The sequence below is a fragment of the Psychrobacter sp. NC44 genome, from assembly GCF_904846655.1.
In the GTDB taxonomy this organism is placed as follows: Bacteria; Pseudomonadota; Gammaproteobacteria; order Pseudomonadales; family Moraxellaceae; genus Psychrobacter.
Map to the genome: position 1 here is coordinate 230,687 of NZ_CAJHBN010000002.1, position 57,671 is coordinate 288,357.

General features: G+C 42.9%; 49 protein-coding genes (1 of these 49 cut by a window edge). 10 read left to right on the forward strand and 39 right to left on the reverse strand.

The window, feature by feature from the left end; genetic code table 11:
* Positions 1 to 309: 309 nt before the first annotated feature.
* The gene (locus JMX95_RS02220; protein ID WP_201559929.1) at positions 310 to 1,686 is read left to right on the forward strand and encodes a di-heme oxidoredictase family protein; all 1,377 of its coding nucleotides are present in this window, start codon (positions 310 to 312) and stop codon (positions 1,684 to 1,686) included.
* An 82-nt stretch (positions 1,687 to 1,768) separates the two neighbouring features.
* On the opposite strand, the gene JMX95_RS02225 is transcribed toward JMX95_RS02220, so the two are convergent.
* The 17 genes from JMX95_RS02225 to JMX95_RS02305 form a co-directional block, all read right to left on the reverse strand.
* Positions 1,769 to 2,287, reverse strand: a complete 519-nt coding sequence (locus JMX95_RS02225; RefSeq protein WP_045451736.1) for a phosphate-starvation-inducible protein PsiE — start codon at positions 2,285 to 2,287, stop codon at positions 1,769 to 1,771.
* 99 nt (positions 2,288 to 2,386) lie between these two features.
* Positions 2,387 to 3,265, reverse strand: a complete 879-nt coding sequence (gene folD, locus JMX95_RS02230; protein WP_201559930.1) for a bifunctional methylenetetrahydrofolate dehydrogenase/methenyltetrahydrofolate cyclohydrolase FolD — start codon at positions 3,263 to 3,265, stop codon at positions 2,387 to 2,389.
* Positions 3,266 to 3,576: 311 nt separating this feature from the next.
* Positions 3,577 to 4,776, reverse strand: coding sequence for a DegT/DnrJ/EryC1/StrS family aminotransferase (locus tag JMX95_RS02235; RefSeq protein ID WP_201559931.1), 1,200 nt, complete (start codon positions 4,774 to 4,776; stop codon positions 3,577 to 3,579).
* Between the two features lie 10 nt (positions 4,777 to 4,786).
* Complete coding sequence (locus tag JMX95_RS02240; RefSeq protein WP_201559932.1) at positions 4,787 to 5,398, reverse strand: sugar transferase; 612 nt, start codon at positions 5,396 to 5,398, stop codon at positions 4,787 to 4,789.
* The gene (locus tag JMX95_RS02245) at positions 5,395 to 6,564 is read right to left on the reverse strand and encodes a glycosyltransferase (protein WP_201559933.1); all 1,170 of its coding nucleotides are present in this window, start codon (positions 6,562 to 6,564) and stop codon (positions 5,395 to 5,397) included. The genes JMX95_RS02240 and JMX95_RS02245 overlap by 4 nt, the downstream gene beginning before the upstream one ends.
* Positions 6,565 to 6,621: 57 nt before the next feature.
* Positions 6,622 to 7,485 carry a glycosyltransferase family 2 protein gene (locus JMX95_RS02250; RefSeq protein ID WP_201559934.1) on the reverse strand — a complete coding sequence of 288 codons (864 nt, stop codon included), beginning with the start codon at positions 7,483 to 7,485 and terminating at the stop codon, positions 6,622 to 6,624.
* Positions 7,485 to 8,525, reverse strand: a complete 1,041-nt coding sequence (locus JMX95_RS02255) for an EpsG family protein (RefSeq protein WP_201559935.1) — start codon at positions 8,523 to 8,525, stop codon at positions 7,485 to 7,487. Before JMX95_RS02255 ends, JMX95_RS02250 begins: the two co-directional genes overlap by 1 nt.
* Positions 8,526 to 8,712: 187 nt before the next feature.
* Positions 8,713 to 9,807 carry a glycosyltransferase gene (locus tag JMX95_RS02260; protein ID WP_227675933.1) on the reverse strand — a complete coding sequence of 365 codons (1,095 nt, stop codon included), beginning with the start codon at positions 9,805 to 9,807 and terminating at the stop codon, positions 8,713 to 8,715.
* A 46-nt stretch (positions 9,808 to 9,853) separates the two neighbouring features.
* On the reverse strand, positions 9,854 to 10,867 hold the full coding sequence (locus tag JMX95_RS02265) for a glycosyltransferase family 2 protein (RefSeq protein WP_201559936.1): 1,014 nt from the start codon (positions 10,865 to 10,867) through the stop codon (positions 9,854 to 9,856).
* The gene (locus JMX95_RS02270; RefSeq protein ID WP_201559937.1) at positions 10,864 to 11,946 is read right to left on the reverse strand and encodes a polysaccharide pyruvyl transferase family protein; all 1,083 of its coding nucleotides are present in this window, start codon (positions 11,944 to 11,946) and stop codon (positions 10,864 to 10,866) included. The genes JMX95_RS02265 and JMX95_RS02270 overlap by 4 nt, the downstream gene beginning before the upstream one ends.
* Before the next feature lie 13 nt (positions 11,947 to 11,959).
* Positions 11,960 to 13,150: a hypothetical protein gene (locus JMX95_RS02275; RefSeq protein ID WP_201559938.1), complete on the reverse strand. Its 1,191-nt coding sequence runs from the start codon at positions 13,148 to 13,150 to the stop codon at positions 11,960 to 11,962.
* Positions 13,143 to 14,159 (reverse strand): glycosyltransferase family 2 protein, encoded by a 1,017-nt coding sequence (locus tag JMX95_RS02280; protein ID WP_201559939.1) that lies wholly within the window; start codon positions 14,157 to 14,159, stop codon positions 13,143 to 13,145. The genes JMX95_RS02275 and JMX95_RS02280 overlap by 8 nt, the downstream gene beginning before the upstream one ends.
* Positions 14,160 to 14,228: 69 nt before the next feature.
* Positions 14,229 to 15,500, reverse strand: a complete 1,272-nt coding sequence (locus tag JMX95_RS02285; RefSeq protein ID WP_201559940.1) for an oligosaccharide flippase family protein — start codon at positions 15,498 to 15,500, stop codon at positions 14,229 to 14,231.
* 111 nt (positions 15,501 to 15,611) lie between these two features.
* Positions 15,612 to 17,615 carry a nucleoside-diphosphate sugar epimerase/dehydratase gene (locus JMX95_RS02290; RefSeq protein WP_201559941.1) on the reverse strand — a complete coding sequence of 668 codons (2,004 nt, stop codon included), beginning with the start codon at positions 17,613 to 17,615 and terminating at the stop codon, positions 15,612 to 15,614.
* Positions 17,616 to 17,664: 49 nt separating this feature from the next.
* Positions 17,665 to 19,926 carry a polysaccharide biosynthesis tyrosine autokinase gene (locus JMX95_RS02295; RefSeq protein WP_227675934.1) on the reverse strand — a complete coding sequence of 754 codons (2,262 nt, stop codon included), beginning with the start codon at positions 19,924 to 19,926 and terminating at the stop codon, positions 17,665 to 17,667.
* Positions 19,927 to 19,957: 31 nt separating this feature from the next.
* Positions 19,958 to 20,434, reverse strand: a complete 477-nt coding sequence (locus JMX95_RS02300; protein ID WP_201559943.1) for a low molecular weight protein-tyrosine-phosphatase — start codon at positions 20,432 to 20,434, stop codon at positions 19,958 to 19,960.
* 9 nt (positions 20,435 to 20,443) lie between these two features.
* Complete coding sequence (locus JMX95_RS02305) at positions 20,444 to 21,535, reverse strand: polysaccharide biosynthesis/export family protein (protein ID WP_201559944.1); 1,092 nt, start codon at positions 21,533 to 21,535, stop codon at positions 20,444 to 20,446.
* Between the two features lie 589 nt (positions 21,536 to 22,124).
* Here JMX95_RS02305 and rluB point away from each other — a divergent pair.
* On the forward strand, positions 22,125 to 23,072 hold the full coding sequence (gene rluB, locus JMX95_RS02310; RefSeq protein WP_045444804.1) for a 23S rRNA pseudouridine(2605) synthase RluB: 948 nt from the start codon (positions 22,125 to 22,127) through the stop codon (positions 23,070 to 23,072).
* 144 nt (positions 23,073 to 23,216) lie between these two features.
* Here the strand turns inward: rluB and JMX95_RS02315 are convergent, their stop codons facing one another.
* The 3 genes from JMX95_RS02315 to JMX95_RS02325 all read right to left on the reverse strand — a co-directional run bounded on the left by JMX95_RS02315 (position 23,217) and on the right by JMX95_RS02325 (position 25,481).
* Positions 23,217 to 23,774: a hypothetical protein gene (locus tag JMX95_RS02315; RefSeq protein WP_201559945.1), complete on the reverse strand. Its 558-nt coding sequence runs from the start codon at positions 23,772 to 23,774 to the stop codon at positions 23,217 to 23,219.
* 40 nt (positions 23,775 to 23,814) lie between these two features.
* On the reverse strand, positions 23,815 to 24,498 hold the full coding sequence (locus JMX95_RS02320; RefSeq protein ID WP_201559946.1) for a hypothetical protein: 684 nt from the start codon (positions 24,496 to 24,498) through the stop codon (positions 23,815 to 23,817).
* Between the two features lie 239 nt (positions 24,499 to 24,737).
* Positions 24,738 to 25,481: a hypothetical protein gene (locus JMX95_RS02325; protein WP_201559947.1), complete on the reverse strand. Its 744-nt coding sequence runs from the start codon at positions 25,479 to 25,481 to the stop codon at positions 24,738 to 24,740.
* Between the two features lie 167 nt (positions 25,482 to 25,648).
* Here JMX95_RS02325 and JMX95_RS02330 point away from each other — a divergent pair, with 167 nt between their 5' ends.
* The gene (locus JMX95_RS02330; RefSeq protein ID WP_201559948.1) at positions 25,649 to 26,251 is read left to right on the forward strand and encodes a LysE/ArgO family amino acid transporter; all 603 of its coding nucleotides are present in this window, start codon (positions 25,649 to 25,651) and stop codon (positions 26,249 to 26,251) included.
* A 134-nt stretch (positions 26,252 to 26,385) separates the two neighbouring features.
* Here JMX95_RS02330 and JMX95_RS02335 read toward each other — a convergent pair whose 3' ends face one another.
* The 4 genes from JMX95_RS02335 to JMX95_RS13640 form a co-directional block, all read right to left on the reverse strand.
* Positions 26,386 to 27,768 (reverse strand): NAD(P)-binding domain-containing protein, encoded by a 1,383-nt coding sequence (locus JMX95_RS02335; RefSeq protein WP_201559949.1) that lies wholly within the window; start codon positions 27,766 to 27,768, stop codon positions 26,386 to 26,388.
* Between the two features lie 293 nt (positions 27,769 to 28,061).
* Positions 28,062 to 28,703: a MarC family protein gene (locus JMX95_RS02340; RefSeq protein WP_083475671.1), complete on the reverse strand. Its 642-nt coding sequence runs from the start codon at positions 28,701 to 28,703 to the stop codon at positions 28,062 to 28,064.
* 292 nt (positions 28,704 to 28,995) lie between these two features.
* Positions 28,996 to 29,856: a carboxylating nicotinate-nucleotide diphosphorylase gene (gene nadC / locus JMX95_RS02345; RefSeq protein WP_201559950.1), complete on the reverse strand. Its 861-nt coding sequence runs from the start codon at positions 29,854 to 29,856 to the stop codon at positions 28,996 to 28,998.
* Between the two features lie 170 nt (positions 29,857 to 30,026).
* A complete protein-coding gene (locus JMX95_RS13640; protein ID WP_227675935.1) occupies positions 30,027 to 31,103 on the reverse strand; it encodes an NUDIX hydrolase in 1,077 nt (358 codons plus the stop codon).
* Between the two features lie 270 nt (positions 31,104 to 31,373).
* On the opposite strand from JMX95_RS13640, the gene nadA reads away from it, so the two are divergent.
* The 3 genes from nadA to JMX95_RS02365 all read left to right on the forward strand — a co-directional run bounded on the left by nadA (position 31,374) and on the right by JMX95_RS02365 (position 35,402).
* On the forward strand, positions 31,374 to 32,513 hold the full coding sequence (gene nadA / locus JMX95_RS02355; RefSeq protein WP_201553522.1) for a quinolinate synthase NadA: 1,140 nt from the start codon (positions 31,374 to 31,376) through the stop codon (positions 32,511 to 32,513).
* A 1-nt stretch (position 32,514) separates the two neighbouring features.
* Positions 32,515 to 34,431 (forward strand): L-aspartate oxidase, encoded by a 1,917-nt coding sequence (gene nadB / locus JMX95_RS02360; protein WP_201559980.1) that lies wholly within the window; start codon positions 32,515 to 32,517, stop codon positions 34,429 to 34,431.
* 77 nt (positions 34,432 to 34,508) lie between these two features.
* On the forward strand, positions 34,509 to 35,402 hold the full coding sequence (locus JMX95_RS02365) for a phosphatidate cytidylyltransferase (RefSeq protein ID WP_201559951.1): 894 nt from the start codon (positions 34,509 to 34,511) through the stop codon (positions 35,400 to 35,402).
* A 7-nt stretch (positions 35,403 to 35,409) separates the two neighbouring features.
* Here the strand turns inward: JMX95_RS02365 and JMX95_RS02370 are convergent, their stop codons facing one another.
* The 3 genes from JMX95_RS02370 to JMX95_RS02380 are packed head-to-tail and all read right to left on the reverse strand — an operon-like array spanning position 35,410 to position 40,227.
* On the reverse strand, positions 35,410 to 36,225 hold the full coding sequence (locus tag JMX95_RS02370; RefSeq protein ID WP_201559952.1) for an SDR family NAD(P)-dependent oxidoreductase: 816 nt from the start codon (positions 36,223 to 36,225) through the stop codon (positions 35,410 to 35,412).
* Between the two features lie 8 nt (positions 36,226 to 36,233).
* A complete protein-coding gene (locus JMX95_RS02375) occupies positions 36,234 to 37,424 on the reverse strand; it encodes a patatin-like phospholipase family protein (protein WP_201559953.1) in 1,191 nt (396 codons plus the stop codon).
* On the reverse strand, positions 37,417 to 40,227 hold the full coding sequence (locus JMX95_RS02380; protein ID WP_201559954.1) for an alpha/beta fold hydrolase: 2,811 nt from the start codon (positions 40,225 to 40,227) through the stop codon (positions 37,417 to 37,419). Before JMX95_RS02380 ends, JMX95_RS02375 begins: the two co-directional genes overlap by 8 nt.
* A gap of 269 nt (positions 40,228 to 40,496) precedes the next feature.
* Between JMX95_RS02380 and JMX95_RS02385 the strand changes: the two genes are divergently transcribed.
* The gene (locus tag JMX95_RS02385; RefSeq protein ID WP_201559955.1) at positions 40,497 to 41,408 is read left to right on the forward strand and encodes a lysine exporter LysO family protein; all 912 of its coding nucleotides are present in this window, start codon (positions 40,497 to 40,499) and stop codon (positions 41,406 to 41,408) included.
* A gap of 282 nt (positions 41,409 to 41,690) precedes the next feature.
* Here JMX95_RS02385 and JMX95_RS02390 read toward each other — a convergent pair whose 3' ends face one another.
* From JMX95_RS02390 to JMX95_RS02420, 7 genes are all read right to left on the reverse strand, one after another.
* Entirely contained in the window at positions 41,691 to 42,170 is a 480-nt protein-coding gene (locus tag JMX95_RS02390; protein ID WP_201559956.1) for a hypothetical protein, read from the reverse strand.
* A gap of 77 nt (positions 42,171 to 42,247) precedes the next feature.
* Positions 42,248 to 42,829 carry an OmpA family protein gene (locus tag JMX95_RS02395; RefSeq protein WP_201559957.1) on the reverse strand — a complete coding sequence of 194 codons (582 nt, stop codon included), beginning with the start codon at positions 42,827 to 42,829 and terminating at the stop codon, positions 42,248 to 42,250.
* Positions 42,830 to 42,899: 70 nt separating this feature from the next.
* Positions 42,900 to 44,099 (reverse strand): hypothetical protein, encoded by a 1,200-nt coding sequence (locus tag JMX95_RS02400; RefSeq protein ID WP_201559958.1) that lies wholly within the window; start codon positions 44,097 to 44,099, stop codon positions 42,900 to 42,902.
* A 60-nt stretch (positions 44,100 to 44,159) separates the two neighbouring features.
* Positions 44,160 to 44,822: an OmpA family protein gene (locus JMX95_RS02405; RefSeq protein ID WP_201559959.1), complete on the reverse strand. Its 663-nt coding sequence runs from the start codon at positions 44,820 to 44,822 to the stop codon at positions 44,160 to 44,162.
* Between the two features lie 12 nt (positions 44,823 to 44,834).
* Positions 44,835 to 45,554: an OmpA family protein gene (locus JMX95_RS02410; protein WP_201559960.1), complete on the reverse strand. Its 720-nt coding sequence runs from the start codon at positions 45,552 to 45,554 to the stop codon at positions 44,835 to 44,837.
* A 39-nt stretch (positions 45,555 to 45,593) separates the two neighbouring features.
* Positions 45,594 to 46,862, reverse strand: a complete 1,269-nt coding sequence (locus JMX95_RS02415) for an FAD-dependent monooxygenase (RefSeq protein ID WP_201559961.1) — start codon at positions 46,860 to 46,862, stop codon at positions 45,594 to 45,596.
* Between the two features lie 73 nt (positions 46,863 to 46,935).
* Positions 46,936 to 48,243, reverse strand: coding sequence for an FAD-dependent monooxygenase (locus JMX95_RS02420; protein WP_227675936.1), 1,308 nt, complete (start codon positions 48,241 to 48,243; stop codon positions 46,936 to 46,938).
* A gap of 641 nt (positions 48,244 to 48,884) precedes the next feature.
* On the opposite strand from JMX95_RS02420, the gene JMX95_RS02425 reads away from it, so the two are divergent.
* Together JMX95_RS02425 and ybeY are read left to right on the forward strand one after the other, a co-directional pair.
* Positions 48,885 to 49,979 (forward strand): PhoH family protein, encoded by a 1,095-nt coding sequence (locus tag JMX95_RS02425; protein WP_045445157.1) that lies wholly within the window; start codon positions 48,885 to 48,887, stop codon positions 49,977 to 49,979.
* 152 nt (positions 49,980 to 50,131) lie between these two features.
* Positions 50,132 to 50,746, forward strand: coding sequence for an rRNA maturation RNase YbeY (gene ybeY / locus JMX95_RS02430; RefSeq protein ID WP_201559962.1), 615 nt, complete (start codon positions 50,132 to 50,134; stop codon positions 50,744 to 50,746).
* Positions 50,747 to 50,762: 16 nt separating this feature from the next.
* On the opposite strand, the gene JMX95_RS02435 is transcribed toward ybeY, so the two are convergent.
* Positions 50,763 to 51,638: a mechanosensitive ion channel family protein gene (locus tag JMX95_RS02435; RefSeq protein ID WP_045444758.1), complete on the reverse strand. Its 876-nt coding sequence runs from the start codon at positions 51,636 to 51,638 to the stop codon at positions 50,763 to 50,765.
* 108 nt (positions 51,639 to 51,746) lie between these two features.
* A complete protein-coding gene (locus JMX95_RS02440; RefSeq protein WP_060490580.1) occupies positions 51,747 to 52,634 on the reverse strand; it encodes an energy transducer TonB in 888 nt (295 codons plus the stop codon).
* A gap of 528 nt (positions 52,635 to 53,162) precedes the next feature.
* Between JMX95_RS02440 and JMX95_RS02445 the strand changes: the two genes are divergently transcribed.
* The gene (locus tag JMX95_RS02445) at positions 53,163 to 53,942 is read left to right on the forward strand and encodes a hypothetical protein (RefSeq protein WP_045451664.1); all 780 of its coding nucleotides are present in this window, start codon (positions 53,163 to 53,165) and stop codon (positions 53,940 to 53,942) included.
* A 141-nt stretch (positions 53,943 to 54,083) separates the two neighbouring features.
* Here the strand turns inward: JMX95_RS02445 and JMX95_RS02450 are convergent, their stop codons facing one another.
* The 3 genes from JMX95_RS02450 to nuoM form a co-directional block, all read right to left on the reverse strand.
* Positions 54,084 to 54,917 (reverse strand): ferredoxin--NADP reductase, encoded by an 834-nt coding sequence (locus tag JMX95_RS02450; RefSeq protein WP_201553492.1) that lies wholly within the window; start codon positions 54,915 to 54,917, stop codon positions 54,084 to 54,086.
* 167 nt (positions 54,918 to 55,084) lie between these two features.
* Positions 55,085 to 56,563 carry an NADH-quinone oxidoreductase subunit NuoN gene (gene nuoN / locus JMX95_RS02455; protein WP_201553490.1) on the reverse strand — a complete coding sequence of 493 codons (1,479 nt, stop codon included), beginning with the start codon at positions 56,561 to 56,563 and terminating at the stop codon, positions 55,085 to 55,087.
* Positions 56,564 to 56,566: 3 nt separating this feature from the next.
* Positions 56,567 to 57,671, reverse strand: the 3' portion of a protein-coding gene (gene nuoM / locus JMX95_RS02460; protein WP_201539525.1) for an NADH-quinone oxidoreductase subunit M. It continues 521 nt past the right edge of the window; the window shows 1,105 of its 1,626 coding nt (coding positions 522–1,626); its start codon lies off the right edge, out of view — the gene reads right to left on this strand; the stop codon is at positions 56,567 to 56,569.

Here is a 57,671-nt window from a genome sequence, read left to right on the forward strand (position 1 = left end):
CGAAGCGAACAGTGCATAGTTGGTTGAATTTCCTATCATAAAATTCTCAAACAAGCAGCCTCGTTTGTGCTGCTTGTTTTAGTCAATACGCCTAACTATTGCGCGGTAGCTTATCGCATAATCCTCAGGATATCCTCAATTAAATCGACATCTCTCTAAATAGGCTGACGATGAAGATACACCCTAACCCCTTATATTCTAGCCATTTCAGGTCAGCCCATGTTCTTACGATCAAACTCGTCAACCATATCAAATTCTTCATTGTATACATTACCTCCCATCATACGTAACACACTACTCAGTGTAAGTATGGCGCTGCTGCTCATTGCTTGTGGTGGTTCAGATGATTCAAATAATTCCAGTAATGATGGCAATACTAACGTTCCCAACCCACCCACTACTCCTGACACTCCAGAAATCGATACCAACTGGCAGCCAGCAGGTGGCAGTGCTACGATTGCCGCCAATGGATCACAGCCTTTTTTGCAAATCATGCCCAATCTACCGAGCAGCGCTTTAGGCGGGGTATCACCTGGACGTGAGTTATTTATCACCGAGTGGACACCAGCAAATGAGGGTCGCGTACTGTTCGATGGTGTGGGGCCACTGTTAAATGCCAATGCCTGTACCCAATGCCATAGCGCTGAAGGTCGCAAACCCATTTATGCAGCCAATGGTCAGCTGAGTGATGCGATTTTATTCCGGTTGGGTAATAAGCAAGGCCTGCCACATGCTTATTACGGTGAACAAATGCAGCATCAAAGTATTGCCACAAGTATCAATCCCGAAGGGAGCATACGCTACGCAGCAATGCCCAGTCAAAATGATAAACCTGCTGGCATACAGTTTAGCTTTACTCCAACTGACCTTAATCAACCCTTAGGAAATACAGCGATTAGCGGACGTATCTCACCGCAGCTGGTCGGCATGGGCTTGCTCGACCTGATTCCTGAAGCGAATATCATTGCGGCAGCTGACCCTGATGATAACAATCAAGACGGTATCAGTGGCCGCGTACATTGGGTACAAGATGGCAAACAGCAGCGCATTGGCCGCTTTGGCTGGAAGGCTATTAATACCAGTCTACGTACCCAAAACGCCAATGCCATGTCGCAAGATATGGGTTTGACCACCTCGGTATTTATGGATCCTAACTGTACGGTAAATCAGCCTATTTGTTGGACAGCAGCGAATGGCGGCTCTCCAGAAGTCTCAGACAGCAGTCTAGACGCCGTGACCGATTTTATGACCGCCCTTGCCGTACCTGAAAGGCGAATAGACGATTTATCAGATTTTAATAAAGGAGCGCAACTGTTTGCACAAGTCGGCTGTGCTGGCTGTCATACACCCAAGCAAAAAACAGGCAATAGTGATCGCTTCCCGCTCCTATCACAGCAAAACATTTATCCTTATACTGATTTATTACTGCATGATATGGGCGCTGGACTAGATGACAGCGTAAAAGAGAAAAATGCAGAAAGCTTTGAGTGGCGTACACCGCCATTGTGGGGAATTGGCATTGTGGCACGTGATCCAGAAGCGCGGTTTTTGCATGATGGTCGTGCCAGCAGCTTGACTGAAGCGATACTCTGGCATGGTGGTGAAGCAGAAGGTGCAAAGACGCGCTTTACACAGTTATCCGCCACGCAAAAACAAACATTAATGACCTTCTTAAAGGGCATTTAACGCTCAAACAATAAAATGTGAGATTTAAGAAGGCAAAAAAGGGCTACCAGTGGTAACCCTTTTTTATGCTGCTATTTAATAGTTATTCACGGCGATGCTTGGTATGACTATCAGGCGCTTGAGCATTATCAGGTAACAGCGCTTTAATCGTTAAGTTTGCATGCTGTTTATCTAGATTGTCCTCTGGACGGCCAAACGTTTTTGCTGTCCAAGTTAATACTACGATAGAACCGCTCAATAGCATAATGGCCACAGAAATTGTCGCCAGCAGCCATAAATGAAAATAGTCTGAGACCGCCTGTACATCGACCACCAAATGTCGTGATAAAGCAGTAATCGCGATAAATATCAAAAACTGTACCGGCAGACGGTGGGTTTTAAAATAAATCCCTATCATGGCGAGCAGCTCAAGATAAATAAACAACATCAATATGTCTTTTAAATCCGCTGAGCCTTTTTGAACAATACCAACGAACTCTTTACCGGCGGTCCAAACGACAACCACACTGATTAGAAATAAAATAACGTAATGACAGACATCGACAAACTCTCTACCGATACCTTGTAGTCGCTCATGAACACCTACGTTTTTTTTAGCCATGTTTAGGTCCTATCAACTGAGATGTGGTTGATTTAGCCTGAGTATATATTACCTCAGGCCCCTTATTTATCGGCAATCAGTATTCGTATGACTCTCTTTTTAGCCGATATTCAAACCGGCAGATTTTTCAGCAGCATCAACCGTTTGGCGAATGAGGGTATTAATGGTCATTGGACCCACGCCGCCCGGTACAGGCGTATAAGCACTGGCGATATTTTCTACGCCTTGCAACTCAATATCACCGACGCCGCCATTATCCGTTGGATGAAAGCCTGCATCGATAACCACAGCGCCCGCTTTGATCCACTCTGCTTTAATCAGTTCAGGCACGCCCACTGCCCCAACCACGATATCCGCACGCTTAATATGAGACTCTAAATCTTGTGTTCTTGAATGGCAAATCGTTACGGTGCAGTTGGCATTCAATAGCATCATCGCCATTGGTTTACCCAAGATGGCACTGCGACCTACAACTACGGCTTCCTTACCAGCAAGCTCGATATTATGATGCTCTAATAAGTGCATGATGCCTTGCGGGGTACATGAACCATAAGCGCTCTGCTGCATCGCCATACGACCAAAGCCAAGGCAGGTCACACCATCGACGTCTTTTGCCAAGTCAATCTGCTCAAAGCAAGCACGCTCATCAATATGCGCAGGCACTGGATGTTGTAGCAAGATACCATGGACGTCTGGATTGCTATTGAGCTCGTCTATCTTTGCCATCAGCTCTTCAGTGGTCGTCGCACTTGGCATCTCAACGCGTATAGAATCCATGCCGACACGTTTACAAGCATTACCTTTCATACGTACATAAGTCGCAGAAGCGGGATCGTCGCCGACCAATATCGTCGCTAAGCTTGGGGTGCGTCCTGTCTTATTCTTGATAGCGTCTACACGCGTACTCAGTTGCTGTTCTATTTGTTTAGCAAGTGCTTTACCGTCCAAAACGGTAGCAGATCCTTGGGCAGTTGACATAGTAACTCCAATAGAGGGTGCGATAAAAAAAAGAAAGACAGCGCCCGCAACTATTTGCATGCCTGTCTTATGCTTGATCAATGTATGATTAAGACTGATATTGTACCTGTCTGGGATAAAAAATCCTAGCGTGAGATAAGACTTGGATACTTATAAATTTCTATCACTCGCCAATCCAGTAATATCATGTCATTACCGATGCAACCTTGACAACCTTTATCGTTTTATAAGAAAGTCTAATCACAAATAAAAGTTAATAGCCGCAACTATTTATAAATAATCAACACGCCTTAATAAGCGATATTCTCACATTACTGAATCATTGAAGCAAACACGCGATCGATTGCATCTACCGTTTGCGCGATTTCGGCAGTGGTTAAGGTAGGATGAACCAAAAACATTAAGCTGGTCTCTCCCAACTGTTTTGCTATTGGCAGTCTGTTTTCTGGACGCAAGCCTGTATCATCAAATGCTTTTTCTAAATATACCTCTGAGGCAGACCCTGAGTAGCAAGGCACGCCTAGCGCATTTATTTCTTCAATGATGCGATCACGTGTCCAGCCCTCAGCTAGGTTATTTGGTTGCACATAAACATACAATTTATAATAGGCATGGGTAGAGTTTGGAAACTGATAATCTTTCTCTAATGTTGGCACCGATAGATAGCCTTTTTCTTCCCATTTAGCACATGCCTCTAATATTGCTTGAGCATTAGCACGGCGCTTCGCTATCCAGTCACTCATATGTGCCAATTGAATACGCCCAATCACGCCTTGAATCTCGGTCATGCGCCAGTTGGTGCCAAAGCTCTCATGTAGCCAATTATAGCCGGGCTGCTGCTCGGTCTCATAGACCGCGGCATAGCTTTTGCCATGGTCTTTATAGGCCCACATTTTTCGCCATAGCTGCTCGTCATCGGTGGTGACCATGCCGCCCTCGCCGCCTGTGGTCATGATCTTATCTTGGCAAAAACTCCACGCGCCAATATGACCGATACTACCAACGCTACGACCTTTGTAGCGTGCACCATGCGCTTGTGCACAGTCTTCAATGACATATAAATCATGCCGATCTGCCAGTGCCATGATGCCATCCATATCACAGGGCCAACCTGCCAAATGCACACAGACGATGCCTTTGGTTTTGTCTGTCAATACCGCCGCTATCGACTCTGGAGTGATATTCCCTGTCGCCTCATCAACATCCGCAAAAATGGGCGTCGCGCCTGCATTAACCACTGAGGAGATACTAGCAATAAAAGTGCGCGGCGTCACGATAACTTCATCACCCACACCTATACCAAGTGCCTGCAATGCCGCGTCCAATGCCAAAGTTCCGTTGCCCAATGCAATCGCGTATTTGCTACCCACCCAATCAGCGAATTCCTCTTCAAACTGACGGCATTCTTGCCCTGTCCAATAATTGACCTTGTTGGATAACAATACTTGACTGACCGCATCCGCTTCTTGCTGAGTAAAACTAGGCCAAGGTGAAAAAGGAGTATTTAGCATGCGTTCCTCATCAAAGCGTGTTTTTATCGACGCTATTACCTGTGAATTTACTCATGGTCGCTTCACCATCAGCACTAATACCATCTTTGATAATGACTTTTTTTACTGTTTTAATCAAAATCTTAATATCTAACCATAATGACTGATGATCGACATACCATGTGTCGAGCGTAAATTTTTCATGCCAACCAATCGTATTGCGACCATTAACTTGTGCGTATCCCGTAATACCCGGACGTACACGGTGGCGACGCGCTTGCTCATCATTATATAGCGGCAGATATTCCATCAATAATGGTCGCGGCCCCACCAAACTCATATCACCTTTAATCACATTCCATAGTTCAGGCAGCTCATCGAGACTGCTATTACGCAAGGTCTTACCAAATGCCGTCAAACGCTCATCATCCTCTAAAGGATTACCTTCTATATCGATAGCATCTTTCATCGAGCGAAACTTAATCATCTCAAACGGCTTGCCATTTAGACCAGGGCGAGTTTGTTTAAATATCACTGGTGATCCTAAGTTTTTTTTGACTTTATAAGCCGTAATAGCATAAACAGGAGATAATATTACCAAGGCCGCCGTGGCCGCCGTGATGTCAAATAGTCGCTTTATCATTTTGCAGCCCGCCTTTTGTCGTTTACGCGGTCATCCCTATTACGTAAATAAAAACTTAAATAACTTTGCCACAATTGCTTGCGTTCAAAATTTGCAATGGCCCAGTCTCTTGCATCAGGATATCTTTTTTCAAATTCCTTATCAGTAGCAGCAGCACTGATCGCTTCGGCGACAGACGACATATCCTTAAAATTAAATTTTCGACCACTGATACCTTCTTTGACACTATCCTTTACACCAACGACATCATAGGCAAAAGTTGGAACAGCGCAACTTGCTGCTTCAATAGCGACACTGCCAAACCCTTCACGATAGCTCAAAAATAAATGTAAATCAGCACACTGAAAAACCTCGTGTACATTTGGATTGGCTGGTATATACACACCTCTATTATCTTTGACAACTTTTTCAACGACTACTTTTCCTACGTCGTCTTCACAGTCTCCTATGAACATAAAGTAGACGTTTTCTGCTCTTAGTTTTTCGGATATATACTCAATATCTTTGAAGCCTTTATCATCACAAACTCGTCCTACCACGCAAATCACAAAGGTATTTTCAGGTATCTTGTACTTCTTTCTTAATGCCTCTTGTTCTAGCTGAACCACAGGTTGCAGCAAATCCGTATCGATGCCGTTAAATGAGCCATTATCAATGACAGTTGCCTTACTTTTTTTGAGGATATTTTCTTCTAGGCATACGCTGAGCAAAGACTCAGAAACAAATAAAACCTCGTGAGATAAGCTAAAACTTAATATATCCAGACCCTGAAACACCCTCTTTTTTAAACCTGAGAAATTCTCATAGGCTCTACCCACGCTAAAAGCAATTCGTCTCTTTTGCAATGTAACAGCACTTGCGATACTCCCTAACAACAAGGCTTTAGGCGTTAAATAAACCACCACATCAAAACGATTCGATAGCATATAACGGGTTAAAAGCGCGAGCGACTGAGCATCTTTAAACAAAGATGGCTTACGCTGAAAATTTAAATTAATCACCTTGCCTATTTTGCGCTCACGTAAAATATCTAGCTGCTGTTTATCGCCACCGCAGATTAAGGTGATCTCAACATCCGCGTGATCTCTAATGTATTCAAGCTGATCACGATATAGCACATTAAATGACACCGCATCTGTCATTAGAAAGCATATCTTTAATGTCATTTCAGCACCTCAATGTTTTTTATATATTATTTTATTAGTGACCTTTTATAAATAATATCATTTAGCACAAATACCATTTACCACTGACTGATGATGATTTCTTAGCGTGTCAGATATTGTTAATTTATTTCTTTTATTGGCTATTTTTTGTAATAATCCTATCGAATCTAAAAAAGTGACTGTTGTCAGTTTTGCTGATAATTTCAAATAACCTAAATAACTGTTTCCCTTATATTCACAGTACGTTTTAAAACTGTCTTTATATGATCTGGTTATTTTAGATAACGATAAATTCCCTTCTTCTCTATAATAGTATAATAAATCAGGCAATACCGCTAAATTTAAATCTTGATTTGAGATAGCTCTACACCACAAATCATAATCTTCAGACCTTGGATAATCTTCATTATATTTATTTCGTTCATACCAACTCTTTTTTGCCAAAACAGCAGCATGTACAATAGGATAAGCCGCGGCTATTTCTTTAAATTCCGTGTAAATTTGATCGACATGACGGCAACCATAAACTTTATTAAAATTATCAATAGACACGACACCTGTAGAAACCAAATCATAATTTGGATTTTTTTCTAAAAAACTTAATTGAATCGCTAGTCTATCTGGATGAATGAGATCATCGGCATCCATGCGCGCTATATAATCATAGTTCGCTTCTTCAATAAGCTGATTTAATCGAGCAGGCAGTTTTTTATTTATGCCATCAGCAATGACCCTTATTCTATGATCAGCCTCTTCAAAACGCTTGGCGATGGCCAATGACGCATCAGTAGAGCCATCATCAATTAATATAAGCTCCCATAACTCATGCGTTTGAGCCAATATGGATTTGATAGCGTCTTCTAAGTACGCTTCAGCATTATAAATGGGAATACCAATAGATATATATGTCTGATTTTTCATTAGAAAACCTCAAATATCGGATTGATAATATACGGACTTAAGTTACTAAATCTCGATGTCGTCAAGACAAAATACATGAGAAAAATAACGATACTCGCTATATATAAATAAATATTATTGATTCTTTTTAAAACCATAGGCAGTATCAAAACCAATGTCCATGTAAAATACGCAAGCAGCCTTTGAGGACCTGAAGGACTGGTGCCCAACATCGCTAACGGTATGATAAAAACCACGCCTGATGCATAAAATGTTACTAATTTTTGAAAATTCTTGTCTTTAATTTTATACAGATAACTGACCAAGATGATTAAAATCATGATAGCTGTATAAAAACCAAGCGTTAAAAACCCGCCTGCTTCATCGGATGCTTTCGCATAACCCTCATATCTATCGTTAGTAGAAGAAATATAAGCGACCAATACCCCACTTACTAATAGCGATCCTAAGAATGTTGCCAAAATCTTATATAAGGGCTTTATTCTTAAATTGACGATGAAATAAAATGGAATCATAAACATTGCGGTTACATGGAATAATGAAGCAATTGCACAAATCAGCAGGTATGGAATAAATCGTTTTTCTAACAGATAAGGAATGGCCAAGGTAAAGATCGCCATTGCCAATCCTTGACGCAGTCCATTAAAAGAAAAAGTATAAACGCCTAATGTAATAAATAAAAATACGGAGAACCAATAATTTACGCTGTATTTTTTAATCACTCTAAGATAGCAATAGACAATAATTAAACTGGTAATAACAAGCAGCCAAAAATAATGAGTGGTCATACGTAATAACGCATACTCTAATAACTGATAACCGAACTCAATGTCTTCGTTGAACCTAAAGTACTCGGCATTCAATTGACTGTTGAAATTTCTCGTATAGTTTCCTGTATCCGTACCGACTCGGTAGCTACGAAGGCCTGCAAACAATGTCAATATAATTAGTGGCAGCCAAAAAGACGTACGATTGAGAGATTTTTTCTCCAGTACGATCCAAAAAATAACAAGGCTAAGAACCAGCAGGTATGGAAGCATTTAACCCTCTATAAAAGTAAATGTCGTCAATCTTATATAAATCGGATATGGTGGCAGGTTTACACCGTCTAGTATCTTTTGTACCGTCCAGTACCTATATAACTATAGCCTTCCTACCCACCTCGATTTTTTTCTCATTCCTTCCAAACTACCTTGGAACAACTATAGATAAGAAGCAAACACTCCGTCACATATTCAAGTACTTTTGCATTAGTATTTGCGCGTTGGTAGCAGCACTAAATCCATATAAATTCAGCGCTGTGGTTATGTCTTTTTCATTGGGCTTTGGCTGTTTAGGCGCTAATAAGCAATCAACCCAATCCTTGGCTGAGTGAATCGGTAAAAACTGTACTAATCCAAGTCCTAAATCTACTTCAGGTGATACTTGGTCAGAAACCAACGCCTTTAACCCAACTGTTTGGCTCTCGACCAAGACGACAGGGAAACCCTCGTGCAACGAAGGCATGATCATATAGTCGGCGCTGGCCATTAATTCTGTGATATCCGTACGCATCCCCAAAAACTTGACCGTATCTAGGAGTGACTTATCTGCTACTTGTTGCCTGAGCCTCGCCTCCAATGAACCTTGTCCAACAATATATAAGGTAAAGGCGATCTGACGTTTTTTTAACTGCTCAGCGACCTCTAAAGAAAACTGATGGTTTTTAACCTCATTTAGACGACCAACTTGGATGATTTTTAGCCCCTCATCGCCAAATTCTTGGTCGATATAATGTCTTGATTGGTTAGCGACTGTCATCATCTGCTGTATGTCAACAGCATTGGGTAGTAGCCACACGTCTTTTATGCTGCCAAATAGGTAATGTGCCGCTTGTTCACCGCAACTCATTTTATCCGTGGCCAATTTACGATTGGTAATGAACGCCCACTGTTCATATATTTTTTTAACAATATTGGTTTTACCATTACTGGTGCTATGAGAATGTGAAATGCGATGCGGCACGCCAGCACCTTTAGCAGCCAGCAGATGAAAAGCATTGTTTAATAGCATGTGAGCATGAACGATTTGATAGTCAGGGTGTTGTTTAAGGAAGTTTTTAAGCTTCCACATACGCGCTAATGAATGATCCGCTAAAATCGGTATAATCCTACCGCCCAGCGCTATTATCTCAGCATCATAGTCACCGACCTCGTCGGTAAAAGTGATAAAATCAAACTGCATCTGGCTATGATCTATATGGCGATATAGATTCATGAGCATGGTCTCTGCCCCAGCCCGATCCATTTTTCCCACGATGTGCAGCACTCTCTGAATAGTCATCTCTTTACCTATTAAGAAGCCATAAAACCAAACGTATTTCTCAAAACTATTCTGAATCTATTTTCTCTTGACCTTTAACCTTTGCTCTTTTGTCTAGCGCTTGACGAAGCACCTGTAACATAAGCAAGGCAACTTGCGTCGGCATACGTACTATATTACTAATCATCATATTTCTTACGGTCAAATCGCTCTTATAACCCTTTAGTCGTAACGTTTTATCTGCTTTTTTAGCTTGTGCTACTGCAGCTGCTAAATAGTTATTATCTATACGAGTAAGGATACTCCAATGACTTTGTTTAATTTTATTGGCGAGTGTTTTTTTAACCTCATCCGCTTGATAGTCCTCTACTAAACTGATGACTTCTGCGTGGATAACGAAAAGGTCTAATAGTTTTTTATCTGTTGACCCTGTGATCGACGTGCCGCGCTGTCTGTATAGATAAAAATCAATGGGCAGGTGATACTTAATCTTAGTAGCTAAGCCAAGATGCCAATGAAAAGGCCAATCTTCGTAGTACAGACCCACTGGGAACTGTAACGAGGCCGACCGCACTACGCTAGATTTAATAAATTTGAGCCATGCAAAATGCGGTAAGCTAAAATATGAGCCGTCTATTTTGGTTGCCTCAAATGCTAAATTGCTAGCGGGATACGGCAGATCTGTCTCTGTGATTCCATCTTTGAATGGCGTAAAGCTATACGTCACGACCTCTGCATTCGTGCTGAGCGTACAATCCACACACGCTGCCACCAAGCGAGAGTCTATAATGTCATCAGAATCAACGAACATCATGTATTCGCCTATCGCAGACTTGATACCAGTATTACGAGCCGCAGAAAGACCACTGTTTTCATGATGCTGAATGACTTTGATGCGTTCATCCCTGAGATGTGACGCGAGTGCTTGTTTTGAATCATCAGTGGAGCAATCTTCTACAACGATAATTTCAATATTCTGATAAGTCTGCTGCTTGATGGATGCCAAGCAAGCATCGATATATGACGCAACGTTATACACTGGTACGATGATACTCACTAATGGCGTTTCGATAGTCGTCATATCGCTACTAGCGCTTTTTTTAGGTCATCATACTTAGCCATATCAACTGGAGACTCATCCATCGTACCGTGAGGCAGGGACAGAAGGCTATCGATGAATTTTACAATATCAGCAATCTCTTCCAATTCTAAAAACACCAGCCTTGGATGACCGCCTAACCAGTCCAACTGCGTCTGTCTTATCTTATGATTGGCGTTCGGGAGTACCAAGCACGGCGTACCCGATAGCAGACATAAAATCATGCCATGCAGACGGTCAGTCACGACCAATTTTGCAGCACGAAACTGGCTAAGCTTGTCAGTCAGTAATTTTGTGCAATGTGCCTCATCGAGTTGCGAACCACCAGCATGTGTGTCGGTCTTTTCAATCTGATAGCCAGTATCTGCCAAGGCTTTGTCTATCATGGCGTATTGCTCAGCTGATAGTGCGGCTTCTTTGTCATCTCGTAAGCAGCGCAAAATACCTGAAGGCGCTAAGCAATCTGTCGTACCCAGCACTGTGGCATTCGCGCTCATCACAATATCTGGTACGAGACCAATATGCACATTACTGTAGTCAGCAAAAAGCTCGATGAGTTTTGCCGCTGTTATCGACTCTCTGGCAAAAACATGTATATCTGGATGCTTGGCGTAGACTTTCACAATACGCTGCAAGGCACGTTTAGATTGAATAGAATCATTCCAATCTAGTGTCTGAGGAAAACAAACGATACGATTGGCAGGAAATGACTTGATGACTAATTGGCGCAGCTCCTCAATATCAGGATACGTGCCACCCATATTACCGCCGCCGATGATAGTAACGATATCCGTCTCTTTTATTTGCTGTTTAATTGAATTGAGCACAAATCTGGTTTGACTGATAGCCACACTAACAACATCATAATCCGTCAGCACACGTTGCAAATACTGCTTTTGCGCGTGAGAAATAGCAATATCACCAATATTGCCATAGTCGGCGGCAAGAAAAATAAAGCACCGTTTACCAGTTGGTAACGGTAAACCTCTCGCCCCCATATAAGCGGCTAAGTGTTTTTTTAATCTGAGCGGAACGAGCTTTTTTATAGCAGCAATATTCATTTTTAATGCTCCCTTATTCGTTTCTCATTAACAGCTTCTTCACCCACATACGACGCCTTGAGCCAACAGGAAACAATCTATTCAAGTTAGGAGGCGGTTTACGTTTGAGTGCTTTTTCAATGTATGGCAGCCATTCAAGACCTCTACCCGTCTTAATCATCTCATGACGAATTAACTTCCAATCTATGCTAACAGCCCTGCCCTTTAGAGCCATTGATTTAAAAAGTGATGAGTCCATGGGCTCGCTAAAACATTGAGGGTTATCTATACCTGCAACCAAAAAATTGAGACGCGTCCTAACACATTTCTCACAGCGACCGCAGTTACTATCATGCTTATCTCCAGCCCAACAGACACGTAAATTCTCTATACCTAATGGCCATTCTGCAAGCGCTTGCAGCTTCTCTGACCGACTAAAACCTGCACCATCATGAATGAGCCTAAAGTCGCCAGAACTTAGCAGCGGGTCAGTGATTGGGTGTGAACCCCAAGGACTAATTAATACATCATAAGAATCACCACTACCAATGAGCCCAATGCCTGCATATCGTTTTAAGCCACATAAGACCGAAGCGATAGCAGCAGCATGATAGTCTTCCCAGTTGATATCCCAAAGTCCCCGAATATTTGTCTCAACTGGCAATAGCTCGATATTGATATCTGCGAGTGTGTTTGCCGCTGTTTTTGCTGCACTGGCAAAGCCTTTTGTATCCTCTAAAGGTATATCAAAGCCATGCACAAAAACCCCTGCTTTAATATTTCGTGTGGCGTATCCTGCTCTGCCTGTCGCATGACGATAAGCGGTAAACTGAGCATCAACGCCACCAGAAAATGCAGCGATAGCACCATCTATATGGCCGTCTTGTTCTCTTATACGATCTACTTTTATATCGATCAAAAAATAACGCTCTGGTAACCATTTATTCCAAACATACTGTAGCTCTGTCAGGTTGGCTAATAGCTCATGCGACACGCTACCATGCACATGAATGGCTGCTCGCATCTGCATCGCGGGCAACAATGTGGCCAGTAAATAAGCATCACAATCATCGTCTTCTGGCATTGGCAAGTTCGCTGGATATACAAACCACAATGCCTTCTCAGTCATTTGCCCGCTAGCTGTTGTCTGTTGCAGCAAACAACAGCGCTTTTGACCCTTTTCATCACTGCGTAAAGGCTGAGGCAACAAATCAATATTAAGCATATTTTTTCACCTTTGCTTTAGACCAAGACAGTTGAAGAAAAACCAGCGTCATAACATACCAACGCCGTGAAAAACATAAAATCAATACACGAATGCCGCGTGCTGGATGCCGTTGATAATAATGCGGCAAACAGTTCTGATAAACGAAAGACTGGCGTATTTTAACTAGCTCTGCACGACGTTTTTTCATATCGATATGCGCCAAATTATTAAGTAAATATGGCAGCATATGCTCGACATAACTACGAGCAAAGTCCGATAATAGCACTTGCTTTTCAGTAGCACTGATCGACCAATCATGTATCCTGACTCTGGCTGTATAGTCCGCTTCAATGGATTTCAAAAGCCCTGATTTGTATTGTGAGCTTGTTATTGAGGTCGCATTTTCATAGTAGTTGTATGGACAGTCTGGCAGCACCGATAAACGATTCGCTTTGCTTAGACATGCGATATTAAAAATACCATCCTCACCAAATTTGACGTCACTATCAAAACGCAGCTCTGCAATTAAATTTTTGCTATACACCTTGGTGCAGGCGTACCAATATATATGTCTATTCTCTGTCACTCTCAGTTGTAGCATTTCGATATCTTGCCGTGAGTATTCTGCCGCACTATTAGGACGCTCAATAACAGAGCCATCCAGCATCATGCGTTTATGACCAAATGCCAACATCTCGACATCTCGATCTACAGCTTTTTCAAAGACAAAATCAAAATACCAATTATCAATGGTGTCATCCGCGTCTATAAAAACGATGTAATTGCCGGTTGCGATATCGAGCCCAGTATTACGAGCCTCTGCCACGCCTGCATTTTTTTGATATTTCACCGTAATCCATGACCTAGCATTTGCCCAGCTATGCAATAGGCTAGCAGTATGATCTTTAGAACCATCGTCAATGACTATCAGCTCAATGTCGTGACTCTTTTTCGCAACGTCAATACTGTTGATGCAACGATCAATAGTAGCAGCGGCATTAAATGCAGCGATAATAACTGAAATCATAGTGAGCCTCTGAAGTTGAGACTTCTCATACATATCCTTTGTGACATTCAAAGCAGTCAAAAAACGTACCTACTGCTTCACTTCATCGATATGAACAAGACGCCGAAAAGCGACATAAATGATAGATAAACTGAGCAAAACCCCAACAAATGAGAAAAGGGCAATGGCTATCATATCTGACTCAAAAACGTAAAAACCTACATACAGCGCTGCAGCACGAAATACCACTGCAAACACTTCTCGAATCAAAAGGAATCGCTGTAAACGTAATGCTGGCAATGCCGCAGTACTCGCACCAGACACTAAGCTGGTCAAAAGCCAAATAGACAGCCACTGCGAATAACTACCTGCTAATGCCCACTCTGCACCGAACACTAAAGAAAAAAGATAATCACCAAAAACGAACACCGTACCGAATGGCACAATACCAACCACCAATAGAATCAACGTTACTTTTAATAAAAATTGATAAGCCTCAGATGAATTTGCTGTGATGGCACGCGTAATTTTAGGATAGAAAACCTCTCCAACCGCCTGACCTAACAGCATCGCGGGTGCACCAAGCACAAGAACAGCTAATGAATACTGCCCTGCAGAAGAGGCACTAAATAATGACGCTAACAAGATAGTTGGCAACCCTACTGAAGCCGCATTCAGGATACTTTGTGGCATACGATATATCGCAAAATCACGCTGCGATATGGCGGCATGTCGAACACCCTTAGTACCAAACCAATGACGGACATTTAATACACCTACTCTAGGTACACGAAGCATCTGCATGATAAAGTTTGTGAGCTGCCCTGCTATCGTCAATAAAATAAGTAACATCCCTGAAGGTGCTAGCATACCGCCTATCAGCTTACTACTATCTGTCACAAACTTGCTTTCCACATAAGCCCGAGCTTTCGCTTTAAATAAGCCCACTCTAATAGCAGACTGATCAGCGACAGAAAGAAAAGCACCGACTAATAGCGTTAATGGTATGAGATATAGCATGTTTGGCGTACTTTCCATACCCATCCAACTTGCCAAATGAAACTTACCGACATAGACAACAATGAATGAGAGGACAGCTATAACCACACTGAGCAATATAGACAATCGGGCAATGGCCGCAGCATCCTCGTCACTGTCTGGCATCACGATTGCATTTGCATAGCCCATAGTGGCAATCGGAGTAATAATACTGACGATAGCAGTAAAGGCAGCAGCGATACCGAAATCCTCAGGTCTGTACAGTCTGGTGAGAAATGGCATAAAAATCATGGCGATGGCCTGTCCAGCAGCAATCCCGCCACCGACCATGACCACATCTCGCACAAAGTGACTGGTTTTCAACCTGTTTATTGTGCTCTGTATCGATGAAAATACTCCAGAGCTCATGACATATTGTCCAATTTAGTGACTCACAGAACTTGTAAGGAATTTATGACAGCGCGCCTCTCTCTATTAACCCATTTCATCTGTCAGTGTGGTATCTACTTTCTCTACCTCGCCATCTTTATCAGACCCTTCTCGGTAACCTTCGACAAAAAACTTAAACTGTGTTTTTAGCCAGACCACATCCTGCTGCTTTGCTTTTTCTGCAAATTCAAATAAAATATTTTCGATATCTTGCAAAGGAAAGCTGTGCTCCATTGCTTGCATAATCAATGGATGAAAAGTAGGTTCGATATTGTCTTCACCAATGATTAACTCCTCGTAGAGCTTTTCACCCGGTCTCAAGCCAGTAAATACGATTTCGATATCGCCATTGGGATTGCTCTCATCTTTTAGCTCACAACCTGTCAAACGAATCATACGTTTTGCCAGATCAACAATTTTGACGGGCGCGCCCATATCAAGCACAAACACTTCACCACCGAATGCCATCGCACCTGCCTGAATAACCAAACTGGCCGCTTCTGGAATCGTCATAAAATAGCGTGTGATGTCTGGATGAGTGATGGTGATCGGACCTCCTTGCTCAATCTGTTTGGTAAATAACGGCACCACAGAGCCTGATGACCCTAAAACATTGCCAAAACGCACCATGCTAAAACAAGTCTGACTGTTACTTTGGCTCAATCCTTGGCAGACCAACTCAGCCAAGCGTTTGGACGCTCCCATGACATTGGTAGGTCGCACGGCTTTGTCAGTAGAAATCAGCACAAAAGTCTCAACGCGAGCCTGTATCGCAGCACGGGCACAATGGTAGGTGCCTTTGGTATTATTGATGGTGCCCTCAAAGGGATTGGACTCAACAATAGGCACATGCTTATAGGCTGCAGCGTGATAAATCGTTTTTATATGGTTTTTTTCGAATATATTGATTAATTTTTTTTCGTTACTGACACTGCCGATAATGCTAATAATCTCAATATTTTGATAATCAGCATTCGCTGTTTTTAGATTACCAAGTTCTTGATCTATAGTGTATAAAGCATACTCAGACTGTTCATATAGCACCAAGCATTTAGGCTTATTTTTGATGATTTGCCGACACAGCTCACTACCGATTGAACCACCTGCCCCGGTAACGAGAACATTTTTGCCCGTGATATTTTTTTGTAGCAACTCCGCAACAGGTTCGACCGTTTCTCGTTCGAGCACATCTAGTATGTCAACGGGTCGTATATGACTGACGGTTACTATCTCATCAGCAAGCTCACGTAAGCTTGGCAAGTCTTTTATCTTAACGGAGATACCTGACAGACTGTCCATAATCTGTTTTTTACGAGCACGGCTCATAGAGGGCATGGCTAAAATCACCTGCGCCACATTGAGTTTTTCTATCAACCACGGAAGCGCGTGAGCCGCATATATTTGTTTGCCATGTAAATAAGCCCCAGTAAGCTGCGGATCATCATCGATATATGCCACCACATTGTACTGATAAGAATGCCTCAAACTTTCTAGCAACTCTCGACCAGCTTCTCCTGCACCATAGATAATCACGTTGTCACAACAGGCATCTGGACGACGGCTTTGACCTGCACCCTGTAGACGTTTCAGTAACGCGCGGATCATGAGCCTACTATTCCACAGCCAAATAAAAAATAGAAATAAAAATATAACGGGGGCTGAGCGCGGTATTGTCGCTGATGGGCTCAAATAAATGATGACTTGATAAACAATAATAAGTAAAAAAAACAGTTGCAGCACACGACCCATCACTGCATCAAAAAACCCTCGAGAGGCGCTGCGATAAAAACCAATAAGATATAAGCTAGCAACCGGCACGAATGCATAAAAAGCCAATGCTGCAAGACTGATATGAGAGGCCATATACCCTTGTCGTAGCATCAATGCCAATAATAGGCAAAAGATCGACATGGCAAAATCTATACTAAATAAGAGGGTACTTTTAGTCAGGCGTGGTAATGACAATAAATACAGAGCCATACGCTTCGACCATTGATTAAAACCACTGGACGATTGATAAGCATTGTTTGACTCTGTTTTTATAAACATAATATCCACCCAATTAAGTTGGTTTGCTTATGAGCGACAACCACGCAAACTAGCGGTTATCTCCATAGGCATAATGATAATGGTAGCTATATTTATCCATAAGACCCTGCTGTACATCATTGAGAATAATGCCATCTACTTGTACATTGGCTTTATTCATTTGCTTGATCGCATAAACCAGCTGCCCTTCTATTGAATGATTAAACTTCGTAACGATGAGTACTTTGTCTGCATGTTGCGCAAGTACCATAGCATCTGACGCCGCCAATATCGGGGGTGAGTCGATGACAATATAATCGTATTGAGTTTTTAATTCTGCCATCAAATGATTGAATTTTTCGCCCATCAATAAGGAGGTGGGATTATGCGGTTGCCGTCCGCGCGGTATGAAATCAATCAACTCCATACCAGTGGGGTGAATAAAGCTTTCGACCCCTAAGCTAGGAACCTCACTGTCTGATCGAGTACCATCAATCGGAGAAAAATGCTTTTTATCCTGCAACAAATAATCGGCAAGACCATCATGTTGGCTCATATTAAACATTTTATGCAGCTCACCTAAGCGCATGTCACCATCTATGACCAAGACTTTTTTGTTGAGCTGGGCAAATACCTCTGATAAATTGGCAGCGATAAACGACTTGCCCACACCAGGGCTCTCCCCAGTAATCAATATGACTTGCGCGGGCTGCCCGACCGCTGTCCCCATTGGCATACCAAACATCAAATTGGTTCTTAAGCTTTTGATCGCCTCATAACTCAAACTACTGTGATCAACATGAGCGAGCATGCGAGGGGTGGTATTCTTCTTTTTACTCAACCTCGACAGTAAGGGTGAGCGTGGAATCGTTGCGATGACAGGGATGCCCGTTGTGACCTCTAAATGCTCTGGATCTTTTACGACATTTCTAACAAGGTTCTTCAAGAGCACCATCATCACCCCAAACATCATGCCTATCAATGTGGTCAGCATCAGGATTTGTAGTTTATTTGGTGCAATGGCATTAAAGGTGCTGGTCGGTGAATCGATAATACGGGCATAGCCGATTTGACCAGCCTTGACGATTTTAAGTTGCTCATAGTTTTTGAGCAGCGTCAGATAGATTTCTCGATTGATGGCGGTATCTTCTGACAGCTTTAAAAACTCTCGCTGTATTTCAGGGAGACCTGCAATGGTATTGTCTATCTCTCTTATTCTATTATTCAGCACTTTGAGCTGTTCATTAATTTGAATGACCAGTGGATGTTCTTCGGTGTAATAAGTAGTTAGGTCTGCTTTTTTGAGTCTAAGCTCATTGAGCTGCTCCTCAATGCGCGACTTCTCATTCAATAACAATTCAGCTTCTTTACCCACATCAATCGTGCCATATTTTTTACGAAAGTCATTAAACAGTGCTTCAGAAGTCTCTAATTTTTCTTTTAATAGAGGTATCTGCGTTTCCATAAAGGCAAGTGTTTTGGTCGTTTCTTCAGAGCCACGAGATTGGTTTTGATCGACGTAGGATTGGACAATCTGATTGAGTATAGTCGTGATTTGCTCTTGGTTGGGACCCGTCATCGACAGCTGAATAATCCCCGTTTTTTGACCTTTTTCTTCAACGGATAAGGCGCCGTTGATAGCGTCAGTCGCAGCCTTTATCGTCTGCTTACTAATATTAATTGGGTAACCATCAGCAGGTAACTCTGTGACAGTAATATTAATCTGACCGTCCAACCCTTTGAACTGATGCGCCTGACCAAGCTGACCTTTAAATTCATCAAACCCATTGCTCAAAACAAACCCTGTAGCAGATTTTGTTAGTGTAAAAGGTTGGTTCAAGTACGCTGGTGATACATCAAATTGGCGGACTTTTACTATGCCATTTTCGGTATCAAGTGACACATCATCCGGTGTGTTTAATTGCGTGTAAGTACGATTGCTTTTTATTCTATCAAGATGACCAATATTGGGATCTGTTAGCTTAATGCGTAGGTGCAATAGCTCAACCACCGGCTCCAATATCATACGTGATCGTATCAGCTCTGCTTCTGTCTCCGCTTTGCTAACTTCTGCACCAACCAACTCTGAGATACTCTCACCAAGCGCCTCTATTCCTTGAGTATTTTCTTCAATCTGTATCAGCGCATCTGATTTATAGATGGGATTCACATAGCGGGTATACAAAAGCCCTAGTAAAAGCCCCAATATCGCCATGAGAGCAATAATTTTCCAACCACGTAACAATACTAAAGCCAGCGCCATTAAATCGATGTCGTCATTGTTTTTTTCGCCCGTAGACGTTGATAGGTCTTTTGAATCCATATTATTCATAACCATATACTCATCGCTCAATGTTGATCGTTTAATAGCATTCGCTGAACTTCAACGCTCTAATCGATGGCGCGTCGCTAATCTTGTCAGTCCATTGTTCAAGACTATCGATAATATCTTGTCTACTCTTCTCAAATGCTGAGTCATCCTGCTGATAAGGGTCAGCAATATCTTTATCAAGCCAATGCCCAATTCGAAAGATTTTTCCGCGACAGTGCGGCCACTGACTTTCAATCCATTTGGTTTGGCTGGTTGTCATCGTCAAAATTAAATCTGACTGACTGACTAATGCTTCATCAATTTGCTTGGCGATATGAGCACTGATGTCTATATTATGAGTAGCCATCAATGCAACCGCTTTGGCATCAGCTGCGTGACCTACGAGCGCTGACAGACCAGCAGAGTCGATGTGCTTTTCTGGATAATATGCCGTTAATATGGCAGCGGCCATCGGGCTGCGGCATATATTGCCAACACAAACAACCAAGATCTGATCAAACGCTCGCATGACTGACTCCTATATCCCTGAAATCACATTGATTGCTGATGTTGAAGGCAGTATGGCGCTGATAATACGGTTCCAGCGCGCCAAGCCAGTTGGATCAACATAAAGGATGTCATTGGCTTGCATGTCAAAACGACTGGCCAAAGCAAAACTTGTGATGCTCTGCATGTCGACATAATAAATATTGGTGTATTGATACTTTGGATTATCCCGAACGATATATACTTTGGCCGCATTGGCCGTATTAGAATTCAATCCATTTGACTCACCTAATACATGCGCTAGGCTCAGCCCTTGCTCAGGAATAGCAACGGGCTCAATTTTGCCAAATTCTCCCAATACATAGACCTTATTGCGGCTTTGGCTATTGACATGAATAGCATCGCCGTCTTGTAAGTATATTTGATTGGCAGACAGCCCCATTTGATTTAATGATTGGATACCGAGCTTGTAACTTTTGCCTTGACGGTTTAATACGATATGGTTTGAATCACCCGTATCAGTCGTACCACCCGCCATAGAAATAGCGCCATATACTGAGATGGGCACATCTGCGATAACAAACTCACCAGACTGCTTGACCTCACCATCTACGAAAAACTTACTACCACGGTAGTTGATGATTTTGACCTGAGGATCTGAGTATTTGAGATAGCGTTGAAGCTTGCTTTGCAAAGTGGCAGTGAACTGCGGCACACTGAGACCACTGGCTTTGACTCTCCCTACTAAGGGGAATTGTATAAACCCTTGCTGGTCAACGGTCAGACTAGACGTTGAGGCGTTAATATCTGGATAATTGGTCAGGATAATATTGAGAACATCCCCTTTAGCAATGCCATAGCTGACACGCCCAGATGTTTTTACTAAATGATATAAATCTCGATCAAGATTGACGGCTTCTTTAGGTGGTAGATTAGCCAAACTCAAAGGTTGAATATAGAATTGTAGACCGTTTTCTGCAGTGAATGTCCCTGACTCAGGTAATTTTCCAGACTGAAGTCCTGAATTTATGGTGCAACTGCTGAGTAATACTGTCAGCAATAAGCAAGACGCACTCGCTATTAAGGAGCGCTTTTGTACAGAAATGAAATATTTATAAACCATAACAGTTACTCATATTTATATTCGTGAATCAAAAATAAGTGCCTTGCTGCTATCAATATATTCATAAAAAAGGATGTATTTATTGAATATACACCTAAACTATACATAACGCAATATTTATAAACATTGATGTAAGAACAGTTTTTTTAGTTAATTTATTTTACGCAAGCCCTTCTCGTAAATAATGTATAGCGCATATCAATAAAAACAAAAAGACAGAAAAATCTAAATAGGAGGACATATTAAAAGGTGTTAGCAGTATTTTTTACGGTTCATGCTGCCGAAAATAGAAATTTGGTATTGGTTATGCTGCTTAACTGATCTTAATAATACTTAGAGAACTTACTGTTTTATTAAAAAATAAATATAAGCATTTGTGTGCAAATAGCTTAGTTTCACAACACCCTAATCAACTTTTATTTTAGAAATCTCTTTTAATTTAGCAAACTTTCTTTTATTAATGTAAAACGATAAATTGATACCGTTTGTAGATACTGGTTTGCGTGCTAAAGTCATCAAAATAGCGTAGAATAGTCAATCCAATTTTTTACATTGAGAAATGTAAACCCACCGACTCAAGGACATGATTATGAAAGATGAAAAATTACAGAAAGCCCTCGCCCGTATGGGTCTTGGCTCACGCCGTCAAATGGAAGAAGTCATAAAATCAGGGCGTGTTACTGTTAATAACGGACCTGCGACCATTGGTGATCGCGTCGAGCAAGGCGATGAGATTCGCGTTGACGGTCGTCAGATTAAATACACCTCTGAAAACGAAAAGCGTCGCCGTGTTATCGCTTACTACAAACCTGAAGGCGAAGTCTGCTCTGCTAAAGATCCAGAAGGTCGTCCAACCGTTTTTGAGCGTTTACCAAAACTGACTCATGATCGCTGGGTGATGGTTGGTCGCTTGGACATCAATTCAACCGGGCTATTATTGTTTACCAATGATGGTGAGATGGCGCATCGCTTGATGCATCCGTCTGGTGAAGTCACTCGCGAGTACGCAGTACGTGTATTGGGTGAAGTCACGCCTGAAATTGCACGTGCATTAACGGCTGGCGTTATGCTAGAAGATGGCCTTGCAAAGTTTGAAGATATCAAAGAAGGCGGTGGTGAAGGCGTCAACAAGTGGTATCACGTCCAACTAAAAGAAGGTCGTAACCGTGAAGTACGTCGCTTGTTTGAATCACAAGGCCTGAAAGTAAGCCGTCTACTGCGCACGCGTTACGGTACGATTGCTCTACCAAAAGAGCTACGTACTGGTCGTTTCTTAGAACTCGACAGAAAAGACATCAATACGTTGACCGATCTAGTGAGCTTGCGTCCTCGTTATGGTACGGGTCTGCATGGCGCAGCGAAAGAGAAGCAAGAGCGTATCAGAAGCAAGCCGCTTAAAGCGCGTCGCGCTACTGACAGTCGTAGCGATAGCCGCAGTGGTAGCGACAATCGTAACAGCAGCGCGAAGCCTAAAAGTAGTGCTAGCCCTGCCAGCCGTGGTACGCGCAATACTCGTGACCGCAACGACAAGCGTTAATCGCCTAAATGTAAAATGTAGTGTGACTTTGAATCTTCAATAGTTTTAAAGTAGACCACAAAAAAGCTGCCAATGATGAATAATCATTGGCAGCTTTTTTATATAAGTTTTACAAAAAGTCGTTGTCAACCTGACGACTTATATTTAGCTATCGTGGCTATTAATATAATTCCTCATTACTCGTAGTTCTTGTAACTGCTGACTTCCCATTTGTTCTAATAATCTATCTAGACGCTGCTCAATATTATTAAATACCTGCTGTAATAACTGATTGGCTTCTGCCTTTTTTTCATTATCTGCATTGTCAGCGCTTATATTAATATTCGCTAGATGATGATGACTGGCAAGCATTTCAGGCAGCCTAGTGTGCAACATCTTATTCAATACAAACTGTTGCTCGGTTACGGCAGGCGTTTTATGCTGAGCTTGTAGTGATTTTTGATACACTTGATAGCGGGTTACTTTTTCATCGATACGTTTTAATTGGCGCAGCTGTGGCTCTGACAAATCTTTCAGGTATTTTTTATTTAAATTTAGTTGCTGCCAACTGAGTTTGGACAATGACAACGGTGCATCATAATCCTGATAAGTGAGTACACCTGGCGAAATACCGACCGCTTTGTGCAGCGCATGCCAGCCTTTTTTACCCAAATAAAAGGTGGTAACGGTCGTTACAATGCCAATGCCTATTAAGATGCTCATATACCCTTACTCTTCATCGTTTAATCAAACCACTTTGCCTTTACAGTTTAATATTCTCAGCACTCACATTCTCACCAGTTGCGCCAGTTGGATCTTCAATCGCTTTAATTTCTATATTAGCACTACTGACACTACTAACATTGCTATCGAGCTTTTGCATATCTGTCGTAGTAGCAGGATTATTAAAGCGTTTTTGTAGATAGCGGTTGGTCGCGAGCAGCTTTTGACCATCTTGATGATAAGAGGCATTCAATAAATCATCAAACTGAGTATTAATGGTACGCAATACATCTAATAGCGCTTCTTTTCCAGTCACATTAGAGTGCTTAATTTTGGTCGTGTCAGCGCGCGCGCCCTCCCCCACATCTAAGTCGTGCAAGCGGCGATAGTCAGTCACAGCAAGTGGCACATGTCTGTCCATTAGGTTTTGAATCATAATGTAGGTTTCATTGACCGTGTCTTTATCGTCTATCTTGCCATCATTATTGGTATCGCCATAAATGACTCGCAGCTTCTCCCCTTTTTCATTGATTTGGTCGAGTGCTGTTTTGACTTCAACAGGCAAGCTTTTTTCTGGGATGTAACCCAATTGCGGCATCGCTTTGTACTCAAGCATCTTAGGCGCAGTCATTTTTTTGATACCACGATACCCAAGATATAACCCAGCGACTGGTAACACTCCATATAAAATGAACATGACAAACATCGCAGTAACTTGAGTCATTAGAGTATCCTAATTGTTGAATAAAATGGCTTGGCTAAATAGCTTGGTAAATTTCTTATTATTCTAAATAAGATAGATAGTTATTATTAAACAAAAAAATAAGGCTCTATTAAAGCCCTATATTGTTATGCATTACGTCGCTTGTGTGAAAACCATGTTAGGGCGTGTCCCCAATTTAATCACAGCTCTGAATTATGTTAATTTTATAATGCCAATTAACAGCCATTATCTATTAGTAATTAACTTTTTGTCCGGCTTTTGACATAACGGTGCGTTGAAGCCAAACGATTCATCACCGTTTGATGCAGCTCGTCTAACAATTCATCAAGCTCATAATCAATCTCTAAAAACAAATCCGTCAGCATGTCACCTGCCGTCATTTTTCCTTGCACCATATTGTTTTTGGTACGGTGCGGGCTAAAACGCTGTAATTGCTCATAATGATGTAGCGCTTCTGGAATGCTCTCTGACACCAGCTTATCGATGACAAATTGGCGTTCATTATGTTGCTGTTGCTGCTGTTCGTTGAGCTCACTGCTCCACTCACGATAGCGTTTTAACTTACCATTGATACGGTCTAGTATCGCAACCGCCTCGATGGGCATGGCGTTTAGGGTGGCTTCATCGACCACATCAACAAGCTCAGTCATAATCGGGCAGCGTCCATGTTTGAGATACCATAAAGTATCGGGGTCAAAAGGTGGTCTATTGGTCGGGCGCATCTGAGCGCGATTGGACAGGTAGCGATCAGTCAAAGGTGTCGGCGTTCTGATATCACTCACTTGCGCCAAAGCATCACAAATACGTTCGCTGCGCTCAGGCGGCGTCAGTACAGAACGCTGACTGACAGCTTGATCGTTTTTATCATTGTTTGTACTATTATTATCAGTCACCTCTATATCTTGACTGATAGCCATCTCCTGAGCATTTTTGGCTGCTAGCGTTGGCAGGTCATCTTGAGCTTGCCCAAATGACTTTAGCATTCTTGTCAGACTTACCACCATGACCTACCTTGCCCCTCGTCCCGTGCACGCTTATTGCGCTCGTATTGCATAGATTTATCCAATAGCGTATCTTAACAGCTTTTTACCGCGCTGCCAGTAAGCAAAATGTCAACACCTCTCATCCGCCCCATGCTAAGCACACTATTATGAATGCGACCGACTACACCTCTGGATTCTTACTTGGGCTATCGCTCATCATCGCGATTGGCTCACAAAACGCCTTTGTACTCAAACAAGGACTCAAACGCGAGCACATATTTTTTGTCTGCTTATTTTGCGCGGTCAGTGATGCGCTATTAATCTCTGCTGGCGTTGGCGGTTTTGGCGCGGTCACGGCGCAATATCCGCAAGTGGTCAATATCGCAAAATTCGCTGGCGTCGTATTCTTGCTAGGCTATGGATTGCAGAGCTTATATGCCAGTGTGCGCGTCACACATGCACTCACCGTCGAGGGACAAGTCGTCACTAGCTTAAAAAAAGCCCTGTTATTATGTTTTGGCTTTACTTGGCTTAACCCACACGTCTACTTAGATACATTGGTACTCGTTGGTATGGTTTCAACGGGTGCTAGTAGTAAGCTGGCATTTGCAGTCGGTGCAGTCAGCGCCTCATTCTTTTTCTTTTTTGCGTTGGGTTATGGGGCGCGATTACTCAAACCATTATTTGCCAAACCAAAAGCGTGGAATATACTCGATGCTTTGGTAGGGATACTGATGTTGTATTTGGCGTGGCATTTGTACCAAAGTTAAAAACAACGATAAAGGCAAAAATAGGTGATAGACTAAACCATTAACACAGCCCCTACATATTAATATAAGAATAAAAAAAGCCAAACACCTTGTATAAATGCGTTTGGCTTTTTGAAATCTGACACTTTTACTATTTACGATACTTTTTTACGCTTTTTAGGCTTAACAAAGGTTAAGTTCAAAAAATGCTCAAGCGAGTCATCAAGGACGTCCAACCAAGGCTCTGGCAACTCAGGCGATAGCGTGCCTGTTAACGTAGAGCGATACGCCTTTTCTCTAAAGGTCATGATATTATCGGCTTTGTCTTTTTGCCACTCTTTTAAGATTTCACCCTGTTTTTCAACTGCAAATTCTGGATAATCGGTCGCATTGGTTAAATCACGAATATAAGCGGCTTGAAAGTCGATTGAATCGCTGACCATCACGCACTTCGCGTAAGTTGCCAACCACTTTTTCTCATCTGCTTCACGGTGTACCAATTCAGGCAATTCGATATCGCCCATCATCACATCGCGTGCATACCATGCTTGAGCGTCAAACATATTAAAGGTGAAGTACTGATCCTGCATACCTAAATAAATGAGCTTTGGGTTTGGCTGCCAAAAAATCCCTTTGTGCAAGTTGGCTGGATATAAGCAGTTATGCGTTTGCAGACGTAACTCATCGGGCATAAAGGGGAAATGAAATAGATAACCGGTACACATAATAATGGCATCAAATTTTTGGCTGCTACCATCGGCAAAGTGCGCCACATCTTCTTCAAAATGGGTGACCAAAGGCACTTCTTTGATACCCTTTGGCCAATCATAGCCAAGCGCTTGCGTGCGATAGCTGATAGTGACTGATTTGGTACCATACTTATAACACTGCGTGCCAATGTCTTCGGCTGAATAACTACTGCCGATGAGTAAAATATCTTCGTCTTTGAATTCTAAGGCGTCACGAAAATCATGCGCGTGCAGAATGCGACCGGGGAAAGCTTCTAACCCTTCAAAGTAAGGCATGTTGGGCGTGGAAAAATGACCCGTCGCCACGACGACATAATCAAACTCTTCCACTTCTTGCTCATTGGTTTTATGATTCATCACCGTCACGGTGAATTTTTGCGTCTCATCATCAAATGATACCCAACGTACTGGGCATTCAAAGCGGATGTATTTTTGGATATCTTGTTTATCGATACGCCCCATAATGTAGTCTTTTAGGACTTCACGCGGTGGGTATGAGGGGATCGCTTCACCAAAATGCTCGTCAAACGAATAATCAGCAAATTCTAAGCACTCTTTGGGACCATTGGACCACAAATAACGGTACATACTACCGTGAACAGGCTCACCATTTCTGTCTAATCCTGTGCGCCAGCTATAGTTCCACATGCCACCAATAGCGTTTTGCTTTTCATAACACACTATCTCAGGTAAGTTTTTTGCACCAGCCAATCGAGCCGCTTCGAAAGCGCGTAATTGTGCTAAACCACTTGGACCTGCACCTAAAATAGCAATTCTTTTATTACTCAAGACTAACTCCTATGATAATAGTTGTCTGTCCACTGTAACATATTTTTATGAATGGTGTTTTTTCGAATACTTTTGGTGATTAATTAGCCATAGCTTAAGACATGACTATTCTCCAAAAATGGCTTCTAACCGAATCTTTGGTTTTTAAATTTGATATGAGTTGGCACATGCTTTTCATTAGGGCGTATTAAACATGCATAAATCAGCACTGTCAGTGCTAGGGTTGAATACTCAACACACCCATTGAGGAATAAGTCAAAAAACTGACGGACAAACATAAGGTAGCAGCGTCATTACACTAAATCAGGAAATAAAGTGCGTAAGCCATTAACGATAATTTCGATAGAAACTGCCGCCAATAACATCCCCATAATTCGGCTCATGATGTTCAATCCAGTATCACCCAGCAAGCGACTGATACGACCTGCCGCCATCAATGCTAGATAACAAAACAGACTGATAAATAAACCAGCAATCAATATGGCAGATACTTGCAAAATACCAGAGACTTGTGAAGAATAAATAATCACCGTCGAGATACCACCTGGTCCAATCATCATTGGAATAGCGATAGGCACAACTGCTGCAGCCATGGTGGGCGGCGCGTCTTGCACATGGTCAACATCGAAGTTTTCTTGATCGGGCTTCACGGGATTACCGTCGCCATTCATCATATTAAGAGCAATCAAAAACACCAAGATGCCACCTGCCAGCTGAAACGAGCCGATAGAAATACCAAGTGCTTTTAGTAATGTCTCGCCTGCTACCGTAAAGAAACTAATAGTGATAAAAATCGTCAAACAAGCAACACGCGCCACTTTACGTCGATTATTCATCGAATAACCACGGGTCAAATCCAAAAATAACGTCAAAGCGCTAAAGGGATTAATCAGTACCATAAAGGCTAAGATTATCTTGATGATTTCAGTATTCACTGAGCGCTCGCTTGTCTATTAGTCAAATCGGGCAAAAAGATAAGGTCATCGTGCGAGTGCAACGATGACCCAATAGATGGTTAACAATAACTTTGTAGCTTATATTGTATCATAGGCAGATAAGCTAATTAAATCATTAACTTTGCTTACCTTTCTGGCAGCAGACTATCGACGAAAATAGAGGCTAAACATTGACATATCAGCCACTATTTGGCGGGTAAAAAACCTCATAAAGCCTAATCGCTAAAATAGGTATGTGAAGACAGGCAGGTAAAGACAGCCATGTTGAAAATCATGCGCTAAAATCAAGACCGATATCTAATGCCGTGGTACTGTGCGTCAAATAACCCATGGCAATAAAATCAACACCCGTTTTTGCTGCTGCTTGCACCGTTTCAGGAGTAATACCACCTGAAGCTTCTGTTCTAGCGCGACCTTTACACATCGTTACTGCCTGCGCTAGTATTTCAGGGGACATATTATCTAATAGCACCAAGCTCACGCCAGCGTCTAGTGCCTGCACTAGCTGCTCTAAAGTATCGACTTCTACTTCGATAGGAATTAAATGCCCAGCGAAATCTTGGGCTTGTTTAATCGCAGTCTTTATATCACCAGCGATGGCAATATGATTGTCTTTGATTAAAATAGCATCGTCCAGTCCCAAACGATGGTTGCGCCCGCCGCCGCAGCGTACCGCATACTTTTGTACAATGCGCAAGCCTGGAATGGTCTTACGTGTACAAGTAATTTGCGCAGGATAGTTTGCCACACTATCTACAATTTTTCTGGTATCTGTCGCAATGCCACTCAAGTGGGTCATAAAATTGAGCGCGGTACGTTCTGCTGTCAGTAAATGGCGCGCATTACCACGCACACTAGCCAAGACTGTACCCGCGTCAACCCATTCACCATCAGCAACTTGAGCCACAAACTCAATCTGAGAATCAACCATCGCAAACGATAAACGTGCCAAATCCATACCACATATCACGCCTGCTTGCCGCGCTTTAATCTCTAGCTTTGCTTGCATATCGGCTGGAATGGTGGCTTGTGATGTGACATCCCCGCGTCTGCCCAAATCCTCAGTTAGCGCAGCTTCAACTAAAGGTTTAAGCAATACGTCATCCAATGCTGGTTCTTTTTTAACTGTCATTTTTAACCCTTAAATAAACGTGGCGTTCATATATGCTTATGCAATTAAACTCAAAATGAGCATAAATATAGCGTAAAGTTAACAGCCTCGCAAGGAACCGTCATCATTTTGTGCAGCCGACAGGGTTTTATAATCATCAAAATAAAGATAGCAAGGTAGTCTATTGACGCCTATTTACGCTTAGGCAACTTACTATCCATCAATAAGCTTTGTAGTTCAATATCATGACGAAAGCGATAAAGCTTGGCAGGACGACCACGTTGGGCGCTACTACTCTGTCCTGTTTCCATCACAAGTTTTTGTGAATCTAGCAGACGACGGAAATTTTGCTTGTGCAAGCGCACTCCTGAGAGCGCTTCTACGCTTTGTTGTAATTGTGACAAGGTAAATACATCTGGCATCAAGCCAAAAATAAGCGGTCGGTATTCAATTTTGGCACGCAGCCGTGAAATAGCCGTTGCAATCACTCGGCGATGATCATAATACATCGGCACACCAATGAGCTGTGACCAGCTTTCAGGTAGCTTATTCTGATGGCTCGATTGATGAGCGCTTTGATGATTCATTGAATAGCTAGGTGGATAGTTCGGTGCTTCCGGTATCAGTCCCGCTTCATACAGCATCTCATAGCGCAGTAGCACATGCTCAGCGACCCACTCTCTATTTTCATAATGCTCATAGGCTGTGTATTCATTATCCGCATTTTCACTTGTGGTCATATTACCCACTAAGAGCGCTTCACTTACACCCCAACATAAACCAATACGCTGACGGCGGCGCTGCTGAATGCCTGAATCTTTAGTGCTATCTGCCCAGCTCAATAATGCTGGCACAATATTGTTCATAATGATGCTAGGTATGCCATCCAAATGATTTTCCCAAGGAAAGTAATCATACCAATCGCGCCACGATGCTTGGCTTTGTAGCTGCTGCGTTTGTGTCTCTTGTACCAGTCCCAAATAGCTCACGTAGACCAATGCGTGACCATCAACGTTGCGCCTATTGGTATCGACAAAGGTATATAGCTGCTCCAAATAACCAAGTGGTTGCTGTGTTTGCTCCTCAACCCATTGGCGCACGCCAGCTTGCAGTGAGCGATGCAACGGCATCAATGGACCATTGGGTAACAGCTTTCCTTGATCAACGGTTAAGACCCTAGCGGTATGCTCAGTAATGGCGACTAGCACGGCCACGACTTCTGTGGTGCCACTACCTTGCTGATGCGCGTGTGAATAAGACAACGTCATGACTTTAGTGATTACCTTTTATTTTAATTATTAAATAAAGCTCAACTGCTAAGCCGTTGACCATTTGCTCAGTATAGCTTGAATCAACGATTATCATAGTTCGTGGTTGTAATTATATAAAATGAGTCTTTATAAATCATAAATGTATAAAAAATACTTGTATTTATGCTCAAAATGAGCATAATCAAAACATCTGACTAGCCAGCGATATTAATTGACTTATTTTTAGCGGCATATTGCTTGTCGTTACTGCCTAAAAGGTTTGCATCTATGAAAACTTATCCTTACGACGCGCCCATCATGAGTAATGACAATCGCATTGCAATACAAATGAATATTGAATATGCCAAAGCTAAAATGCCAGCAGACTTGCCGCGTACTGAACGTCTCATGGTCGAGGAAAACATCAAACGGCTATTAAAAGCGCATGATGCGGTATTGGTCGCCCATTATTATGTCGACCCCTTTATTCAGGATTTGGCATTAGCAACGGGTGGTTGTGTGGGTGATTCGCTGGAGATGGCACGCTTTGGGCAAGCGCATAGCGCCCAGACCTTAGTGGTCGCTGGTGTCCGCTTCATGGGTGAGTCGGCGAAAATCTTAAGTATGGAAAAAACAGTACTGATGCCAGACCTAGAAGCCGAGTGTTCGCTTGATTTGGGCTGCCCTGCTGACGAGTTCTCCGCATTTTGTGATGCTCACCCTGAGCGTACAGTTGTCGTTTATGCCAATACTAGCGCCGCCGTCAAAGCCCGTGCCGATTGGGTGGTGACGTCATCGGTTGGCATCGACATCATTCGCCATTTGCATGCGAATGGTGAAAAAATTATTTGGGGGCCTGATCGCCATTTAGGTAAATATATTGCTGCTGAGACTGGCGCAGATATGCTGCTTTGGCAAGGCTCGTGCCTCGTACATAATGAGTTCAAATCGACCGAGCTAATGCAATTAAAAGAGAATCATCCAAACGCCAAAGTATTGGTGCATCCTGAATCCCCTGATAGCGTGGTGGCGCTCGCCGATGTGGTCGGCTCGACCAGTAAGCTGTTGCAATCGACTTATGAGATGGATGCCGATACCTTTATCGTCGCCACCGATTTGGGTATTTTGCACGAAATGCAAAAACGCTCACCATATAAGCGCTTCTTAGCTGCACCTACTGCAGGTGAAAGCGCCAGTTGTAAGAGTTGCGCGTTTTGCCCATGGATGGCGATGAATGGTCTACAAGGTATCGAGCAATGCCTGATCAATAATAGCGGTGAAGTATTAATGACACCTGAGCTGGCAGTCGCGGCTAGAAAACCCTTGCAACGCATGCTTGATTTTGCCGAAACGCAGAAGCAACGTGTGGCAACGAGCGGCGATATTGTCAAAGACCGTGAGTTATTTGCCAATGTCGGGGCTGCCTAATATGAGCGCGGCATTGACAGCGGAATCATTAGGTCTCGATAGCCCTGCTGCTATAGTACAAACGGACGTGCTTATCATTGGCGCGGGATTAGCAGGCTTAAGCACGGCTCTAGCATTACCAAAATCGCTGAATATTACTGTATTGAGCAAAGCCGCCTTAGAGATTTGCTCCAGTCATTATGCCCAAGGTGGCATCGCGGCAAGCTTGGATAAAGAGGACTCTGTCGCTGACCATATTGCCGATACCCTAATCGCTGGCGCAGGGTTATGCGAAGCTAATAATACCAGTCGCATTTTAAGTGCCGGGCAACAGGCCGTTCAATGGCTATGTGAGCAAGGTGTGCCTTTTACCCAAATACCGCAAGAAGATAATGCAGAACCTGTCACCAAACTACAGACTGAACTACAAACTGCCGACTTACATTTAACCAAAGAAGGCGGGCATGGTTGCAGGCGGGTCGCACATGCGGATGATGCGACTGGTCGACACATTATGGAAGCCTTGACTATAAAGGCGCAAAACGCTGCTAATATCACTATTTTGCCTTATCATGAAGCGCTGAGCCTTTTAACAAATAGTGCCAATCCAAATAAGCAATGCCAAGGGGCGCAAGTTTTTGATCATAATAATCAACGACAACTGACTTTTTATAGTCACGCAGTCGTACTGGCTAGTGGCGGTTTAGGACAACTGTTCAAGCGAGCCAGTGCACCAAATGTCTGTGTTGGCGATGGTGTGATGATGGCATGGCAAGCAGGCTGTCGCTTAGCAAACTTGGAGTTCATTCAATTTCATCCAACAGGTTTAGCGTTAGATGACAGCAGCTTTTTGATATCGGAAGCACTACGCGGTGAAGGTGGGCGGCTGACCTGTCCGCAAACTGGCAAGCGCTTTATGTTAAAAATTGATGAGCGGGCAGAATTGGCACCACGCGATATCGTCGCTCGCGCCATCGCTGAGCAGATCAGTAATAACGGGCTTGGCTACGTACATTTAGATGTCAGTCATTTGCCAGAACAGTTTTTACGGGAGCATTTCCCACAGATTTATCAAACATTATTCAACCTCGGCATTGATATGACTAGGGAACCTATCCCCGTTGCCCCGACTGCGCATTATAGTTGCGGTGGCGTGGTTACTGACGCCAATGGTTTGAGCGATGTGATAGGTTTATATGCCGCAGGCGAAGTTGCCTATACAGGTTTGCATGGTGCGAATCGCTTAGCAAGTAATTCACTTTTAGAATGCGTAGTCGTTGGGCGCAATATCGCTGCTGACTTACCGCGATATTTAAAAGCATTAGACAATCTAGATACCGTTGACGTTTATGATAATTTACATTTATCAGCAACTGCCATTTGGACAGCACCAACGCTCAAAGATATTCAAACTATTAAGCTTCCTTCTTCTCCTACCATTCTATTTAATTTATCTCATTGTGATGACACTGATATCGTTACCCGCGATTATGCGGGCAAAATAGTCACAGAATTAAAAGTTTTAATGACCTCTTATATGGGTATCACTCGAAATGCCGAATCATTAGAGCAAATATTAATACAGATACAGCAATGGCAACAGTGGCTTGAAAAAACTAGGTTAAATCAGTCCAGTATGAGTACTTTAGATGGCACTATCACTGCTAATGAGCTGGCACTATTTCAATTAGCACGACAATTACAATTAGCCACGTTGGTTATTCAGTCAGCTTATCAGCGTTATGAGAGTCGCGGTGGTCACTATCGTCAAGACTATCCACATTTGGCATCCACACCTCGAACCAGTGTGATTGCGCCATTATCGAAGTTGAGAGAAGCTGACAAAACAGGCAGCAAAGAGGGTGGCATTGATTGGCTGCTTCAGCCTATAATCGATGACACAGAGGCTAGAGTGGTAAATACAGTTGCTAACATCTAACAGCAATTGGAGGCCGCCACTTTAGCCATGAAAAACGGTAACTTGCCGTTCTTTATTGACCTTGAATTGCTAAAAATATGGCTACTGATTTGCAGTTTGTGATCGGACTTATGATGGTCGTCAGTGTGACTTGGGGCATGCTTGCCCTACCTCGCTTACGTCAGCGCTTACCGAAAATCTATTTAATCGCGCGCTCATGGTGGCTCATGTTAGCGGCGCTTTGCGCGTGTTACGTTATCGCTAAGGTAACGAATAATAGCCAACCCATGCAGCCTCCTACCTACCCTTATCAGTGGCTGCTCATCGCTTTTTTCGTTTTAATTGGTTTGCGTGGCTGCTATGAGATTAAACGTTTGTGGTGCTTACATAGCAAGTCGGTGCTGATTAAAAAGCTGCAAGCACGTGGTTTACAGCCCATGACCATACCTTTTAGCCAAAATCCTGCGCATTCCTCTCAAACTTATACGCGTCTAAATCTGTTAGACCTAGTCTTTAGCTCTGCTTTTCTCACACTGATTGTCAGTCTTATTGCTTTAAAACAATTAATCTGGCAGCGCGAGCAGTATGGCGTTTTATTTTTTGTGTTATTCGCCAGTCAATTTAATGATATTGCCCAGTATTTATGCGGACGATTGCTTGGTCACAAGCTGTTTACGCGTGGTCTTGCCCCAATTATTAGCCCGAATAAAAGTATCGAAGGCGCTCTTTTCGGCAGTATGCTAGCGGCGATATTGGCAACACTATTAGGCATTTGGCTCACGCCTTTTAACTGGTGGATTTGCTTATTAGCCGCTTACGGCTTAGCGGTCAGTGGTATCGCTGGAGATTTATTAGAATCCGCCTTTAAACGTCAGCATGGGGTGAAAGACACGGGTACGATGCTCGCCGGACATGGCGGCGTATTGGACAGAGTAGATAGCTTGCTCATTGGCGTGCCGCTATTTACCTTGTTTTATTGGCTGCTTGGGTAAGCTGTTATCAAGTCGTTTTATCCAACTTACTGCGTAATATCCAATTAAGCACAGGCTTAGGCAAATGATTGAGCGCCCGAGTAATATAGCGCATGGAGCGTGGAAATATGGCCAGCTCAATATTTTTATCAATGGCTTGCATAACATTCTCAACCGCCGTTTGCGTACTGATGATGGATGGCTTATGACTGGCATCGCCGTTATTCAAATCGCGTAATGCTTGGGTATCGATGTAGCCTGAGGCGATGCAATTGACTTGAATAGGATAAGGCATCAGCGCCGCTCGATAAGCGCTAGCAGTCGCAATCATCGCGCGTTTGCTTTTGGCATAAAGGCTAGCATAAGGGTACTCCATAGTACCAGCGATAGACGCGATACAAATCAGGCTCAGCCTACTTTTTCCCTCGAAATCTATTGACCGACTTTCACGCTTTAACTGCTCACTTGCCCATCTAAAAACCTGCTCAAACGCTTGCAGATTAATTGCTAGCATTTTATCGCTGTCAGCTTGATTGAGATGATGGACACGCTCATTGGTATAACTGCCTGCACTATAAATCACTCTTTGAAAACTGCTATCTGACAAGTTATCTACCAACGTTTGTGTTTGCGCTCTATCGGTTAAATCACAGCAGTGAGTAACAATGTCAGGATGCTGACTATTGATATGGGCTATCTTCTCTACGCTATGACCAACCACGCTCACTTGCCAGCCAAGCGCCTGATGATGCAGCGCCAACGCCAAGCCAAGTCCACTCGTACCACCAAAGACGATAATATGCGATGGCTTATGAGTTGAAGTCGACTGTGTGATGTTTTTCATTTTAGAGTTCATAGACCATGCTGCTGTATATAGTCAGCCGTACGCTGATACCCATACTGCCATTGCACCTGCATCTGCTGTACAAAGCCATCATAGTCACTGTGAATGAGTTCAACCGTCATTTGATTTATATTAAAACGCTTTTGTACATGCTGTCCTACCAACTGCTGACCATTATCTGCAAAGGGTAACCAATGCAATTGATGGCTATTTCTTTCTGACTTCATAAGTGATGACGTTTCCATTGGCTGATAACCATGCACCTGTGCCAAACGCTCATTTGGGTCAAAACCAAAAACGCGTTGAATGGCTGGTGCGGCAAGCCATGAATCATAACCTGCCTTGGTCTCTGCAAATACCGTCTGTCCTAGCTGACATGCTAGCTCAACGGGCGTGAGATTAATCACTCCGCCCAAGCACCAGCCAAGCGTTTCAATATGCGTTGGCGGTAGATAATACATATCTGCCATAGAAGCACGAACCGCTGGATTGAATTCCCACTGCTTTACGATATTTACTGACTGATGAATACGCCTATCGGCAAACGTATGCGCAGGTGCGTTAAGTATTTCATCAAAATGCTCTGATACTGCCAAACACGGTGGCGCAAATAACAATTCTTGCAGCTTAAACTCATCGTAAACAGAACTATCAGTAGTAAGCGTTTGATCGGCTGTTTGATAAAGTCGGCTAGCAATAATGGCTATTTCTGGCGCGGTAGGATTATACAGATTATTGTGATTAGGAGAAAAATGAGACAATTCATCGAGCCATTGCCCCTCGTTATCTATCCGAAACATCGCTAACTGCTGCAACTCAGCCAATAGTCGTTTGTAGCTGTCTGATTGCTGCTGTTTTTGTCTTTTACCTCTTTGCTTTGATAACCGCCAACGTGCAAGCGCCTGAGTCATATAACGTATTTTCAATCGTTTGTTGGCTTCGTCTGGCGCAACATGTCTGATTGCCGTAATGACACGATACAACTCACGACTGCACATGAGCGCCTGCAAATCCTTAGGATCAGGCGCTAGATTGACCAAATAAGCCGACAGACTGCCACCGCAAGTGCCGACGATGACATCTGGCTTCAAATCATGAGCAACCAATGCCGCATAGCTGCCCAAATAATAGGCGAAACGTGAACCGCCCCCTGAAAAAAGTTGCACACGCTCATAGGGCTTGGCATGCGTATTATTCATGATTGGTTGAGGTGATTTTAATTGCCAATGACACGGTAAAGATACCAAAACGATCGATACGCATAGCGACTTTCTTAAAGCCAGCATTCTCAACCAATTGATCCATTTCCGTTTGCGAGCGACAGCGCATCACCCAACTACTGCCGCGATGATTGTTTAAGGTTTTACTAATGAATTCCTGTTCAGGATGCCACGGCTGATTAGTATAAAGTAAATAACCATCAGATTTTAAACTGTCATAAATGCCTGCCAATGCCGTCGCTGGTAGTGTATTGTCAGAAAATAATTCAAACACGCCAGAAGCAATGGCGATATCAAATTTTTTATCATCAAGGCCTTTAGTATTGTCACTTTCCTTCTGTAAATAAGAATAACTGGCAGGGTCAAATGCATCTTTTTGACAAGTCATCACGCGATCAGCAATCTCTAACTGCTCCGCCTTTGCCTGTAAGGCTTGGATATTATGCTGCTCATAATCGCGTAGCTCAGCATATAAGTTTTCAAACTCTGTCAATAAATCAAAGGCGTAAAAGCCATGTCCACTAGCGATATCGAGTAGTTTTGGTTGGTATGGTTTAGTACTGCTCTGGTTTTTGTCTTCAATATCCGCTAACGCTTCACGTGCCAGCTCTAATATATGCTCACGGCGAATACGAATCCCTTGCCAACCAATATTGCTTAAGTAAAACTTATCGACCACCTGACCAAATTTATTCTGACCGCTGGGCTGATTATAGTACACGTGATCGAGCGAGTGCCCCGAATCAAAGCCATGCTCCAGTCCTGTAGCAATAGCATCGCTGACATGACCAAATTTTTGCATGGCAAATCGAGTAATGGCAAAGCTTGGGTTAAAGGGCTTAATCGCTAAACGGTCAACCTTATCTTTACTGGCACTATTCAGATGCGCCAAGCTCAAATCAGGTGCTTTAACGTCCTTACTGAATACCTGCTCAGCGAAATTAATACAATCTGCGAAGACGTCTGCTTTATTGGTCTCATGAAAGATTGCATGATAGCTATCTGGATACAGTTGCCAGCGTTTATCAGTCGTATTAATCGCCTCATAAAAATCACGCTCTGCCTGCTTATCGACCACGTAATCCTTGCCTGCACATAATACAAACGTCGGTACAGTAATAGCGCTAGCATCATCGAGCAAGCGTTGACCCGTTGCATGAGTATCGATAAGCAGATCAGTTGAAATACTATTAGAAATCAGTGGATCGGCATTATAAGCTTGCTGCGCGTCTTTATCATGGGTTAAGACTTGCGCCTTGACGTAGCTGCTCACGCGTGACATCAGTCCAAGCGCGCGAGCCACCTTTAACGACGGTATGGCAAATGGCATGTATAAGCGAATACTCAACGCTGGTGTACCCAATATCATCCCGCGAATATTTGGGGCATAATCATGTACCCATGCTGCGGCGAGTACCGCGCCGATACTACTGGCGACAATTAAGGTATCCTCGATAGCAATGCCCGTTTGCCCGATAACCAATTGCACAAAACCATCTAAATCGCGCTCAAGCTCGGTGACGCTTTCTGCATGATCCTTGATACCACCCGAGCGCCCATTACCACGCGCATCCCAAGCAAATACTTGATAACCTGCCATAGCAAACCGCTCTCCAAGTTCTGCTAAGCGTCCCGAATGCTCGTGACCACGATGTAACAAAATGACTTGGCGCTGTTGTGTGTGTTGCTGACCGGCTTGTTTGATACCTTCTAAAGGCATCGTCAGCCAATAACGGTAATAAATCGCCGTACCATCGTAAGCATTGTAGCAACTTTCACCGCTTATCAATTTGGAAGACGATAAATTGAGCATATCGCTAACCTGCTCCACTTTTTCATGATTATTGAGAGGGGTGGTCGGCATTATCTTAGGCTCCAAAAAGGAAGTTTTAATAGCAAAATTTGATAAAGGGGCATTTAATGAAGGAAAATGTGATAGAGGAGCATTTGATAAAGGAGAGTTCGATACAGGAGAATTTAATGAAAAGCTATTGGGAGATAAAGTATCAGGTTGATCAATAATCGCTTGGCAATCGATAGATGAAATAGATTGATACGATGACTCTGGTATTAACTTAAGAGTTTCTGAGTGATTTGAGCGAAGCGCGGGTGGTTTACGTATCAAGTATAAATCTGCCATATAACGCAGGCGATTCAAGCAGGTTTTTAATAGTAGTGCCTCTGTCAGTATCAATAGTGGACGCGCTTTGATATGCGATAGCATGATCGGCATTTTAGTCGCCATGAAAGCGCCAAGCAAACCTAGTAAAAAAGCACGATCGCTTTTGCCTAAAGGCCCTTGGTTTGCTCTAATGTCTAACATCGTATTACTAGTGATACCTAGTAACTCAGTACTGATACTAAGCGCAATCAGACCGATAATATGACGCTGATGGATTGATATACGGTTTGGTAAATTGACTGTCGACGCTTGTAAATTACCATTAGCAATATGCGGAGCTAAACTTGCGATAAGCGCCGTATCAGCCACGATATCACCCACTTCATTAAGCACTGCCCCAAGCCTTGAGGCTTGCCCATGCTCACGCGCCATCATGCCATCGATAGCATTGAGCGCCATACGCACAAACAGTGATGAAGGTAACAGCAACCATAATGCCTGCTGCTCAGTTGCGGGTTTGGCAATCATATAGGCCGTACCAAGGCTCAATAATACGGCTGACACCGTCACTTGATTTGCTGTCACCTTTTGCTCGACCAACACATCACTTATTGGGCGCAGCTGATCTTGAAACTGAGACTTGAGCTGATATAGCGACATGAGGCAAGCCAAATATAGTAAGTCTATTAATGTAGCAACAAAAGTTGGTCAGGTAAATACTTAAGCGTTGTTAGCAGTCAAATTATCATGAATGAAATCCTGACTTACAGCTTAGTGATTCACGATTTTATCTTAACACTGAATATTTGGTCGTTAAACAGTCGGCTTTTACAAGGAATCTTAGCCGCTCATGTCAGCATTGATCGTTTCATGTGATACAATTTCCAGCTTCTTAAAAACGCCTTTGAAAATGCCGCGAGCCAATCACCATGCAAAGCCTAGTTACCCTTGTTCTGGTATTAATGCCAATGTTTATTGGCTTTGCCATTCCTTCTCATCCAACCATGACAAAGCTTGCAGATAAAGGCTTATCTTATCTGGTATTTATCATCTTAGCGCTGATTGGTATCGAGCTGTCACAAGTTGAAGGACTTGGCAGTCAGATAGGCGAAATTGCGCTGTATGTGACCATACTATCGATTTTGACAATTGCCAGTGGTTTGTTTGCCCTGATGTTATTTGACCGACTGCGCCCATGGCATGCCAAAAAACCCAGCGTAAAATCTAAAGAACATCGCGTGAGCATCCGTGGTAGCCTCGCTCAAGTCGTTTGTGTGGTCATTGGTATGGTGATTGGTTATTTCTTACCAGACAATTATATACCGCCTGAAAATACCATGACGGTGATGCTGATGATATTAATTTTGTTGGTCGGCATTGGCTTAAAAGGCTCAGGTATTACGCTAAAAGAAGTGCTGCTGAATAAGCGCGGCGTTGAGATGAGTGTCATTTTTACACTAGCTGTCTTGGTTGGTGGCTTAATATTTGCGCTGATGTTCAGTGAGGTATCGTGGACCAAAGGCTTGGCACTGGCGTCAGGATTTGGTTGGTATTCGTTATCAGCGATTGTGATGACTGATGCTTATGGCGCGGTTTGGGGCAGTGTCGCGCTATTTAATGACTTAGTGCGTGAGTTTTTTGCATTGATATTTATTCCCGTGTTTATGCGTAAATATCCATCAGCAGCAGTTGGGCTTGGCGGCGCGACCAGTTTGGATTTTACCCTGCCAATTATTCAGCAATCTGGCGGTCTAAAAGTAGTGCCATTGGCAATTAGCTTTGGCTTTATTATTAATATTGTCTCGCCTGTGCTGATGGTGGTGTTTTCGGCGTTGGGGTAAGGTTAAATTTTGATGATTGGTAGTCATTAACCATCATCTGCAACGTTATTCAAATAACTCACAGTGCTTGGCATATTCACCATATTTTTGCATATCAGAATCATATTCAAGATTCATCAAATCATGAACTTCACTACTCGCCATTAAAGTTGCGCGGCGTTGTTTTGCCTCAATACTTTTAAGATTGAGCTTTTCAAAACTTGGATCTATAAACGCTGTATCTGTAACTATAATCTTATTTGAGCACTCATAAGTACGGATACGCTCAGCATCGATATTATATTACAACACTAAATTATTCTTAATAATTAGCGCTCGATTGCGTGATAAAGAATCGAAACCAAAAGTCGCTAAAGCATCTTTATCTATTTCACTTGTCGCTGCATGACCGAAAATAAAAACATTGGCTTTTGGGCGATCATTAAGACTTTCTGCTATTTTCACAAATACTGCATCATAGATATCAAATAGCTGACTGCTCATTTGCGAGAAAACCCCATTGAACTCCATTTCAAGTGCCTTGCCTCCCTCAATTATTATTTCACAGCCTTTAGCATCAATTACTACATTGGGTCGCGTTTCAGGGCATTCGTCTATAGCATCAAGCACACCATCGCCATCTAAATCGCTATCTGCCTGCATCGTTCTGATATTTTCATCTTTAGGTAGCTTTTTAGACGGCGCAGTTGTATTAGTTTGGCAGCCAGCTAAACCAATAAATAATGCCAGTAGCAATAAATTTCCATAGTTTCTAGTTGTCATTGCTACTCTCTTTTCATTCAGAATAATTTAAGGCTTTATCTGTCATCACTTTCAGTTTTTTTGAAATGTTTAATATATTACTTAACATTACTAATAAGCGCATAGATACGCTGGTTGAGCCAACTGTTTTCGATATCATTTGGCGCAATTGGACGTTCTGATCCATAGTAAAAAGTCTTAATACGATCAGGATCAATATTATATGTCATGGTCATATAATTTTTAACTCCTTCCACGCGGTATCTTGATAATGTTTGATTTGCATTATTGTCTTCACGTTTGGATATATGCCCTTCAATATGCATAACAGCGTCCAAATGAACTTGCATTTTTTTGCCTGCGTTATCTAGCTGTTCATAATACTCACTTTTTATCTCACTGCTATTTTCATCATAATAGGCTCTAGCTTCCATCATAAATTCATTTTCACCAAAAAGTAAGGAATCTGGACACCCTCTTTCATCTATCACTACGTTAAAAGGTGTACCTGGACATTCATCTATATCATCGAGTACGCCATCGCCATCTGAATCAATCTCTGCTTGCATCGTCCTGATATTTTCATCTTTAGGTAGCTTTTTAGACGGCGCAGCTGTAGTGGTTTGGCAGCCAGCTAAAGCAATAGATGCTATTAATAATAAAACGCTATAAAGTCTCATCAGTAGCCTTTCTTTATATAATTAAATGCTACTCTAGCATTCGTAAAAAATTAATTAAAAAAATTATAACCTAAGCCATCTCTAGATTTTTTTCCACCTGACACGCCTTATCATGCCACTGGATAAACTCATCAATATGAGAAGGTGCTCCACTGCCACTTTCCCTAGCAACCTCTTTACCAACCATACTTTCGACATAATGGCATGCTCGATAGTTTTTGGCATACTTATCATAATCAGCCATCCATTGTTTGCGCGCTTTTAACTCATCTTGACGTTGCTCAATGCTATTGTCCACATCGGTATTATCAGAGCCAAACCAAAAGTCCTTAGCAGGGATATCTTTAGCCAACTTATTATTTTCAACCTCACTCAAACGCCACGGCTTGGCAGTGAGCCGCGCTCGAAAGCACTGCTGCGCTTGGCATAGACGAACATAATTGGCATCTGCATGGAAATACTCAAACCACTCCGTGACCACGTTATCACTTGGCGAAATGATATCGTGTGTGGCAATAATGCGAAATCCTGCTGGCGTTTGATATAAACGAAAACATTCGATAGGATGATTCGCAACACGTTTTTTGATTAAATCCGTCATATAGGGCAGTAGTGAGGCGGCATCATCGGCATATTTTTGCGCACGGGCTTTGTCTTTTGCACTGGCTTGCTGCCACAAATAGACGGTCGCACCAATCATAACAGCCAATAACCACAACCATGATAGTCCTAGCCAAGCGATGACACTGGCAATAAGTATAAAGACAATAACAAAAGCCCAAACTTTTATTTTGGTTGTTGGATTGCTTTGATTAATGAGAAAGGCAGGCATAAAGCCATGATGGTTATAATCATCAGGATAGTTATGACGCAATAAATCATCATTATCAACATCAATAATGGCGATATTATCGACGTTAGCGACTTGTGCGCCATAGCTGTTGCGCGTGACAATGAGCTTCGTTACTGCTGCACTATTATTAGATAATTCATTTTTTGGAAAATCATGCTCATAAATAATCTCTTCACGAATAGGAATGCTATTGCCTTCGTTATACTCTTCCCTGCGCTCACGGCGTAAGATATCTTCACCTGCCAGCCAGCGATGATGCGCCTCATTGACTCGCAATTTAGCATGGGATAGCGCTTCCATTTGGCTGATATCTGACCAACCGTAACGTTTTATAGTGGCTTGCTTGGAAGGTTTACTAGACGTTTCTAGCGATTCAAAGCGCTGTTTGTGTTGCGCCCAGTATTTAGGGATGAGCATGAAGTTTACCTTCGAGTAGTTATTTTTATTTTATGGTTATTTATTAATAAATGACAAAAACTAAAACTCGATACACCTGTTTGAGCCTAGGTCATTTTGATGATAATTAGCTTTGTAGTTTTTTAAATCAGTTACTAAGCTATAAACTCTACGATTCATAGATCTGCCTTCCTCGGTATCAGAAGGTGCAATAGAACCTTTAATACCGCAATCGAGAGTAGTCAGACGACTAGACTCGATTTTGTGATTTAAAACTAGGTAGTTTTTAACAATGAGTGCTCTATTCTTAGCTAGTGAGTTTGATTGCAACATTGAGGTAGAAGCTTTATTGACCTCATCCTTCGAGACATGAGCTTCAATTTTCATAGTAGCCGTATCATAGTTATTCATTTGTTCTGCTACTCTATCAAGCTCATCATGATACTGTGGCAGTAATTCACTGCTGTCCTTGGTAAAAAAAGCACGATACTCCATCATTGGAGGCATACCAATAAGACTTGTAATCTCAGGACAACCTCTTTCGTCCACTACCACGTTCTCTGTCGTATTTGGGCATTGATCTAAATCATCAGGCACGCCGTCGCCGTCGCTATCTAAATTAATCAGAATAATTGGCAAATTAATAGTTTGAGCTTTTTGGTTAGAAAAGTCATGTGTTTGACATGCGGATAGCGTTAAGACGCTGATTAAAACAACAAGTATACTTCTCAATAGCGTATTCATAAATTATTTCTTCTAAAGCTGCTGACAGACTTCTTTATAATGCTTCAAAGAATGCTGCTCATCAGGGTAATTCCTAGAATATGCTTTATCAGCTTCTATTACCGCCCCAAAAACTCTTTGATTCAACAATGACATTTCAGCAGCATGCTTTTCAGTTTCAATATTAGCACCTTCATTATTAACACCAAGCTGAATTTTATCCCTGCAATCAAACGCCAAAATTTTATCAGCAACAATCCCTTGCTCTACTAAATAATCTTTGACTAATTTCACGCGATTACTCGCTAAGCGTCTATTATTAGGCGTGGCGTTAGTGGCTTGACGGTTTTCAGCTTCAGCTTTGGAGATATGGCCTGATAAAATGGTAACTAAGTCAGGATTGTTACGCGTTTTTTCAGCGACCTTTTGTACTTCAGTTAAATAAGCTTCGTTGGTTAGGGTAATACTATCTGAGGTGAAATAGACTCGAATATCCATTACTAGTGACCCAATCAAATTGACCGCCACTGGACAACCATAGGGATCAACCTTGACCCCTTCAGCAGTGTTAGGACAGTTATCAATTTCATCGGGCACGCCGTCATTGTCTGTATCTGCAAGTGGTTCTATCAATACTTTAGGTGTGTTGTCTGCCTTTTTATCTATTGTATTATTTTTAGGTGTAGATTGGCAGGAGGCTAAAATAAAACTAGCTATTACGACAGCTATCGCCATCCATGACTGAGTCTTCATACGCCATCCTTAGTTTAGTTAATAACTTCATTCAAACCTCTAAACCCCACTCGCCTGTTTAGCAAACAAACGCATCAATGGCTTGATTTTGCCAACGCGATACATACCTTCATTACGAATTTGTTGAATAGGACGCATCTGTGCAAGTGACCCTGCAAATAGCCAGTTAAGCGCCGAGAAGCTGTGCATCATTAGACTGTTATGCGGACGGCGCAAACGCTCGTAGCTACGCAACGTTTGATTGCTGCCCCAACTGGTTCCACCACTACGTTCAAAATCATGTGCCAATTGCTCGCTTAAGGCCTGTACATCGAGCATGCCTAAATTCAACCCTTGACCCGCTAACGGATGGACGCCATGCGCTGCATCACCGATCAAGACTAGGTTGTCCGCGACGTAGCTTTTCGCTTGTTGCGCGGTCAGTGGAAAACTCGCGATTGACTCAATCTGAGTGATAGCACCTAGCTCATAGTTACTGGCAGCAGCCAATTTATCAGCAATGACGCGCGCGTCCTCCTCTATCAACGCCAATGCTTGATTGCGCGGCAATGTCCACACGATCGACTGCCAGTGCTCTGGGTTGGCTTTATCTGCATCAGTAATATCAGCAAGCGGTAATAGTGCCAGCGTACCTGTAGGCAGCATTGCTTGGCGCGCAGTCGCTTGATGCGGTTTTTCGGTGTGAATCGCACAGCAAATAGCGGTTTGCTTATAATCAAGTGTATCGAGCCCAATCGCCGCTTGCTGACGCACAAATGAGCCACGACCATCGGCACCAACCAGCAGAGCCGCTGCTATAGCAGTATGATCATCTAAAGTCACACGGTAGCCTTGCTCTGCACCCAGCCAATCCATATTGATAACTTTATGTCCAGCGATGACGGTTAAATAGTCACTGACATCATCCTCAGATAAACGCTGCCATAACGCATGTTCAATGACGGCAGGCTCAACCATGCTGCCGAGCATTTGCGGTAGCGTAGTATTAGAATGATTATCACCCCTGTCGCCAAATAATAGCTCGCCCATGCCGTTTAGCTGCCACACCTGCATTTGCGAGTAGTCCGCTTTACGCTCTGATGCTGCTATCTTTTGCCATGCGCCCACGCCTTTAAGTAAGTTAATACTGGCAAGACTCAAGGCATAAACGCGCGCATCCCGCTTGCCAAGCACCTGTTGCCATTCTGAGTCATCACGTGCAGGGCGAGCATCAATTAACGTCACGGGCATTTTTGCTTGTGCCAACTGTAAAGCAAGCGTTGCCCCAACAATACCGCTACCGATAATCAGCGTATGATTATTCTTCATAAGTTATTCCTACAGTTAAGTGCAATCGTATAGAACATTGGTCTAGACCGTTAATATACCGTGATATGGCAAACTAAGACTTTAACCCCATAGCATAGTTAGCGACTAGTGGCTTGATATTTGGCAGCTTGTCAAAGGCAACCAAGGCCACATTCCTTGCCAACTTGATGGCTGGGTTAGGATGGATAAAACCATGTACCACGGCATCACAGAAGCGAATGACGCGTTTTTGATCGCTTAGACGTGCTTTCTCATAGCGTTTTAACAGTTGCGTATCGCCGATGTCTTCGCCTTTTAGCACTTGCGCGCTCATCATTTGTGCCAGCACATGGGCATCGCGCATACAGAGGTTAAAACCTTGACCAGCGACAGGGTGCAAGGTATGAGCAGCATTGCCCATGATGACACAGCGACCCTCTACTTGCTTGTCTGCCAGTACACGTGTCAGTGGATAAGCGCCGCGGCGACCGGCAGCGACAAACGTGCCAGCTCGCTCACCAAAGGCTTGCTGCAATGTCGCTAAGAAATGCGCATCGTCTGCTAAGTATTTATTTTCTTCCCCTTTTGGACAGACCCAAACCACCGAGCGTCTATAGCCTGTCTGATAGTCATCATTGCCGTCACCTTCTGGATCGGTCAGTGGCAACACCGCCAGTGGCCCTGCTGGACTAAAACGCTCAATCGCTACATGTTCGTGTGGCTTGTCCGTTTCTACTACACCGACGATAGCGGTTTGCTGATAATCATAAGTTGTCGTGCCAATATTTAATAATTGGCGTACCGTCGAATCGCGACCATCACAAGCGACCAGAACGCTGGCCTGCAATTGCTGCTCATGTTCCTCTTCACCATAATAGTTAAAACTGAGCGTCACCCCATCCGCTTGTTGGGTCACGGCGCTGACACTGGCATTATCGATCAAAGTGATTAATGGCTCTTGCTGCGCGGCTAATAAAAGCTTACGTCCGAGCCACGCATTTTCCATCACTTGTCCAAATGACTCGACCCGCTCTTCAGCTTTGTTTAATTGTGCACGCCCAAAGCTACCTTGCTCACTAATCTGCACCGCATCGATACGACAAGCATGACTTTGCAACTCATCCCATAACCCAATCTCTTGATAAATCTGTACTGTACGACGTGACAGTGCTGTATTGCGGCTGTCTAAATAATGGCTGCGATTGCTGTCATCATTTGGACTGATGGTTGGGTAGCTATTTTTTTCTAATAACGTGCTAGCAATACCGTGATGCGCTAGTAACAGTGCAAAGGACAATCCCACATGACCACCACCAGCGATGAGGACTTGCTGCTCAGTAGCTGCCTTTTTATGTTCAAACTTTTTTTTAGCATTCGATAAATTCACATCAGTATTTTGCATTATTATTCCTAATTTTCATGTCTATTTTACGCTGTTGGGCGCACGCACTATAAGCGATGAATGATCGCTAGAATTATCTTAATTTTATAGGGAATATTTAACATTGATACATTCACACATCGGCATAGCCTTAGTCGAATACGTAATACGCCCTAACCTTTGTCAGCTTTCATCAGCCTTCATCATTTTATTCATATTTTAAACTCAGCGATAAAGCACTATGACATCACCCATAGATTACCACAAATCACTCATCATTCTGTCGCCTTAACAGTAGCCAAAACGTATAACTGAAACGCTTGATTTCGTCACGCTCTAAACGTTATTTGCAATACTGTAACCCGCTCAAAAGTAGACATAAAAATATCAATGTCGAAAAGCGGTTGCAATCGTCGTACAAAAACAGTGGCATCTGTTCGACGTATGGCTTGAAATTTAAAATCTATCGACCATAATAAAGGCAAGACCGTTACTTATCATCACTCCTAAAACGAATAATAATTCTACCGTCATTTCTATCTCTATAACGTAAAGCCAAGACCATAACGACCGACCATTTTATCTCTTAAACCCGCAATGCCATCAAAACCAAATCATAGCGTTGGGGTACATAATAAAAGGATAATCGCTTGACTGACTCCATGAGCCGCCGTATAAAGTTTGAATCATTGACACCATCACAGCTCAAAACCGTGCTTGGTGAATACAACAACCACATGAAATATATCCAACAACGCCTCGATATCAAAATCATGCAGCGTCAAGGTGACTTCTGTTTGAGTGGCGACATATCGAATGTCGAGCGCGGTGAACGTATTATTTATAAACTGGTAGACGAGGCACAAAATACCAAGGACATTAGCGCAGCGGAGCTACATCTTATTATCCAATCGAGCATTTCTCGTGATGAAGATATGGAAGCGGATGAGCAAGAAGCCAAGGATAATGCAGACGCTGAGGCGGACTTAGAATCAGCTCACGAGTTTACGCCAGTTAGCTTACGCACGCGTAAAGGTCGTATCATTCCTCGCGGTGGCAATCAGCAGACCTACGTCCAAAACGTACTGAACTCTGATGTCTCATTCGGTATTGGCCCTGCTGGTACGGGTAAGACCTATTTAGCCGTGGCTTGCGCCGTGGATATGCTTGAGCGTAATGAGATTGAGCGGATTTTATTGGTGCGTCCGGCGGTAGAAGCTGGTGAAAAACTGGGCTTTCTGCCAGGTGACTTGACGCAAAAAATCGATCCCTACTTGCGTCCATTATATGATGCGCTATATGAGATGATCGGCGTTGAAAAAGTGGGCAAGCTGATTGAAAAACAAGTCATCGAAATCGCACCCCTTGCCTATATGCGCGGTCGTACGTTAAACAACTCGTTTGTCATCTTAGATGAAGCGCAAAACACCACGCCTGAACAGATGAAAATGTTTTTGACCCGTTTGGGTTTCGGTTCACGAGCAGTAATTACAGGTGATATTACACAGGTCGATTTGCCACGTGGTCATAAGTCAGGCTTAGCACAAGCAATGGAAATCTTAAGTGGTATTGAAGAAATTCATATCACCAAGTTTGATTCAAAAGATGTGGTACGTCATCAATTGGTACAGAAAATTGTAGAAGCCTACGATGTTTATGATGAAGAACAAGTAGCGTTAGAAGAAAAGCGTAAGTTTGAGCGCAGAAAAGAGCAAGAGCGCAAGCAAGTTATTGCTAATGCTGCAGCCAAGCTATAAACGGTCTAGCCTGCTACTTAATGTTATAAAAATGCAAAGCCGGATTACTGTCAGTAATCCGGCTTTTTACGACGAAAGCTTTTTAGATTTAGTCATAAGTTCTATCAGATGATAAAGCACACCATCTTACAATAAAGTAAAAGGATAATGGCATGAGCCAAGAGAAGGGTAACAACAGCTTTGACAACCATGATGCTAATGAGCGTGCTGGCGATGATGCCAGTTTGGCAGCACTGGATATCAGTGCCACCAGTAGTATTGATGATGACATACTAGACACTTTTTATGATCGTAAGCACTTACAGTCTGTGATGATGGCAGCGTTGGATTATATCGATGGGCGCATTAAAGAAGGTCTAACGCTACCCTATTTTTTAGATATCGACCCTGAGCTGTGGCAAGAGAAATCTAAAGTATTAGACATATACATTACCGATGAAATTGAGGGTCAGGCATTAAATCTGGAAGCACGCGGTAAGGATTATGCGACCAATATTTTATCTTATCCAAGTGATCTGCCAGCCGCAATTATTGAGCTGATGCCAACGCTACCTCTCGGTGAGCTGATCATCTGTCATGGTGTCATAGTACGTGAGGCTGCAGAGCAAGAAAAGACAACCGCACAGCACATTAGTCATTTACTGATACATGGGGTGCTGCACTTATTGGGTTTTGATCATGAGCTTGGACAAGCCGAGCAAGATGAGATGGAACGGTTTGAAATTGAGATTTTAGCAGGTCTCAGCCTTCCAAACCCTTATACTTAATTCGAATTTTTAGCGACTAGTCTTTGGTCATCGGTAGCTTTTGTGCTTGACTCATCTGATTAATCATCTGATCCAGTCCTTTGACATGGACATTACGCTGCGGGAATGGAATGTCTATTTTTTCATCATCCAAGGCGTATTTAAATTGCTCCAGCAAATCACACTGCATTGTCCACCAGTCAGCATTGGTTGTCCAAATATTTAGCGTCAAGTCTACTGAGTTATCACCCAAATTGGTGACGCGTACGATAGGTTCAGGGTCAGTAAAGGCCAACGGATTATTTTTTGCCAAACTCAGCATCACGTTTTTGGCAGTTTTGATATCGGCATCATAGCCAATACCGACCGTGATATCGACACGGCGGTTGGGTAGCGCCGTATAGTTCGTAACGGCTGAAGTCGTAATATCACTATTTGGGATAATGATATCGTGATTGTTTATCGTCGTTAGGTGGGTATTGACCAAAGTGATTTCTGTTACAGTTCCTGTGTAGCTGCTGATTTGCACATAATCGCCGCGCACAAAGGGGCGAAACGTCACAATCATGATGCCAGCGGCAAAGTTCGACAACTGATCTTTTAGTGACAGACCAATGGCTACTGCAGCACCGCCCAATATAGCGACGACTGAGGTGGTCTGTACGCCAACCTTGCTCAAGGCAGCTAATGCAACCACGACCAGTAACACTCCGTAGATTAGACGACCTAAAAAGTTCGCAACGGTATCATCTAAGCGACTACGCAACATCATTTTGTGAGCAACGGTGACTGCCTTTTTGGCAAGCCAGCGACCTACGACGAATATTAATATCGCTAGCGCAACTTTAATGACCAAGCTTAATGCGTTACTGGTTAAGTTGGCAACATCTATTGTAAAACCTAAAAATTCCATACTGACTCTTTATTTTATAGCGGTGTGTGGTGTTCGTTTGTTATAAACATTGGTATCTTATCTGTTTGCAGCGTAGCTAACGCTCATCATCTATATATTGAATTCGCCCTAATAAGTAACATCCACTTTATCGCTGTAACGATAGGTACGTATCAAACGCAGCTCAACAATATCTTCCATGTCTTTGGTAAATTTACCAAAGGGCGCTGCTTGGCGTACCGATTGCTTTGCTGCTTCATCTAATAATGTGGAGTTGGAGCTTTCAAGCAGACGTATGGCTTTGATATTACCATCACTACTAATGATGACCATAAGGCGCACTTCGCCCGTGATACCTTGTGCCCGTGCCTGCATGGGATAATGCAAATTCCCAATGCGTTCGACATGCTCACGGAAAGTATTAATATAATCAGCCGCGGCACCACGCGTCGTCGAGTTGCTATCGACCGTCACTACTTTTGATTTGGTTGCATAAACTTGCTGACGTTGAGACAGCTGTGTCTCTAAAGTAGCAATTTGTTTGCGCAGACGCTCTTCTTGCGCCATCATATCATCTTGTGCTTGCTTGCTATCATTATCAGACTCCACGCTCGCTTGACGCCAGCTTAAGGTGGTACGCAGATAGCTTTCTTGATAATGCTGCTGGCGGACTTGACGCTGCAGGCTAATCACATCTTGCGTCTCACTTATTTGCTCAGCAGACAATGGGCTGATTTGGTCGTTCTCTTGTCTTAATTGCTCCTCCACTGTGCCGCCACCTTCTTGGGAGGCATTAGCAATAAAGTGGGCGTCTTCATTTGGCTGCATATTGTCAGTTAGCGCTTTTGCCACATCTTGCATCATTGCCGCAGGATCTTTGCCCATCGAAAAGCCAATACCAAAAATAATAATGGCGTGTACGGCCACAGCGATAACGATGGCCACTGGTAAACTAACATCACGCTTAGGTGCTTGCGCGGAAAAATGATAGCTTTGTGAATCTTTGATATAGGCCACAATGGGTCTCAGCTTATGAATATGAGCTTATAAATACAAGACAGCAAGTAATAAGCGTTATGATAATGGGCAGGATTTATGCTGGCGCTATCATAACATGACATAGAATTCTGTCGCTAGCACAACCGTTGCCGACTTATTTTAATCCGCTCACACATTACTTATCTCCTTTGGTCAATTTATTGACGAGCGTAACCAGCAAAAATGATATAACACCAATACGGTTATGTCATCGCTAGACCGCATTTTGAACATATAAGCATTGCCAATTAAATGATTTGCGACAAAACCCATGTGTCCATTTTGAAGCCATCATATTTGTTATATACTGTTTTATAATTTTTGTGTCATTAGGGCGGGTTAAACAGGCGTAAATAGACAGGACAGATTATTGCTGATTTGGCAAAAACGCATGTAATGACCACTCGCCAGCTTTCATTAAAGAACAGTCTGTCTGTCATTTTTTAATCAGTCGCTCTTTATGCCATTGAGTCAGCTACCTCCCCTATAATTATAAGGATAATAAGTTTGAGTGATTTTGATAACAGGGATAATTCAGACAATTTTGATGAATTTTTTGAAAATATGGGCTATCGTTTCGACGAATCATTTAGCGATGGTTGGGAACGCCTTACCCAATCAATCAAACAGATATATCATAGAACGACTGATAAATTCGAAGATGAGTTGTCGCTGCCAGTAGCACAGATTTATGTCAATGATGCGCTGCAGAAGTTCGTCACTGATAATGTGAAAGCCATCTTAGAGCTACGTGTTGAGATGCATGATGACTGGTTTCGCTTATACTGTACGGTCGATGCTGGTGGCATTTATGCAGAGGTGGCGAGTAATTTTAGTTTGATTCATGTACAGCTTGACCGTAACGTCCAGCGATTTGTCTTTGGTCAACAGACTTATACTGATGTGCTAAATCTACGTTGTGAGTCGTTTATTAAGCGCCAAGGTATCAAACTGTTTATTTGGTTTTATCACACTATTCTGAAAAAAGATCCTTTAGGCTTTATTCTCTCTTATATCAATATCGCCCGTGCAAAAGACGAGGTTATCTACCTTGATATCAATCGCTGGTTAAAAAAGAACAAAAAAATCATGAGCACTTTGCATAAAGTTCAAGTCAACTATGGCGAGCTTGAAGAAGAGCAAATGATTTTGAAAACTCAAATCAATTATCGTGATTTATTGGCTGCCAGCAGTAACGAAGATATTATCGGCGATGATGATGAGCCTGAGCTGATGCAAGGCCCTATTAACCCAATAGATGATGCGACCGAACCGAGTCAGGTATGAATCCCTCAGTATAAAAATGACGTTTTTTACTTATCAGAAAAGCGCTGACACTTAGAGACTATTTTTATCTTTTAGCGTCAGCGCTTTTTTATCAAGCAAATTTTCAATGACTTCTAAAGCGTGCCGTCATCAATCATGCAACTACCAATAATTTTCTACCGCAATATTTCCCTCGCCGCGACGATTCATCACCAAACCTAAAGTCTTGAGCGCTTCTTTGGTGTCTTCCACCATGTCTGGATTGCCACATAACATGACGTGCGTGCTATCAATATCTAAGGCAATCCCTGCGCGCTCTTGTAGCGTGCCATCCAGCAGCAGCTTGGGCAAACGCTCTGTCATTGCGCCTTCGACAGGTTCACGGGTAACGATGGGAATAAAGATTAGTTTTGCAGGATTGTCAACCAGAGAACCAAAGTCTTCTTGCAAGCTTTCAATCTTGTCGATATAGGCAAGCTCTTCTATCGAGCGCGCACTATAAGCCAAGATGATGTGCTCGTAATCTTCCCACGTCTGCAAATCTTGTAACATTGACAAAAATGGTGCCAAGCCCGTTCCAGTCGCGAGCAGCCATAAATCTTTTGGTAAAGGCTTTTGATAACGTGCTAACGTCAAAAAACCAAACGGCATAGTATTAAGCAGCAGCTCATCGCCCACTTCTAAATGCTGCAACTGCGACGTAAATGCACCATCGGGGATGACAATAGAGAAAAATTCTAATACTTCATCAAAAGGTGAAGAGACGATGGAATAAGCCCGAAAGATGTCTTCATTCAATGCAGCATCAGGTACATCGTTAACGGTGTCGCCTTGTTGCTGCTGGTAATATTTTAATTGACTGGGATTGACGCCCAAACGCACAAATTGACCCGCAGTAAACTTAAAGCTATCAGGACGGCTGACAGTGAAGCTAAATAGGTTTGGCGTCCACGTAGTCTTACTAAGCACGGTTACTGTCTGAATATTATCACTCATAAGAATTATCGACTCACTTTTTAGTAATCATTATTTTTATCAAGACTTTGAACGACACAAAATAAAAGATGCGCCAAGCTTATCATAAAGCTGGCGCATCTTGGGTTTCTGACCGTAATAACAGATAAGCAGCGGTATCAGCATACCCCTACTTACCCTTTTGCTATTTACCAAATACGTGCCAGACTTGCCCATTCAATCATGCTGTTTGGCAAGATACCAAAGAAGATAATCATCGCGGTCACCGCAATAACCATGATCCCGCCAGTACGCATCGCCCATTGGCTAGAAACGTCAAACTCAATGAACTGTTTCGGACGTTTAAAGAGGGTGAGCATCACACGTAAATAATAGAATAAGCCGATCGCACTACCCAAGATGATCATCGCTGCCAAGAACCAATTAGTTCCTTGTACCGCTGCCAATATCGCAAATAGCTTGGTAATAAAGCCAGCCGTCAAAGGAATACCCGCCAATGACAACATCATAATAGTCATAACCGCAGTCAATACGGGACGACGCCAGAATAGACCTTGATAATGGGTTAGCTCATCAGCTTCACCAGACAAGCGATAAGGGCTCGACATCAAGGTTACGACGCCAAAGGCACCGATAGAGGTCAAGGCATAAACCGCCATATACATACTAGAGATACTATCCGCTGCCGCGCCGATACTGACGATGACAATCAACACGTAACCCATATGAGCAATGGATGAATAACCCAATAGGCGTTTTAGGCTGGTTTGACGTACTGCCAATAAGTTACCGACTAAGATAGATAGAGTTGCCATGACCATGAGCAGCATCTGTACCGAGGGTAAGGCCAATAAAGACGTATCGATTAAGAAACGAACCGCTAAGCCCATCATAGCTACTTTTGATACCGATGCTAAAAAGGTAGCAATTGGTGCTGGAGCGCCTTCGTAAACATCTGGTGTCCACATATGAAACGGCGCAGCAGAGAGTTTGAAGGCGATACCGAACATCATCATCGCCGCACCAAGTATCAGAAGTGGCGACTCAAAAACATCACCCAATACCATACTGATTGGCTTAAAGGCGAGCGAGCCTACTTCGGCATAGATAAATGCCATACCCATGAGCAATGTCGCCGATGCCGTCGCTGACAGCACCAAGTATTTCAGCCCAGACTCTAGCGAGCGGTTGCGCATATAGGTATATGACAGCATACCGTATAGCGGTATAGACAGCATCTCTAAGCTCATAAAGAATGACGCTAAATGCTGAGCACTGACCATCAGTAAAGCACCAATCGTCGATAGCAACATGAGCAAATACAGCTCTTCTTTATTATCCTTGAGATTTGCCAAATACGCATAAGAGAGCGTACAACAAGCCAATGCACAGATAAAAATAATCACCATATTAAACTGAGCAAAGTTATCAATAACGAATAACTGCTCAGCGTTTGGTATGAGAGTACCGCTATTCACAATCCCTGTCATTTGCCCAATGAGGGTAAACAGACCAATATTTAAGCCGACGACCGTCATCGTACCAGTCACCATATGTGAGCGTTTAATTGCGATGGCAATCATGACCACCAATACCGTAATAACGACGGCAATGATTGGCGCATAAGGCAATAACCCCATCAAATCATTCATCGTAATATCATTCATGACTTAACGTGCCTCCATTGCATCAAGCAGTTGCGACGCATCTACTTGTGTGACTTGACTGTATATATAAGCGTTATTGATCCACTGCATCGCATGACTTGAGGTATCAAGGAACGGCTGTGGATATAGACCAAGCCATACCAAGCCTGCAGCGAGCATCAATAACAATGACAACTCACGCTTACCCAAATCTTTTAATGGACGCGTAGGCAAACCATGTGCTTTGGTTTCTTGCATGGCGACTGCTTCGATGTTGTTTTTGCCAAATAATGCACGGTGAATCAAAATAAGCGAGTATAGCCCTGCTAGTACCAGACTGAATGTTGCAAAGACCACAAATACTGGATACTGAGCAAAAGCACCAAATAAAATCATGAACTCGCCAATGAAGTTACCTGTCCCCGGAATACCGAGCAATGCCGCACAGAAGAACATCAGTATCGGTGCGTAGTAACGGAACTGACCCCACATACCACCCATCAAGGTTAGATCGCGCGTATGTAGACGCTCATATAACTGTCCTGCCATGATGAATAGCGCTGCTGAGCTTAAGCCATGCGCTAACATCTGAATCATCAGACCTTGCAAGCTGAGTAAGGTTCCAGCATAAATTGCCAATACGACAAAGCCCATGTGCGAGATACTGGTATAAGCGAGCAAACGCTTCATATCGGTCTGCATAAAGGCGAGCCATGCACCATAGAAGATACCAATCGTACCCAAGGTCATCGCAATCGGCGCAAAATCTTGTGATGCTGCTGGAAATAATGGCAAGACGAAGCGAATCAAACCATAAGCAGCCGTCTTAATGAGCACCCCTGCCAAATCCACCGAACCTGCCGTTGGTGCTTGCGCATGCGCATCTGGCAACCAGCCATGGAACGGAATAATCGGCAACTTAACCGCAAAGCCAATAAAGAAGCACAGCATGATCGGATATTCCCAGCCACCAAGTGACGTACCGAGCAAATCATTATAATTAAAGCTCACCACCCCTTTTTGAGCGTAGCTGATAATGACCAATATCAAAATACCGACCAGCATAATAAGCCCAGACGCTTGGGTATAAATAAAGAACTTAGTCGCTGCGTATTCCTTGGTTTTGCCA

What these genes read in the sequence shown, in the direction of transcription:
- JMX95_RS02220 (WP_201559929.1), top strand. Translation starts at nt 310, where the DNA reads ATGGCGCTGCTGCTCATTGCTTGTGGTGGTTCAGATGATTCAAATAAT.
- JMX95_RS02225 (WP_045451736.1), bottom strand. Translation starts at nt 2,287, where the DNA reads ATGGCTAAAAAAAACGTAGGTGTTCATGAGCGACTACAAGGTATCGGT.
- folD (WP_201559930.1), bottom strand. Translation starts at nt 3,265, where the DNA reads ATGTCAACTGCCCAAGGATCTGCTACCGTTTTGGACGGTAAAGCACTT.
- JMX95_RS02235 (WP_201559931.1), bottom strand. Translation starts at nt 4,776, where the DNA reads ATGCTAAATACTCCTTTTTCACCTTGGCCTAGTTTTACTCAGCAAGAA.
- JMX95_RS02240 (WP_201559932.1), bottom strand. Translation starts at nt 5,398, where the DNA reads ATGATAAAGCGACTATTTGACATCACGGCGGCCACGGCGGCCTTGGTA.
- JMX95_RS02245 (WP_201559933.1), bottom strand. Translation starts at nt 6,564, where the DNA reads ATGACATTAAAGATATGCTTTCTAATGACAGATGCGGTGTCATTTAAT.
- JMX95_RS02250 (WP_201559934.1), bottom strand. Translation starts at nt 7,485, where the DNA reads ATGAAAAATCAGACATATATATCTATTGGTATTCCCATTTATAATGCT.
- JMX95_RS02255 (WP_201559935.1), bottom strand. Translation starts at nt 8,525, where the DNA reads ATGCTTCCATACCTGCTGGTTCTTAGCCTTGTTATTTTTTGGATCGTA.
- JMX95_RS02260 (WP_227675933.1), bottom strand. Translation starts at nt 9,807, where the DNA reads ATGACTATTCAGAGAGTGCTGCACATCGTGGGAAAAATGGATCGGGCT.
- JMX95_RS02265 (WP_201559936.1), bottom strand. Translation starts at nt 10,867, where the DNA reads ATGACGACTATCGAAACGCCATTAGTGAGTATCATCGTACCAGTGTAT.
- JMX95_RS02270 (WP_201559937.1), bottom strand. Translation starts at nt 11,946, where the DNA reads ATGAATATTGCTGCTATAAAAAAGCTCGTTCCGCTCAGATTAAAAAAA.
- JMX95_RS02275 (WP_201559938.1), bottom strand. Translation starts at nt 13,150, where the DNA reads ATGCTTAATATTGATTTGTTGCCTCAGCCTTTACGCAGTGATGAAAAG.
- JMX95_RS02280 (WP_201559939.1), bottom strand. Translation starts at nt 14,159, where the DNA reads ATGATTTCAGTTATTATCGCTGCATTTAATGCCGCTGCTACTATTGAT.
- JMX95_RS02290 (WP_201559941.1), bottom strand. Translation starts at nt 17,615, where the DNA reads ATGTTTATAAAAACAGAGTCAAACAATGCTTATCAATCGTCCAGTGGT.
- JMX95_RS02295 (WP_227675934.1), bottom strand. Translation starts at nt 19,926, where the DNA reads ATGAATAATATGGATTCAAAAGACCTATCAACGTCTACGGGCGAAAAA.
- JMX95_RS02300 (WP_201559943.1), bottom strand. Translation starts at nt 20,434, where the DNA reads ATGCGAGCGTTTGATCAGATCTTGGTTGTTTGTGTTGGCAATATATGC.
- JMX95_RS02305 (WP_201559944.1), bottom strand. Translation starts at nt 21,535, where the DNA reads ATGGTTTATAAATATTTCATTTCTGTACAAAAGCGCTCCTTAATAGCG.
- rluB (WP_045444804.1), top strand. Translation starts at nt 22,125, where the DNA reads ATGAAAGATGAAAAATTACAGAAAGCCCTCGCCCGTATGGGTCTTGGC.
- JMX95_RS02315 (WP_201559945.1), bottom strand. Translation starts at nt 23,774, where the DNA reads ATGAGCATCTTAATAGGCATTGGCATTGTAACGACCGTTACCACCTTT.
- JMX95_RS02320 (WP_201559946.1), bottom strand. Translation starts at nt 24,498, where the DNA reads ATGACTCAAGTTACTGCGATGTTTGTCATGTTCATTTTATATGGAGTG.
- JMX95_RS02325 (WP_201559947.1), bottom strand. Translation starts at nt 25,481, where the DNA reads ATGCTAAAGTCATTTGGGCAAGCTCAAGATGACCTGCCAACGCTAGCA.
- JMX95_RS02330 (WP_201559948.1), top strand. Translation starts at nt 25,649, where the DNA reads ATGAATGCGACCGACTACACCTCTGGATTCTTACTTGGGCTATCGCTC.
- nadC (WP_201559950.1), bottom strand. Translation starts at nt 29,856, where the DNA reads ATGACAGTTAAAAAAGAACCAGCATTGGATGACGTATTGCTTAAACCT.
- JMX95_RS13640 (WP_227675935.1), bottom strand. Translation starts at nt 31,103, where the DNA reads ATGACGTTGTCTTATTCACACGCGCATCAGCAAGGTAGTGGCACCACA.
- nadA (WP_201553522.1), top strand. Translation starts at nt 31,374, where the DNA reads ATGAAAACTTATCCTTACGACGCGCCCATCATGAGTAATGACAATCGC.
- nadB (WP_201559980.1), top strand. Translation starts at nt 32,515, where the DNA reads ATGAGCGCGGCATTGACAGCGGAATCATTAGGTCTCGATAGCCCTGCT.
- JMX95_RS02365 (WP_201559951.1), top strand. Translation starts at nt 34,509, where the DNA reads ATGGCTACTGATTTGCAGTTTGTGATCGGACTTATGATGGTCGTCAGT.
- JMX95_RS02370 (WP_201559952.1), bottom strand. Translation starts at nt 36,225, where the DNA reads ATGAAAAACATCACACAGTCGACTTCAACTCATAAGCCATCGCATATT.
- JMX95_RS02375 (WP_201559953.1), bottom strand. Translation starts at nt 37,424, where the DNA reads ATGAATAATACGCATGCCAAGCCCTATGAGCGTGTGCAACTTTTTTCA.
- JMX95_RS02380 (WP_201559954.1), bottom strand. Translation starts at nt 40,227, where the DNA reads ATGTCGCTATATCAGCTCAAGTCTCAGTTTCAAGATCAGCTGCGCCCA.
- JMX95_RS02385 (WP_201559955.1), top strand. Translation starts at nt 40,497, where the DNA reads ATGCAAAGCCTAGTTACCCTTGTTCTGGTATTAATGCCAATGTTTATT.
- JMX95_RS02390 (WP_201559956.1), bottom strand. Translation starts at nt 42,170, where the DNA reads ATGACAACTAGAAACTATGGAAATTTATTGCTACTGGCATTATTTATT.
- JMX95_RS02395 (WP_201559957.1), bottom strand. Translation starts at nt 42,829, where the DNA reads ATGAGACTTTATAGCGTTTTATTATTAATAGCATCTATTGCTTTAGCT.
- JMX95_RS02400 (WP_201559958.1), bottom strand. Translation starts at nt 44,099, where the DNA reads ATGCTCATCCCTAAATACTGGGCGCAACACAAACAGCGCTTTGAATCG.
- JMX95_RS02405 (WP_201559959.1), bottom strand. Translation starts at nt 44,822, where the DNA reads ATGAATACGCTATTGAGAAGTATACTTGTTGTTTTAATCAGCGTCTTA.
- JMX95_RS02410 (WP_201559960.1), bottom strand. Translation starts at nt 45,554, where the DNA reads ATGAAGACTCAGTCATGGATGGCGATAGCTGTCGTAATAGCTAGTTTT.
- JMX95_RS02415 (WP_201559961.1), bottom strand. Translation starts at nt 46,862, where the DNA reads ATGAAGAATAATCATACGCTGATTATCGGTAGCGGTATTGTTGGGGCA.
- JMX95_RS02420 (WP_227675936.1), bottom strand. Translation starts at nt 48,243, where the DNA reads ATGCAAAATACTGATGTGAATTTATCGAATGCTAAAAAAAAGTTTGAA.
- JMX95_RS02425 (WP_045445157.1), top strand. Translation starts at nt 48,885, where the DNA reads ATGAGCCGCCGTATAAAGTTTGAATCATTGACACCATCACAGCTCAAA.
- ybeY (WP_201559962.1), top strand. Translation starts at nt 50,132, where the DNA reads ATGAGCCAAGAGAAGGGTAACAACAGCTTTGACAACCATGATGCTAAT.
- JMX95_RS02435 (WP_045444758.1), bottom strand. Translation starts at nt 51,638, where the DNA reads ATGGAATTTTTAGGTTTTACAATAGATGTTGCCAACTTAACCAGTAAC.
- JMX95_RS02450 (WP_201553492.1), bottom strand. Translation starts at nt 54,917, where the DNA reads ATGAGTGATAATATTCAGACAGTAACCGTGCTTAGTAAGACTACGTGG.
- nuoN (WP_201553490.1), bottom strand. Translation starts at nt 56,563, where the DNA reads ATGAATGATATTACGATGAATGATTTGATGGGGTTATTGCCTTATGCG.